Annotated in this window: 42 protein-coding genes and 3 tRNA genes (2 of these 45 cut by a window edge); 13 read left to right on the forward strand and 32 right to left on the reverse strand. The window is 67.0% G+C overall.

The features are described 5' to 3' along the window. The 13 genes from VARPA_RS24590 to VARPA_RS24650 all read right to left on the reverse strand — a co-directional run. Positions 1 to 770 carry the 5' portion of a type II secretion system F family protein gene (locus tag VARPA_RS24590; protein ID WP_013543297.1) on the reverse strand. The gene continues 88 nt to the left of window position 1, outside the view, so 770 of the gene's 858 nt are visible here — the first part of the coding sequence; the start codon lies at positions 768 to 770; its stop codon lies beyond the left edge, outside the window. After that, positions 767 to 2,410, reverse strand: coding sequence for an ATPase, T2SS/T4P/T4SS family (locus VARPA_RS24595; protein WP_013543298.1), 1,644 nt, complete (start codon positions 2,408 to 2,410; stop codon positions 767 to 769). The genes VARPA_RS24590 and VARPA_RS24595 overlap by 4 nt, the downstream gene beginning before the upstream one ends. Before the next feature lie 12 nt (positions 2,411 to 2,422). Beyond that, on the reverse strand, positions 2,423 to 4,024 hold the full coding sequence (locus VARPA_RS24600) for a type II and III secretion system protein family protein (RefSeq protein ID WP_013543299.1): 1,602 nt from the start codon (positions 4,022 to 4,024) through the stop codon (positions 2,423 to 2,425). A gap of 56 nt (positions 4,025 to 4,080) precedes the next feature. Continuing rightward, positions 4,081 to 5,040, reverse strand: coding sequence for a Flp pilus assembly protein CpaB (gene cpaB, locus VARPA_RS30300; RefSeq protein ID WP_013543300.1), 960 nt, complete (start codon positions 5,038 to 5,040; stop codon positions 4,081 to 4,083). 6 nt (positions 5,041 to 5,046) lie between these two features. Continuing rightward, a complete protein-coding gene (locus VARPA_RS24610; RefSeq protein ID WP_013543301.1) occupies positions 5,047 to 5,283 on the reverse strand; it encodes a hypothetical protein in 237 nt (78 codons plus the stop codon). Between the two features lie 13 nt (positions 5,284 to 5,296). Next, positions 5,297 to 6,013 carry a hypothetical protein gene (locus VARPA_RS24615; protein ID WP_013543302.1) on the reverse strand — a complete coding sequence of 239 codons (717 nt, stop codon included), beginning with the start codon at positions 6,011 to 6,013 and terminating at the stop codon, positions 5,297 to 5,299. Then, positions 6,013 to 6,999, reverse strand: coding sequence for a hypothetical protein (locus VARPA_RS24620; protein ID WP_234974836.1), 987 nt, complete (start codon positions 6,997 to 6,999; stop codon positions 6,013 to 6,015). Before VARPA_RS24620 ends, VARPA_RS24615 begins: the two co-directional genes overlap by 1 nt. Positions 7,000 to 7,016: 17 nt before the next feature. Then, a complete protein-coding gene (locus VARPA_RS24625) occupies positions 7,017 to 8,906 on the reverse strand; it encodes a Tad domain-containing protein (RefSeq protein ID WP_013543304.1) in 1,890 nt (629 codons plus the stop codon). A 24-nt stretch (positions 8,907 to 8,930) separates the two neighbouring features. Then, complete coding sequence (locus VARPA_RS24630; protein WP_013543305.1) at positions 8,931 to 9,236, reverse strand: Flp family type IVb pilin; 306 nt, start codon at positions 9,234 to 9,236, stop codon at positions 8,931 to 8,933. Positions 9,237 to 9,374: 138 nt separating this feature from the next. After that, a complete protein-coding gene (locus tag VARPA_RS24635; RefSeq protein WP_013543306.1) occupies positions 9,375 to 10,352 on the reverse strand; it encodes an AraC family transcriptional regulator in 978 nt (325 codons plus the stop codon). Between the two features lie 167 nt (positions 10,353 to 10,519). Then, complete coding sequence (locus tag VARPA_RS24640) at positions 10,520 to 11,092, reverse strand: MarR family winged helix-turn-helix transcriptional regulator (protein ID WP_080559413.1); 573 nt, start codon at positions 11,090 to 11,092, stop codon at positions 10,520 to 10,522. A gap of 5 nt (positions 11,093 to 11,097) precedes the next feature. After that, positions 11,098 to 12,081 carry a LysR family transcriptional regulator gene (locus VARPA_RS24645; RefSeq protein WP_013543308.1) on the reverse strand — a complete coding sequence of 328 codons (984 nt, stop codon included), beginning with the start codon at positions 12,079 to 12,081 and terminating at the stop codon, positions 11,098 to 11,100. Positions 12,082 to 12,122: 41 nt separating this feature from the next. Next, on the reverse strand, positions 12,123 to 12,803 hold the full coding sequence (locus tag VARPA_RS24650; protein ID WP_144299033.1) for a hypothetical protein: 681 nt from the start codon (positions 12,801 to 12,803) through the stop codon (positions 12,123 to 12,125). A 441-nt stretch (positions 12,804 to 13,244) separates the two neighbouring features. On the opposite strand from VARPA_RS24650, the gene VARPA_RS24655 reads away from it, so the two are divergent. Together VARPA_RS24655 and VARPA_RS24660 are read left to right on the forward strand one after the other, a co-directional pair. Continuing rightward, positions 13,245 to 14,186, forward strand: a complete 942-nt coding sequence (locus VARPA_RS24655) for a LysR family transcriptional regulator (RefSeq protein ID WP_013543310.1) — start codon at positions 13,245 to 13,247, stop codon at positions 14,184 to 14,186. Between the two features lie 51 nt (positions 14,187 to 14,237). Beyond that, positions 14,238 to 15,176, forward strand: coding sequence for a LysR family transcriptional regulator (locus VARPA_RS24660; protein ID WP_013543311.1), 939 nt, complete (start codon positions 14,238 to 14,240; stop codon positions 15,174 to 15,176). 9 nt (positions 15,177 to 15,185) lie between these two features. Here the strand turns inward: VARPA_RS24660 and VARPA_RS24665 are convergent, their stop codons facing one another. Beyond that, positions 15,186 to 15,749 (reverse strand): hypothetical protein, encoded by a 564-nt coding sequence (locus VARPA_RS24665; RefSeq protein WP_013543312.1) that lies wholly within the window; start codon positions 15,747 to 15,749, stop codon positions 15,186 to 15,188. 361 nt (positions 15,750 to 16,110) lie between these two features. Between VARPA_RS24665 and VARPA_RS24670 the strand changes: the two genes are divergently transcribed. Next, positions 16,111 to 16,542, forward strand: a complete 432-nt coding sequence (locus VARPA_RS24670; RefSeq protein ID WP_013543313.1) for a MarR family winged helix-turn-helix transcriptional regulator — start codon at positions 16,111 to 16,113, stop codon at positions 16,540 to 16,542. Positions 16,543 to 16,680: 138 nt separating this feature from the next. Here VARPA_RS24670 and VARPA_RS24675 read toward each other — a convergent pair whose 3' ends face one another. The 3 genes from VARPA_RS24675 to VARPA_RS24685 all read right to left on the reverse strand — a co-directional run bounded on the left by VARPA_RS24675 (position 16,681) and on the right by VARPA_RS24685 (position 22,025). Next, positions 16,681 to 19,905: an autotransporter outer membrane beta-barrel domain-containing protein gene (locus VARPA_RS24675; protein WP_013543314.1), complete on the reverse strand. Its 3,225-nt coding sequence runs from the start codon at positions 19,903 to 19,905 to the stop codon at positions 16,681 to 16,683. A 554-nt stretch (positions 19,906 to 20,459) separates the two neighbouring features. Next, positions 20,460 to 21,212 carry a winged helix-turn-helix domain-containing protein gene (locus VARPA_RS30305; RefSeq protein ID WP_013543315.1) on the reverse strand — a complete coding sequence of 251 codons (753 nt, stop codon included), beginning with the start codon at positions 21,210 to 21,212 and terminating at the stop codon, positions 20,460 to 20,462. A 69-nt stretch (positions 21,213 to 21,281) separates the two neighbouring features. Beyond that, positions 21,282 to 22,025 (reverse strand): winged helix-turn-helix domain-containing protein, encoded by a 744-nt coding sequence (locus tag VARPA_RS24685; RefSeq protein WP_234974837.1) that lies wholly within the window; start codon positions 22,023 to 22,025, stop codon positions 21,282 to 21,284. A gap of 509 nt (positions 22,026 to 22,534) precedes the next feature. Between VARPA_RS24685 and VARPA_RS24690 the strand changes: the two genes are divergently transcribed. Further along, positions 22,535 to 24,727 carry a LamG-like jellyroll fold domain-containing protein gene (locus VARPA_RS24690; RefSeq protein ID WP_013543317.1) on the forward strand — a complete coding sequence of 731 codons (2,193 nt, stop codon included), beginning with the start codon at positions 22,535 to 22,537 and terminating at the stop codon, positions 24,725 to 24,727. Positions 24,728 to 24,780: 53 nt separating this feature from the next. Here VARPA_RS24690 and VARPA_RS24695 read toward each other — a convergent pair whose 3' ends face one another. Beyond that, positions 24,781 to 25,692: a LysR family transcriptional regulator gene (locus tag VARPA_RS24695; RefSeq protein WP_013543318.1), complete on the reverse strand. Its 912-nt coding sequence runs from the start codon at positions 25,690 to 25,692 to the stop codon at positions 24,781 to 24,783. 151 nt (positions 25,693 to 25,843) lie between these two features. On the opposite strand from VARPA_RS24695, the gene VARPA_RS24700 reads away from it, so the two are divergent. The 4 genes from VARPA_RS24700 to VARPA_RS24715 all read left to right on the forward strand — a co-directional run bounded on the left by VARPA_RS24700 (position 25,844) and on the right by VARPA_RS24715 (position 30,178). Further along, positions 25,844 to 26,833, forward strand: coding sequence for a Bug family tripartite tricarboxylate transporter substrate binding protein (locus VARPA_RS24700; protein ID WP_013543319.1), 990 nt, complete (start codon positions 25,844 to 25,846; stop codon positions 26,831 to 26,833). Then, complete coding sequence (locus VARPA_RS24705; protein ID WP_013543320.1) at positions 26,833 to 28,398, forward strand: amidase; 1,566 nt, start codon at positions 26,833 to 26,835, stop codon at positions 28,396 to 28,398. The genes VARPA_RS24700 and VARPA_RS24705 overlap by 1 nt, the downstream gene beginning before the upstream one ends. A gap of 351 nt (positions 28,399 to 28,749) precedes the next feature. Then, on the forward strand, positions 28,750 to 29,157 hold the full coding sequence (locus VARPA_RS24710; RefSeq protein ID WP_013543321.1) for a GreA/GreB family elongation factor: 408 nt from the start codon (positions 28,750 to 28,752) through the stop codon (positions 29,155 to 29,157). Between the two features lie 118 nt (positions 29,158 to 29,275). Next, on the forward strand, positions 29,276 to 30,178 hold the full coding sequence (locus VARPA_RS24715) for a universal stress protein (protein ID WP_144299034.1): 903 nt from the start codon (positions 29,276 to 29,278) through the stop codon (positions 30,176 to 30,178). A 103-nt stretch (positions 30,179 to 30,281) separates the two neighbouring features. Here the strand turns inward: VARPA_RS24715 and VARPA_RS24720 are convergent. The 6 genes from VARPA_RS24720 to VARPA_RS24745 all read right to left on the reverse strand — a co-directional run bounded on the left by VARPA_RS24720 (position 30,282) and on the right by VARPA_RS24745 (position 35,026). Then, positions 30,282 to 30,369: transfer RNA gene (locus tag VARPA_RS24720), tRNA-Ser, on the reverse strand. A 32-nt stretch (positions 30,370 to 30,401) separates the two neighbouring features. Further along, on the reverse strand, positions 30,402 to 31,664 hold the full coding sequence (gene hemW / locus VARPA_RS24725; protein WP_013543323.1) for a radical SAM family heme chaperone HemW: 1,263 nt from the start codon (positions 31,662 to 31,664) through the stop codon (positions 30,402 to 30,404). A gap of 7 nt (positions 31,665 to 31,671) precedes the next feature. After that, positions 31,672 to 32,271 (reverse strand): RdgB/HAM1 family non-canonical purine NTP pyrophosphatase, encoded by a 600-nt coding sequence (gene rdgB, locus VARPA_RS24730; RefSeq protein ID WP_013543324.1) that lies wholly within the window; start codon positions 32,269 to 32,271, stop codon positions 31,672 to 31,674. Positions 32,272 to 32,328: 57 nt separating this feature from the next. Continuing rightward, on the reverse strand, positions 32,329 to 33,060 hold the full coding sequence (rph, locus tag VARPA_RS24735) for a ribonuclease PH (RefSeq protein WP_013543325.1): 732 nt from the start codon (positions 33,058 to 33,060) through the stop codon (positions 32,329 to 32,331). 48 nt (positions 33,061 to 33,108) lie between these two features. Next, positions 33,109 to 34,014, reverse strand: coding sequence for a PP2C family protein-serine/threonine phosphatase (locus VARPA_RS24740; RefSeq protein ID WP_013543326.1), 906 nt, complete (start codon positions 34,012 to 34,014; stop codon positions 33,109 to 33,111). Between the two features lie 4 nt (positions 34,015 to 34,018). Continuing rightward, positions 34,019 to 35,026, reverse strand: coding sequence for a serine/threonine protein kinase (locus VARPA_RS24745; RefSeq protein WP_013543327.1), 1,008 nt, complete (start codon positions 35,024 to 35,026; stop codon positions 34,019 to 34,021). 92 nt (positions 35,027 to 35,118) lie between these two features. Between VARPA_RS24745 and VARPA_RS24750 the strand changes: the two genes are divergently transcribed. From VARPA_RS24750 to VARPA_RS24765, 4 genes are all read left to right on the forward strand, one after another. Beyond that, a complete protein-coding gene (locus VARPA_RS24750) occupies positions 35,119 to 36,042 on the forward strand; it encodes a YicC/YloC family endoribonuclease (RefSeq protein WP_013543328.1) in 924 nt (307 codons plus the stop codon). A gap of 17 nt (positions 36,043 to 36,059) precedes the next feature. Then, a complete protein-coding gene (gene gmk / locus VARPA_RS24755) occupies positions 36,060 to 36,680 on the forward strand; it encodes a guanylate kinase (RefSeq protein ID WP_013543329.1) in 621 nt (206 codons plus the stop codon). 31 nt (positions 36,681 to 36,711) lie between these two features. Beyond that, positions 36,712 to 36,915 (forward strand): DNA-directed RNA polymerase subunit omega, encoded by a 204-nt coding sequence (rpoZ, locus tag VARPA_RS24760; RefSeq protein ID WP_013543330.1) that lies wholly within the window; start codon positions 36,712 to 36,714, stop codon positions 36,913 to 36,915. A 93-nt stretch (positions 36,916 to 37,008) separates the two neighbouring features. Beyond that, positions 37,009 to 39,267 carry a RelA/SpoT family protein gene (locus VARPA_RS24765; protein WP_013543331.1) on the forward strand — a complete coding sequence of 753 codons (2,259 nt, stop codon included), beginning with the start codon at positions 37,009 to 37,011 and terminating at the stop codon, positions 39,265 to 39,267. Between the two features lie 26 nt (positions 39,268 to 39,293). Here the strand turns inward: VARPA_RS24765 and greB are convergent, their stop codons facing one another. Then, on the reverse strand, positions 39,294 to 39,872 hold the full coding sequence (greB, locus tag VARPA_RS24770; RefSeq protein ID WP_013543332.1) for a transcription elongation factor GreB: 579 nt from the start codon (positions 39,870 to 39,872) through the stop codon (positions 39,294 to 39,296). Between the two features lie 43 nt (positions 39,873 to 39,915). Continuing rightward, the gene (locus VARPA_RS31750; protein WP_234974838.1) at positions 39,916 to 40,191 is read right to left on the reverse strand and encodes a hypothetical protein; all 276 of its coding nucleotides are present in this window, start codon (positions 40,189 to 40,191) and stop codon (positions 39,916 to 39,918) included. Between VARPA_RS31750 and VARPA_RS31755 the strand changes: the two genes are divergently transcribed. Then, on the forward strand, positions 40,184 to 40,447 hold the full coding sequence (locus tag VARPA_RS31755) for a hypothetical protein (RefSeq protein WP_234974840.1): 264 nt from the start codon (positions 40,184 to 40,186) through the stop codon (positions 40,445 to 40,447). The two genes, VARPA_RS31750 and VARPA_RS31755, sit on opposite strands and share 8 nt — an antisense overlap. Positions 40,448 to 40,505: 58 nt before the next feature. Here the strand turns inward: VARPA_RS31755 and VARPA_RS24780 are convergent. The 6 genes from VARPA_RS24780 to VARPA_RS24805 all read right to left on the reverse strand — a co-directional run. After that, positions 40,506 to 40,582: transfer RNA gene (locus VARPA_RS24780), tRNA-Arg, on the reverse strand. A 233-nt stretch (positions 40,583 to 40,815) separates the two neighbouring features. Then, positions 40,816 to 41,565 (reverse strand): TerC family protein, encoded by a 750-nt coding sequence (locus tag VARPA_RS24785; protein WP_013543334.1) that lies wholly within the window; start codon positions 41,563 to 41,565, stop codon positions 40,816 to 40,818. Positions 41,566 to 41,864: 299 nt separating this feature from the next. Then, positions 41,865 to 41,941 (reverse strand) — tRNA-Arg (locus VARPA_RS24790). Further along, positions 41,932 to 42,915, reverse strand: a complete 984-nt coding sequence (locus VARPA_RS30810; RefSeq protein WP_013543335.1) for an ornithine cyclodeaminase family protein — start codon at positions 42,913 to 42,915, stop codon at positions 41,932 to 41,934. The genes VARPA_RS24790 and VARPA_RS30810 overlap by 10 nt, the downstream gene beginning before the upstream one ends. A gap of 150 nt (positions 42,916 to 43,065) precedes the next feature. After that, positions 43,066 to 44,199 (reverse strand): helix-turn-helix transcriptional regulator, encoded by a 1,134-nt coding sequence (locus VARPA_RS24800; RefSeq protein WP_013543336.1) that lies wholly within the window; start codon positions 44,197 to 44,199, stop codon positions 43,066 to 43,068. Positions 44,200 to 44,448: 249 nt separating this feature from the next. After that, positions 44,449 to 57,671 carry the 3' portion of a glutamate cyclase domain-containing protein gene (locus tag VARPA_RS24805; RefSeq protein WP_013543337.1) on the reverse strand. Its footprint extends 6,322 nt past the window's final position, so the window shows 13,223 of its 19,545 coding nt (coding positions 6,323-19,545); its start codon lies off the right edge, out of view; the stop codon is at positions 44,449 to 44,451.

Consider the following 57,671-nt stretch of genomic DNA (forward strand, 5'->3'; position numbering starts at 1 on the left):
TTGGTGGAGAACAGCAATCCCATGGTGGGCTGCATCAGGTAGAGCACGCCCATCAGCAGCAGCGGAAAGAGCGTCATCACCAGACCCTGGATGCGGCCCTGCGCGGTGAGCGCCTGGATGCGGCCTTCGAGAATGGCCTTCCTGCGCAGCGTCTCGGCCAGCACCTGCAGCGGCTCCGACAGATTGCCGCCCACTTCCTTGGAGACGCGCAGCGCCACCACCACCAGCACGAAGTCGGGAATGCCCAGGCGCTGCGACATCTTCTGGATCGCATCGTCGAAGCTCACGCCCAGGCGCTGCTCCTTGAGGACGAGGCCGAACTCCTGGCCGAGCGGCCCCTGCTGGTCGCGCACCAGCACCTGCACCGCGACCGACAAAGCGCTGCCAGCGCGCAGCGCGCTGGCAATGAAGAGCAGCGCATCGGGCAGTTCCGATTCGATCTGCTGCCTGCGCTTCTTTCGCTGCCATGCGAACCAGCGCGCGGGCAGCAGGTACAGCACCGTCGCCGCCACCAGGCCACCGAGCGGATTGCCCGAAATGAGCCAGCCGATCGCCCCGCAGAGCGCCACCAGGAACGCATGGCCCGAGGCGAACGCCACCGCATGCTGCGCCTGGAATTCGGAGAGGTTCAGCGTGCGCCGGCCGCTCGCCTGCAGCTTCGACATCACCTTGCCGGCCAGCTCGGGCGAGCGCTTCATCAGCAGGTAGCCGCACAGCATGATGAAGCCCATGCCGCAGAGCACCGATGCAATGAGAAACGCCGCTTTCATGCCTCGGCCGCGCCGAACAGGAATTCGAGGTCCAGCTTCAGGCCGTGCTCCTGCAGGCGCGTGAAGAAGTCGGGCACCGTGCCGGCCGCCGCGAAATGCCCGACCGTCTTGAACTCGGCGTCCACGCCGGTCTTCCGGAAGACGTACACGTCCTGCATCTGGATCATGCCGTCGGCAAAGCCCGTGATCTCGGTGATCTGCGTGACCTTGCGGCTGCCGCACGGAAAGCGCGTGAGCTGCACGATCAGATCGACAGCCGAAGCAATCTGCTCGCGAATCGCCGCCACGGGGATGTTCATGCCGGCCATGGTCACCAGCACTTCCAGCCGCGACATCGCATCGCGCGGCGAGTTGCTGTGCAGCGTGGTGAGCGAGCCGTCGTGGCCGGTGTTCATGGCCTGAAGCATGTCGAGCGCCTCGCCGCCGCGGCACTCGCCCACCACGATGCGGTCGGGCCGCATCCGCAGCGAGTTGCGCACCAGGTCGCGGATCGCGATGGCGCCCTTGCCTTCGATGTTGGGCGGCCGCGATTCGAGCGACACAAGGTTGGGCTGCCCGAGCGAGAGTTCGGCCGCATCCTCGATGGTCACGATGCGTTCGTTGGCCGGGATGAAGTTCGACACCATGTTCAGCAGCGTCGTCTTGCCGGTGCCCGTGCCGCCCGAGACGATGATGTTGAGCTTCTCCTCCACCGCGATGCGCATGAACTCCACCATCTGCGGCGTGATCGAGCGGGTGCGGATCATGCCCTCGTGGCCCATGCGGTTCTTCGGAAACTTCCGGATCGTGACGCTCGGCCCGCGCAGCGCGAGCGGCGGAATGATCGCGTTCACGCGCGAGCCGTCTTTCAGGCGCGCATCCACCATCGGCGAGCTCTCGTCGATGCGTCGGCCGAGAGGCGTCACGATGCGCTCGATGGCCCCCAGCACCGCGATGTTGCTGGTGAAGGCGACGTTGGTGCGTTCCAGCCGCCCGGAGCGCTCGACCCAGATCTCGTCGAAGCGGTTGACCATCACTTCGGAGACGCTTTCGTCCTTGAGCAGCACCTCCAGCGGACCGAGGCCGATGGCTTCGTCCAGCAACTGCTGGCTCAGCAGCGTGCGGTCGATGTCGGCCGGCAGCTCGCGCGAGTCGCGAATGATCTCGCTGATCAGCGCGCGCACGTTCGAGCGCAGCTCCTCGTCTTTCATCTGCGCGGTGTCGATGCGGCGGTTGTCCAACTGCTCCAGCAGCGTGCGGTGCAGCGCGCGGCGCCAGTGCAGCAGCGGGTCTTCGATGGCGAGCGCGGTTTCGGCGAGCTGTGCCGCCTCGGCCGCGTCCTGCTGGCCGGCACTGGCCGGCCGCAGCGCCACGTCGAGCGACACCACCAGCGTATGGCCGCCGATGATGATTTCCTCGCCGCCCTTCATCGGGCCGAAGCGCGTCACCCGGTTGCCGTCCACCCAGGTGCCGAAGAGGCTGCCGTGGTCCTGCACGAACACCTCTTCGTCGTGCACCACGAACTGGGCGTGCAGCTTCGCGACGTTCCAGCCCGACAGCACGATGTGGCTCGCCGTGTCCTTGCCGATCTGGACCTCGGGGATGTCGAGCGCGACCTCGCGCACGGCCTGCTGGGGCGAATTGACGAAGACCTTGTGCATGACGGCGGGTTCTCAGGGAGCGACCGGCTGGCCGGGCGTGCCGGCGGGAATGCCGCCCATGTCGAACGCGGGCAACCGCGCACGCGCGCCGCGGGGGTCCGACTTGTCCTCGGTCAGCGTGCCGAAGTTGCTGCCGACGTCCTGCTCGATCTGGCGCGCGCGCTCGACGCGCGGCTGGCTCCAGGCCGCATCCACCACGCGCGGCGTGATGAACACCACCACTTCCTGCTCCTTGTCGATGTCCTTGTCGGCACGGAAGGCGCGGCCGATCACCGGCGTGTTGCGCAAGCCCGGCAGGCCATCGCTGGCGCGCGAGGATTCGCGGCTCAACAGGCCCGACAGCACGATGGTCTCTCCCGTCTTCACGTTGAACTCGGTGTCGGTGCGGCGGATCAGCAAGCCCGGAATGCCCTGCACCGCCACGCTGGGGTCGATGCTGCTCACCTCGGTGAGGATGCTGCCCGAGATGTTCCCCTCGCCATCGGCAATCGGCTTGATGTTCAGGCGCACGCCATAGGGCTTGAACTCGACCGATCCCGCCCCTTGCGTGCTGAGCGCAGGCAGCGGAATTTCGCCGCCGGCCAGGTATTTGGCCTCGCCGCCGCTGCGCGTGGAGAGGTTGGGCGAGGCGAGCAGGAAGGCATTGCCGCGCTGCACCTGCAGGTTGATCTGCGAGCCGAGGGTGAGGCCGATGCCCAGGTAGGCCTGCGGCGTGCGGCGGTTCTGGCTGAGCAGCGCCGTGCCCTGCGGCGTGGAGGTGTTGAAGGCCGAGCCGTCGGGCAGGACGCGGTAGCTGCCGCTGGAGGCGATGTCCGAGAACAGGCCGAAGTTGAATCCGTCGCCCGAGGTCTGCCAGCGCACACCCAGGTCGTCCAGCGCGTTCTTGCTGAATTCGACGATGCGCACCTGGATGTCGACCATGCGGTCCACGCGGATGCGGTCCGCCGTGGCCAGCGACACCACCGCGGGAGCGTAGAGCTGCGCCACTGTATTGAGGCGCTCGACCGCCGCCGGATCGAGGCTGTTGCCGTCCATGATGATGCGTTCGCCGACGCGGCGGATGTTCACGCCCGAGATGCCGCGCGTGATCTCGCGCAGCTCGCCCGCGATGCGGTCCAGGTCCACCACGTTCACCCGCACCTTGACCTTGCGGATGCCGCCGCTCTTGTCCCAGACATGCAGCGTGCTGTCGCCCCCATCCTGCGCGGTGATGAGCATGTTCGCGCCGTCGAGCACGCGGGCTTCCATCACCTTGCCGTTGCCGATCGCCACGCGGGCCACGCCCGGCATCTTGACCAGCACCATCTGGCCGACATAGAGCGTGAGCGAATCCGGCAGCCGCTGCATCACCGTGGCGCGCGCGGCGATGCGCTGCAGCTCGGCCTCGTCCACTGCCTGCGGTGGTGGCGTCGTGGGGCGGATGCCCGGCGACCGCTCGGTGCCGCGGGATGCCGACGCGGGGCCCGGCGGCGCCGTCGCCGCACCGCGGCCGGTGCCCACGGACGAGGCGGCGTCGACGCCGTCGCCGCCTCGTCCGGCACGCGGCTCCTGGGCCGCGGCATCCAAAACAAGGCACAGCATCGCGGCTGCCAAAACATATCGCTCGGGATTCATCGGACTTCTTCTGGAGGTGAGGGAAACGGGCACCCGATGTTGGGCGATGTGCGGCATCAGTGCGAGGGAACTTCGTCCTGCGACCGGGCCTGGCCCAGGCCCGGCGACATGGCACCGCCGCCGCCGCTGCGGCCGCCGACGATGTATTCGACGCCGGAGCCGCCGGCCGCATGCGAGGCCGCGACCGGCACCGCGCGCTGCGGCCGGAAGCCGCTCACGATGGCGTCCAGATCGACCGCATCGACGCCGGTGGTCATGGTGGCCCGGTCTTCGGGGTTGCGCAGCGTGGCGATGATCTTTCCGAGGCGCTGCGCGAGGATGAGCTTCTGCGCATCCTGCGGCTGGACCGCCACGGTCACGGTGGCGTAGCGCTGCCGCGCATAGGGGTCGGTGTCGGCCGAGACATCGGCGCGCTTCCTCATCGCGGCGAACTGTTCGGAAGTGATCTGTCCGGTGGCGCGCACCTCGACGTCCTGCAGCAGCGGGATCACCACCGAGGGATCGTTGGCCGCGCTCTTCTCGACCACGTACATGAAGTCGATGCGGTCGCCCGCGCGCAGCATGCCCGAGATGGAGCTGATCTCGTCCACCGGAATGGTGACGGCGCGCACGCCCTGCTCGATCTCCTGCGCGAAGACCTTGCGCGGCGCCGCGAAGAACGAGGCCAGCAGCGGCTTCCCGGCAGCCACCGGCACGGTGAGCTGGCGCCCCGCGAACTGCGCGAAGGACTCGGGCGTGAGTGCATCGTTGTGCAGGTACTCGTTGGGCACCGAGCGCTTGGCCACCATGCCCGGCAGCACCTGGCTGCCTTCGCCGATCGGCTGGCGCGCCACGACCACGTCGCGGCGCTGGCTGTCGGCATCCTTCTCGAGGCTGGCGGCGATCTCGCGCTCGCTGGCCCTGAGGTAATACCAGCCCAGGCCCGCGGCCATCAGGCCGAGCAGCAGCGCACCGATCAGGGGGGACAGCCGCTTGAGGCTTTGCTTGAACTTCAGAAGTCCCGGAGATGATTTCATGCCTGACTACAAAGGAAAGGAAAGGGCGTACGAAAAGCTCGACCAGGCATCACGGTAGGCCTTGATGAAGAGTTCCACCACGGAGCGGTCCGCCCCCGGGAAGGTGCCGAACAACATGAGGGCCAGGACGCCCGCGACGAGCAGGTATTCGGTGATGACCTGGCCGCGCTGGCCGCGCTGGCCGCGACGCGCCGCGGGTTGTGCCTGGCGCGGCGAGGGACGATGGCGATGGCGTGGATGCATGGCGAGGTGGTGGCTAGTCGGGGGTGGTCTGGCTCGCGACGACGATGTAGGCGTCGTCGCGCCGGGCGATGGTCACGACCATCTCCTCGGCGCCGCGGCGAAACACCAGCGCCGAGCGCTCACCGCCTTCGACGGTGCGGTCCTGCAGCAGCGTCCAGCCGAGGCGGATCATTTGTTCGCGCAGGTAGAGCGCATTGGTCTCCACGCTCACGCCGTTGGTGACCATGATGGTCCGGTTGCGCTGGCCCTCGTCGTAGGAGAGGGTGTCCGAGATCACCAGCGAGCCGGGTGGGCGCGGAAAGCCCTTGCCGACGCGCTCGGCGCGCTCCTCCGCGCTCCCGCCCCCCTCTTCGTAGATCACGGCCGCGACCAGCCGGCCGACCGTGCCCGAGGGAACCGCACGCAGTTGCACCGTCACCTGGTACACGCCGAGCCGGGCGCCGAGCACGCGGGACTCGCCCACGCTGCTCACGCCATACCCGGTCTTGTCGGCGAACCATTTCTCGTAGTAGCGCGAGATCTCCTGCATCGACTCGGCGGATTCGAAACCGCGGATCTGCATCGGGATGGTGTTGTGCTCCATGTACTGGGCGACCCAGTAGTTTTTCGCACCGGAGGGCGACGGAATGGCCGGCCAGTCGCGTTGCGGCGGCGCGGCGAACGCGAGCCCGCCCATGCACAGCCATGCAAGGCAAAGAACCCATCGCAGCAGCGTTGCCTGGCGCTTCATCAGGGCAGCGTGTTCACCACGCGCGGCGGTGGAAAGGAGCGGTAGTAGCGAAACCTGTTCTTCGTGCTGCCGCCGACGGCATCGCCTTCGCCACCGGTCTCGCCATCCGCAGCGCCCGCGTCCGGCATCCGCTCGAAGCGGTCGAGCGGCGACTTTTCGGTCTGGTCGCCCGGCAGGAAACCGAAATTGAGGTTCGAGGTGGGGAAGCTGGGAAAGGCCTGGTTGATCGTGTAGGAGGTCTGGTGAAGGCCGCTGCGCAGTTGCTGGTAGTAGATGCTGTCGAGCAGCTTCATCGGCATCAGGCCCTGGATCTTCTTGTCCTCGCGGTTGGTGCCGCCGGCGTTCCACGCCTCGGTGAGCATGGTGACCTGTTCGCTCAGCGCGATCTGCGGGACCAGCTTGAAATGCGTGTTGGTCTGCGTGACGTTCACCTCGTTGCGCAGGTACCCGCCGCTCACGAAGGTGAACTTGCCGAGCGACCCCGTCAGCACGTTGCTCCCGAGCTTGTCCTGCACGGTGCGGATCTTGTCCCACAGCATGTCGCTGGCATTCAGCAGCGAAGGCAGGGGGGCGGCCGTGGTCGATGCGCTCACGCTGACGGTGTTCGGGTCGATGGGCGGGAGCGTCGGCTCGAACTCCGCGATCTCGGGGGCATGGATCGAGATGCCGGGCGTCGTGCGGTCGCGGAAGATGTGGCGCCGCAGGTCGCGCGTGACTTCGTCGTCGGACTTCTTGATGGCGCCGGACGCACCCTTGGCCTCCTCCGCGTCGATGGCGTCCGTGCCGGGCATCCACACGGTGCGCTGCCAGGCGAGCAGCTTTGCGGCCGAAGCGGTCTGCATGCCCTTGATGCCGTATTCCCCGATGGCGGGAATCGCCGCCAGCGTGAGGGCCGCGAAGCTCATCGCGAGCAGCGTCTCGGTCATCGAATGGCCCGACGCGCGGGACATTGCGCAGCCCACGCGCGGGTGCGGATCGGTTTTCAAGCGGCGTGCTCCCGGGCTCAATTGGCGCTGTCTTCGTCGGCCGAAGCGCCGAGGGCCGTGCCGCCCACGGCGATGGCACGGGCCCACAGCGAGGGCTCCACGTTGTGCACATGCCAGTAGGGGCTGAAGAGGCTGCGGTGCTCGATGTAGCCGCCCGCAAAGCCGACGTTGTACTTGCCGATCATCGGCGGGTCGTCCGTCGAGAAATCGCGCCGCGCCCAGCGGTCCTGCGGGCGACGGAAGTACACCTGCGCCGTCGACACCGCCTTGATCTCCCGGCCGGCAAAGTTGTCCCGAAGGCCCACGCGGCCATCCGCATCCGGATTGCCGAAGCCGGCCACCTGGCCGGTGCGCACCTTGTCGCCGCCCTTTTGCACGACCAGCGTGAGCGCCGGGCCCTTGTCGGTGTTCTTGCCCCACTTGAGCGGGTTGCTGCCCTTGATGCCGTTCTCCGCGAGCCAGTTGTCTGCCTCGTGGGCGACCATCGGCGGATGCTCCTTGACGTCCACATAGCGCGGCAGCGTCCAGTCCTCCGTGAGCCTGGTGCCGATGCCGGTGCGCGGGCCGTAGTGCATCTTGGCGTTGAAGACCAGCACTGGGATGGTGCCGAGAAGCGGCCCACCGTTGCTGTCGTTTGCCGCGTAGTTGAAGGAGCCGCGCTCCATGTAAGCGACATCGTCGATCTTGCCGTTCAGGCCGCCGTAGTCGCGCGCTTCGCGGTAGTAGCTGCGCAGTGTCAGGCGCTGTCCTTCCCAACTGCTCATGTAGTGCGGCCCACCCGCCGCAGCGGCCCCGGCACCAAGCCCGAAACGCCCGCGCGCAATGTCGCCCCGGCCGCCGATGATGTCGGTGTAGAGCGCACCGAGCGGCAACTTGATCTCGATGGAATCGGCCGATTGCCAGCGGATGCGACCCATCTCCCCGCTGGCCGAGCTATCGGTTGCGACCAGTTCCGTGCCGCCCTTCCACTCGACGAGCTCGTTCAAGACCAGGCCGGTGATTTCGCCGAAGCCCGGCGGAGGCTTCTGCATCTCCTTGACGATGCCTTGCAACGGGCCCGCGAGGCTGCCGCCGATCCAGCTGGCCCAGTCGGGCAGGAAGCGGCGCTTCTTGGTCCAGTCGTCGCGTATGGCTTGCGCGGCGTGCGCGAAGCGCATCACCTCGTTGAATTCGCCTTCTTCGAAGGCGCCCTTCTGCGACTGCTGGTAGGAATCCAGGTAGCCGCCAAGGTCGATCACGAATTTGGTGGCAAAGATTTCGGTCTCGCCGCGCGGCAGCGAGACGTCGGGATCGTTCGACTTCAGCACGTCGGAAATGATCTGCGGCATCTGTGCCACCGTGCTCGCGAGCATGGCGGTCTGGCTGAGGGAGATGCCTTCGTCGAGCACGCGCAGCACATCGACCGCGACCTGCGTCGGCTTGGCGAGCGGCTCGACCAGGTCGGCAATGCGGTCGGCCTTGCGCTGCAAGCGATAGGCCTGAATCACGTTCCTCGCGTACTTCGGGATGTAGGGAAGACCTACGATCGGCCTGAGGCTGCGCGCGAAGTTGTTCGCGCCCTCGAATCCCTTGGCGACGACCAGGCCCTCCTGGATATTGGCCGCACTGGTGACGAAAGCGCCGATGGAGGTCTGCACGCTGGCGAGCGTGGCGATGCCCGCCTCGTTGCCCGCCATGGCGCGATTGGTATAGGACAGGTAGTTGAGCGTCCTGGCCGTGAGCACGCTCGCGCTGTAGGTGGTCGCGTCCGCGGTGTTCTGCAGCCGGATCTTTTCGCGCGTGGACTGGGCCGTGTTGTAGACCACGAGCACGCTCAGAAAGATGACCGGCAGCATGGCCACCAGGTAGACGATCGCCTGCCCCGACTGGCGGTCGGCGATCGTGCAAGGCCTCGGAGCGACAACCACTGCCAGTCTCACGCGGTGGCGTTTTTACTTGGCGCCGTCGGCACCGCCCTTGGTGTAGGTGCTCATGTTCATGTTGACTTCGGCGTTGGTGGAAGCCTTGGCCGCGGCCGCCTGTGCGTTCGTCACTTCGGCGGAGCCGGTCTTGCCACCGACTTCCTGCGCCATGCCGGCCACCTGGTTGCGCATGGTCTGGCCGAAGAAGCTGAACACCGCAATCGCGGCAATCGCGATAAGGCCCAGGATCACTAGGTACTCGGTCATGCCCTGTCCGCGAATCTTGATCTTCGCGGCAATACGGCGGCTCATGGCTGTCAGACGATTGGCTTGCATTGGAAGCTCCTCAAAGTTTGAAGTTGATTGAAGGGAACGCAACCAAATCGTAGGAGGGTGAGCCCTCTTAAACCGATAAACTTTTCGCTCATCCTGATAGGGATTGAACTTTGGATACGGGCGCAGATCGGGTCCGTCCTAGACGGAAGGACTGCTTCCCAGTTCGAGCCTTCTCTGGCTTCTCTTGCGGTATTCCTTGGGCGTGATGCCCTTGATCTCGAGAAACTTGCGATTGAAGTTCGACAGGTTGTTGAAGCCGACCTCATAGCAGATCGATACGACCTGCCGTTCGGTCTGCATCAACAGAAGGCATGCCTTTTTGATCCGAACCCGATTCAAATAATCCACGAATCCATAACCGGTCGACCGGCGAAACAGCCGGCCGAAGCGGCCCGCATCCATGCCCAGTTCACTCGCGGCCTCCGCCGTGTTCATGTCTCCCGATGGATCGATGGCGATGCGGGCCGCGAGGTTGTTGATGGCCTTGATGTCGTTGCCGCCGCTGGCCTGCACGCCCGACAACAACCGGTAATCGGTGCATCGCGCGAGATCGGAGAGGAGCTCGCAGAACACGCTGAACCGCTTGAGTCCACGCGCGCGCTCGATGCCCTTCCAGTGCTTCTCGGCCGAGGCTGCCATGCCGAAGAACTCGATGCCGTATTGCGCACGCTTCAACAACTGAACCGCCTCGACGAACTCCGGAATCTTCCCGGCGGCCTCGAAGATCGGCTCTTGCGAAAAGTGGATGATCAGATCGCGTTGCGGCACACCCTCCGGCGGCGCATCGAGCGAGCGCCAGTGGTGCGGAAGCTGGGGGCCGCACAGCACGAGGTGGCCGGGGTCGAAGGTGCCGATCCAGTCGCCGACGAACGCTTCGCCCGAGGTGGCCGCGATGAGGTGAAGCTCGTATTCCTCATGGCAATGCCAGCGCGCCAGGGGTGAAGGAAAACCATGCGAATGACAGCGGATCAATCCGTCTTCTTCGGAGGGCTCGCAGCCCAGCGTGATCGCACGCGCGGGTTCGAGGTCGACTTCGGCCTCGGGCATCAAGCAGCCCGGCGATGCGCCATGCAAGCCCGTTGCCGAGCACAGGCTGCGTTCAGCGAATGCATCCATCGGCGCCGTCCGCCAGTGCCGGGTTGGTGAGAAGAGCGGGCCGTGTCTTCATGGGAAATGAAAAGCGAAAAGCGCGAAGAGATGTCATGCAGTGCCAAGGTTGCAAATTGTTTGCAGGCACGCGCGCTTCCGACCAGTGCTCAAAATGAAATACAGCAACTCACTTTTCAGCGCAACTGAAGTGCCGGCATTCCCCAGCGCTGCGTTTCCGCCGCGGGCTGCATGCGCCGCACGGGTGGCGGCCGGTATTGCGGGGAGTCGGCGCCCTGCGCGTTCAGCTCACCCCCACGCGCTTCCAGACGCTGCAGGCAATCGAGAAAAACCTCGAGATGCGTTGCGTCGATGCCGTCGAGGAGATCGAGGTTCAGGCGCGCGAGGCGCGGCAGCAGATCGTCGAGGAGCTGCTGGCCCGAAGGGCTCAGGCGCACGTGCACGAGGCGGCGGTCATCGGTGTCCTGTCGCCGCTCCACCAGCTTCTTTTCGGAAAGACTGCGCAGGGCCAGCGAGGCGCTCGCGCGGTCCAGGTGCAGGCGCTCCGCGAATCGCGAAGCGGTGACTTCGCCGACCTGCGCGAGCACACCGAGCATTCCCAACTCGCGGCGCGTGATGCCGAAGCCGCCTTCGACCATGCGGGTGACCATGGAGTTGCTCGCACGCGCCGCGCACCATATCCGGTAGAGCAGCAGGTCATCCAGTGAACGGGGGGTGCGCAAGGCAACCGTGTCGGGGAAATCGCGCATAAGAGTCATAAGGGTTGGGACCAAACATTTCCTGCAGACGCGGATGCCGGGGCAACCGCCTTCGCATCGCCGCCGTTCATCCGCCGGACCGCCTCGCCCAGCAGCCTGCGGAACCAGACCAGGCCCGAGTCGTGCGTGCGGCTGCGATGCCACTGCATCGCCAACTGCATCCTCGGCATCGAGACAGGCAACGGCAACAGCGTCACAGGCAAGGCACCTTGCGCAAATTGCGCGAGCCGCCTTTGCACCGTCGCCACGTATTCGGTGCCGACGACAGCGAACGGCGCCGACACGAAGCTGAATGTCTTGATGCCGACGCGACGGGTGACGCCGTGGTGCTCCATGAACCAGCTCACGAACGGCGTCCGGTCGACCCCCGAGGGTTGTGTCACCACATGGTCGGCGGCCATGTACCGCGCCACGGTCATGGCGCCGGGTTCCGCCAGAGGGCTGTCGTTGCACACCACGCAGCAGAACTCTTCCTCGAACAGGATCTCGGTGGGGTGCTCGCGCGAACAGTAGTTGTGCGGGCAGATCAACAGGTCCGCTTCCCCGCCTTCGAGGGCACGGTGCGGGCGGTCCAGCTGCGGCAACGGAGCGAACTGAAAGCGCACGCTGCTCGATTGCTGGCGCACCAGCGCGAGCAGGTGCGGCATCAGCGTCACGAGCGTGTAGTCGGAGGCCAGGAGGCGGAATTCGCGGTCGGACTTCGCGGCGTCGAACTGCGGCTGCGTCACGACCACGGTGTCCAGGCGACCCAGGATGTCGTGCACGTCTTCCTTCAAGGTCTGCGCCCGCGGCGTGAGTTCCATGCCACGGCCGACCTGAACCAGCAGCGGGTCGCCGAAGTACGTCCGCAGGCGCCCCAGCGCACTGCTCATCGTGGACTGGCTCACATGCAGGCGCTCGGCCGCGCGACTGACGTTGCGCTCGGCGAGCATCGCATCGAGCGACACCAGCAGGTTCAGGTCAAGTTTGTTGAAACGCATCGTTCACAAGGAGGATCGGCGGGCACGCGTCCTGCGCACCGTCATGGCGAACCCAGACCGAATCGGCGGACCAGTCCGCCGATGAGGCCGGGCCCGGGATTCGGGCTTTCTGTTTGCGGCTGCGGCGCCGCCGGCAACTTCGGCGCGTCGGGCGGCGTGTCGCCCATCTGCACGTCCAGCACGCCTGCATTGCGCAGCACCTGCAGGAACCCGACGCAACGAGAAACGGACTGCCCGCTGCGTTCGGCCATTTCGCTCACGCTCATCTGGCGCTGCCAGAGCAGGTTGGCCATCCGGTCGTTGTCCTCGTTGCGCCCCATGAGCGCAACCGGAGGCCAGCGGCGAAGCATGAAGCGCGCGGAGTCGAGCAGCTCCTGCGACAGGGCCGACTCCAGCTTGACCGCGCCCGCCCACCGTCGCGCCTCGACCAGTTCCCGTCCCGTGTTCGAGAGCCACTGCTGAAGCTTCTCGGCGCGGATGGGACGCTCCAGCGTGTTCGCCATGCCTTCCGAATGCAGGCGCGTGACGGTCAGCACCGCGGGCGCCATCTGTTCGACCTCTGCCAGGTGGTCTTCGATCAGGGTGCCATCGACGAGCAGCGCGTCGAACGGCGGCTCGTCGACCAGCTTCCACGGGAACGAGCCGTTCTGCGCGGACAGCCGGACGATCGTCTGGACGACGACGATTTCGACGGCCGGCAACCTGAACAGGCCGAGCCTCAACCTGGGCATCTGTTGCCTTCGAAATGCATGGGGCTAGCGATCACTTGTTGTTCTTCGTTGTGCAATGAAATGATTTCCGGATGGCTTCCATGCGCCGGCGGTGTCGCACGACGCAGCGGCCATCGGAGCGAGCGCCACCGGGGCGCACGCCGGCCTCAGCCGGGAAACAGGGGCTCTGGTTCAGAAGAGCCGGTACCGCCTGCTATGTCGACCATCGATTCGCGAAGAGGGCGACATGAGGGAAAGACAGCATGCGAGAAAATGTGAAACAAACGGTAATGCAACAAAGTGGCGAAGCATAGGAGGCCGGGATGTATACGCAAAATTGTTTCGCTCGATACCTCGTATCGATTCTGGAGATACCCCAGAATCAATTTGGAGACGCTTTTCAGCCAAACCCGCATAACGGGCAAGGTGTATCGATCCACTAGGAGAAAAACCATGCGATTTCAAAAGCTGGACCTGAATCTGCTGGTGGCCCTGGATGCACTTTTGCGGGAGCGCAGCATCAGCAGAGCGGCCGAAAACATGCACCTGAGCCAGTCCGCGATGAGCAGTGCGCTGGCGCGGCTGCGGGCTTATTTCGAGGACGACCTGCTGATTTCCGTAGGTCGCAAGCTCGAACTCACCAGCCGGGCCGAGGTGCTGAAGGAGGCCGTGCGCGACGTCCTCATGCGCGTGGACACCAGCATCGCCACCGCGCCGGAGTTCGATCCGTCGGAATCGGACCGCAAGTTCCAGCTCGCCGTCTCCGACTACACCGCGGCCACGCTCATACCTCACTTGCTCGCGCTGGCCGAGAAGCAATCCCGCACCGTGCGCTTCGACTTGATCCCGGTGCCGGGCCGGCCGCAGCGCGCCCTGGAGAGCGGCGATGCGGACCTCATGGTCATCTCGCGCCCCTATGCCTTGCCGGACCATCCCACCGAGACGCTCTATGAGGAGGAGCTTTGCTGCCTGGTGTGCAACGACAGCAGCTTTGCGCGATCCGGCGAACTGACGCTCGCGCAATACGAAGCGGCCGGCCATGTCGCGGTGCAGCCCCCGGCCATGGACAAGCCGACCCTGGAGAGCTGGTTCAAGGATCGCTATGTGCAGGCGAAGCACATCGAGGTCACCACCTTCAGCTTCGTGAGCGCGCCCTATCTCGTCGTGGGCACCGACCGGATCGCGATCATGCATGCCAGGCTCGCGCGGCTGGTCGGCAAGGGGCTGCCGGTCACGCTGTTCGCGCTGCCGGCACCGGCGCTCGTCCTGGAGCAGGTGCAGCAATGGCACAGGCACCGCACCCGGGACCCGGGGCTGGTCTGGGTGCGCGGACTGCTTCATGCGGCCGCTGCGCGCATGGATGCCGCCGAACCCGACCAGAGCCTCGCGGATTGACCGCATCGCGCGGCGGCTGGCGCCATTGAATTCCGGAGGAGAACAACAACCATGCGATTTCAGAACCTGGACCTGAACCTGCTGGTCGCCCTCGATGTGCTGCTCAGGGAATGCAGCATCAGCCGGGCGGCGGAACAGCTGCACATGAGCCAGCCTGCAATGAGCAGTGCGCTCGCGCGGCTGCGGACCTATTTCGGCGACGAGCTGCTGGTGCCCGTGGGCCGCAAGCTCGAACTCACCAGCCGGGCGGAGAGCTTGAAGGAAGCCGTGCGCGACGTGCTCATGCGCGTGGACAACGCCATCGCAGCCGCTCCGGAGTTCAATCCGGCGGAGTCGGACCGCAAGTTCCAGCTGATCGCTTCCGACTACACGGCCGTCACCCTGCTCCCCCATGTGCTCGCGCTGGCCCAGAAGCAATCCCGCACCGTGCGTTTCGATCTGATCCCGCTGCTGGACCGGCCCCAGCGTGCTCTGGAGAGCGGCGATGCGGACCTCATGGTGATCCCTCGCACCTACGCCTGGCCGGACCATCCCACCGAGCTGCTGTTCGAGGAAGCCTTCTGCTGCGTGGTCTGCAACGACAGCAGCTTTGCGCGCTCCGGCGCGTTGACGGCCAAGCAGTACGAAACGGCCGGCCATGTCGCGGTGCAGCCGCCGGCAATGGACAAGCCGACGCTCGAGACCTGGTTCAGGCAGCGCTATCTCAAGGCGAGGCGCGTCGAGGCCACGACCTTCAGCTTCGTGGGCGCTCCGTATCTTTTGGTGGGCACCGACCGCATTGCAACCATGCACGTGAGGCTCGCCCGTATCGCCCGCAAGTCGCTGCCGCTCACGCTGTTCCCGCTGCCCACGCCGATGCCCCCGATGGAACAGATGCAACAGTGGCACAGGCATCGCACCCGGGACCCGGGGCTGATCTGGCTGCGCGGGTTGATGCATGAAGCCGTCCTGCGCATGGATGCCGGAGCAGACCAGAACCCGCCGGATTGAACGCACCGATCAGCGGCTCGCGTACGGCAGCGACGAGTGGTGCACGACGATGCGCAGCTTGCCCGCATCGTCCTTCACGAAGCTCCAGGTCTTGTCGACCGTGGTGACCTTGCCGTCCGGGCCGGTGAACATCACGTTGCCCATCGTGCTGGCCGTGTCGCGGTGGATGAGCACCGCGCTGTTCTGGATCTCGCACTTGGTCCAGCCCTTCAGCGCAAAGCCCGTGTCGTTCGGGAAGGCCGGGTTGCCGCCGACGAAGTACGCCAGTGCGCCATCGCGGGCGGTGCGGAAGGTCTGCGGCGACGCTGCCAGCGTGGGCTTGAACAGCACCGCGCCCGACTGGTAGGCATACGCGCTGTCGATGACCTTCTCGGCGAGCGCCTTGGCCGCTTCCTGGCCGCCGCTTGCGTTGGCGGCGCTGATGTCGACCAACGCCTTGCACCAGGCCTTCTGGGCCACCAGGACTTCGGTCTCGGTGATGCTGTGGTCGATGTCCTTCTGCCTGGCTGCGGCCGGCAGGACCGCGCCCCCGATCAAAAGGCTGGCGATGGCGACTTGCGTGAACTTCTTCATTTTTCGATTCCGTCGAGAGTGGTTGGAGTAATCGGACTAATGCAACAAAGTGGCGAAGCATGGGTGAACGGCCTGCATACGCAAAGCCGTTCTCCTCGATACCTCCCATCGATACAGGAGATACCTGAACCGAGAACTCGATTGCATCAGCGCCAGATGCACCCGGCATGAAGCACGCATTAACCGGTGCTGAGCGAAAGATGAATACGGCATGAACAAACGCCGCCTGCGCCGATGCAGTGAAGCAGGGAAGCAGGGAAGCGGCGTTCCCCTCGGCGCGAACTGATGAATTAGGTCAACAACCGGCCTCGTGAATAAAAAAGGGGATGACGGCGCCGTCGGGCGCTGACCTGGAGAACCCATGCAATCTGCTGCATCCCCGCTTCCTCTTCAAACCGTGCCGAGCGAATTTCGATTTCGCAGCCAGGCCGCACCACCGAAGAGCCCGCTTCAGCCGGCCACCATCGAATACTCGCTGCTGATGCTGGTGCTGGTGAACGCCAGCCAGGAGGTCACGCCCCCCTCGCTGGCCAAGGCACTCGGCATCTCGATGCCCCGCCTGGATTTCAGCGCCGATCGGCTCGAAGCGCGCGGCCTTCTGCGCCGGGATCTCGATGCAGCGGACAGCGAGTCCGGCCGCATCCACCTCACGGCCAAGGGGCGCGAATTGGTGCACAAGACCGAAGCGGTCGCAGCCAGCATGGACACCGGACGACCGGCGCCCATGAGCCTCGCGGAACGCGCGCTGCTGTCCGAACTGCTGGAGCGCATGGACGAACGCGGTCCGCGCTGAGGCGCTCGCTGCGCGTCGATGCGCAGCGATGCGCATCGGGTCAGGGGCACGGTCTTCGGCTTGGCGGACACGACACGGCTTGTCGCGAATTCGCGCACGTACCGCACCGCACCCGCGTCCGCACCTCACCACTGCACCTCACCACTTCATGCGCAATCCGAGCGCCCCCTGCAGCGCAGTCTTCACATCGGTCTTGCCGCCCGCGGCCCACAGCTTGCCGACCTCGCCGTAGAGGCTGGTGGTGGCATTCAGCGCCAGGGTGAGGCCGCCGGCCAGTTCGCCGACGGTGGACCCGGTGCGGCCCGTGATGTCCGTCGTGCCGGCCGGTCCGATGAAGCGGGCCACATCGGCGCCGCCGCTGGTCTTGTAGATGTTGAAGCGGCCGTACGGCTGCAGCGTGCCGAGCGAGGTGGCGATCTCGCCCTTCAGGCGCACGCCGACGCGCGCGATCCAGCCGTCGTCGCTGTCCTGCCGCACGCGTGCACCGGAGATCGCGATGTCGTCCAGCCCGATGTGCTGGTGGATCAGCTGCAACTGCGGCTCGATCTTCCAGCCGCCCTCGCCCATCGCGAAGGCCTGCCCCACTTCGATGGACGCCATCAGGCTGTCGCCCTTGCCCGCGCTGCGCTGCGCGAACAGCGGCGCGGCGGTGTAGCGGTGCCGCCCGGCCTGCAGCACGGCGTCGGCATAGAAGCCCGCATCGGCGGTCCAGGTGCCGTAGGCGCCCAGGTAGTGGCTCCGCAGGTCGTTGGAGCCGACGCCCAGGTTGGCGATGCCGCCGGAGAACCCGCTGACCTTGACGCTGCCGTCGAGCTGGCCGACGTACACGCCGGCGCGCCAGTTCGATGTGGCGAACAGGTCTGTGCCGGCCTGGAAGCCCCTGGCGTTGCCGTTGCTGTGCGGGGCGACAGTGCCCTGCTGGCGGATGTCGATGTCGGTGGCGATCACGCGGCCCCAGGCGCGGCGCTCGGTGCCGGTCGATGCGGCGGCGCCGGCCTTCACATCGTCGTCGCCGATGCGCTGGTGCAGGTTGCCGATCATGGCCAGGTCGGTCTGGCGCAGCTGGCTCGGCAGCGTGGAGAAGATCGGGACTTCGGCGCGGTAGGCGGGCACCTGCACGGCGCCCGTGCCGCTGCTCCCTGCCTCCGATGGCGTCGATGGCGTCGAAGGTGTCGCCGTGGTGGTCGAGCGCAGATACCAGTTCTCGCCGGCACCGCTCGCGTCGGCTGCATAGAGGCGGTATTCGAAGGCACCCGCATCGACGTGGCCGCCGCTCAGCGCAAACGCGTCCTTGGTGGTCTGCGCGGTCGTGGTGGCGCCGTTCCGCGCCGAGACCACTTCGATGCCGTTACCCGTGGTCAATGCGCCCAAGCCGCCGAGCTGCGTGATCTGCACGCTGGTGCGTCCGCTGGCCGTGCCGCCGTTGAGCACCAGCCGGTCGCTCACGCTGCTGCTGTCGCCCAGGAAAGTGCCGAGCCGCAGCACGCCGCCGCTGCCGACGTAGGCGCCGTTGACGGTGAGGGTGGTCCCCGGTGCGGTGCCGACGAGCGAGACGGTGCCGCTGTTGGCGAGCGAGGCGACCGTCTGGCTGAAGCCCGCAAGGTCGAGCGTGGCGCCGCTGCGCACCGTGTGCGCCGAGGCCGCGCTGAAGGTCCCGGTGGCGCCTGCCTTCAAGGTGCCTGCAGCCACGTCGGTTGCGCCGGTATAGCTGTTGGCGCCCGAGAGCGTGAGCGTGCCGTTGCCGATCTTGGTGATGAAGCCGCCGCCGGTGATGTTGCCGCTGAGCGTGGCGCCGAAGCTGCCGGTGTCGATGACCGGGTCGTTGCTGCCGGTCAGCACCACGGCATTGGCGAGGTTGAGGCCGTTGGCCGCGAAGCCCAGCGTGGTGCCGTCGTCCATCGACAGCGCACCGGTGCCCAGCGACAGGTTGTGGCCGACGTTCAGCCGGCCTTGCTTGAGCGCGGTGCCGCCGGCATAGCTGTTGGCCGCGGTGAGCGTCGTTGTGCCGGCGCCTTGCTTGACGAGCGAGCCGCTGCCGCTGATCGTGTTCGACACCGTGTGCGCGTCCGAGCGGTCGATGGCCAGCGTCGCGTTGTTGACGATGCTGCCTTTCACCGAGCCGGTGGTGCCGCCGTTGCCCAGTTGCAGCACACCGGCGCTGATGGTGGTGGTGCCGGTGAAAGCCTGGTCGCGCGTCAGGGTGAGCGTGCCCGCGCCCGTCTTCTCGATGCCGCCCGCGCCGCTCACCAGGCCCGCGTAGGTGGCGTTGTCCGGCTGCGCGAAACGCACGAGGCCGTTGTCGGTGATCGCGGCCGGCGCGAACTGCGCACGGCTCTGCAACACGCCGCCCTGCGCGACGGTCATGCTGCCTGTGTAGGCGCTGTTGTCGGCCCCGAGGATCAGCGTTCCGCCGAGCACGGTTGTGCTGGTGATGCCCGCCGGCGCCAGCGCGACATTGAAGTTCCAGGTTCCGCTGTTGTTGACCAGGGTTTCGAAGCCGGTGAGCGACAGCGGCGCGAAGGTGTCGGTGGCGTTGTTGTCGCTGTTGAGGGTGAGCAGGTCGGCGCCTCCGCCGCCGCTGATGTTGCCGGTGATCGACGCGCCCGTGTACCAGCGCAATGCATCGCTGGCGCCGGCGAAGGCGAGCGAGCCGACGAGGCTGCCCCTGTTGGTGAAGTCGATGGCCATGGTGCCGCTTGCACCGATGACGGTCGTCTGGGTCGAGTTCGTGCCGGCGCCCGCGATGATCGTGCCGGTGTTCACCACCGTGTTGGCGCCGCTGTTCGACTGGAACCAGATGGCGGTGTGCGAGGAACTGACGGTGCCGTGGTTGGTGATGGTGTTTCCGCTGCCGACCGGATTGATGGCCTCCGTGCTGGTGCCCGCACCGCTGGCGGTGACGGCCGCTCCCGCCTCGATGGTGATCGTGCTGTTGTCGTTGACCTCGATCGTGTTCGCACCGATGAAGCCATAGGGCGAGGTGCCTTTGTTCGTGGCGTTGTTCTGGACCACCGCACCGCTCTGCACCACGATGCTTGCGGCGTTGCCGGCGCTGATGCCCGCCTGGTTGCCCGTGCTCACCGTTGCGCCCGACGCGATCGATATCGCCGTGCCAGCCGGCGTCGCCAGGCCGGCGCCCACCGTTGCGGTCTGGTCGGTTCCGGTGCAGGTGATCGTCTGAGCGGCCGTGTCGGTCGTGCATGCGGCCGATGCGGAAAAGGAAGCCGCAGCAAGCGCGGCAGCCGCAAGCAGCGGAACGCCGCGTGTCGCCGATGTCGATCTCGCATGCCCGCGCCCGAATTCGGAAGCAACGGTCCAGAGCGCAAGTGCGCTATTCCAGATGACTCGAAATATCGTATTCATGAGTTGCAATGACAATTGATGGCGCACTGAATGAACGTGCGTACGGCACCGGTTCGGCCGGTGCTCTTTGCCTCCCTGGCAAGACGCGGACTCTAATGCAACAAATTGCAACTCATACTTCTCCAATTGGTAGATTGATGGGTGAATGTGCAAATCTGCAACATTTCATTATCTTTTTACGGTCTATTCACGGCAAATATGAAATTCAATAACTCAGATTTCAATGCAATCCTCACCTCGACAAGAATCGAAAAATCTCCAATCACGACAAAGGCTTGCGCGGTTTCGCACTCAATGACGGTCGGACCCCAGTAATCGGGAGAATTGTTGACTGCGCCGAAATAACTGGACGAATTGATTCTTCACGCCGCCCGGCATGAATTTCACGCGAATCGACCGGCAGACCGACGCATGGCCATCAGATAATTAAAAAAAACGCTTGAATGGAATTTAGTTAATTCATTTCAACGAGCAATTATTTTTAATTAAAAGAATAATGGCGCTGCTCGGGCGCAGAAAGAATTTGCCCCGGCGCGCTATTGCACGCCAATCGCTCAACAGGAGCCGGGCTGAACGACCTCGTCCTGCACGTCGACGCACTTCGACAGCAGATAGCCCTGCCCATACACGGCCTTCAGCACGAAGCCGTTCTTTTCGTGCAGCGCGAGCTTCCGCCGCACGTTGGTGGCGCAGACATCGAACCCCCGCGAGGTGCGGCGGGAGGTAGACCTCCACAGCGCATTCCAGAGCCAGTCGCGCGTCACCACGCGGTCCATGTTGCGGAACAGTTCCAGCGCAAAGTCGAACTGGCGCGGCTGCAGAAAGATCTCGCGCCCCCGATGCAGCACGATGCGGTGGTGCACGACGAACCGGTAGTCGCCCCAGGCCAGTTCCGGAACCCGGGCCGATCGCGACGAGCCCCCTTTCGCTCGCGCGAGCAGCGAGCGAATGCGCCACTCCAATTCGTCGTTGGTCGTTCGCAAGGCGTCGAACTCGATGGCATCGACCGCCTCGGCGTCTTCATTGCGAAGCAGCAGCTGCCCCCACTGCGCACCCTCGACAAGAAGGAGCGCCGGCATCCCCTGCGCATGACTGCCGCCGGCAAGAACCCTTCTGGGAAGGCCGTTCTGCAAAGGCGCCAGGAGCAGATCGAAGCGCTGGTGCTCTTCCAGAAATTCCAGCAGGTTGTCCTCATGGGTGAACGCGACGGCATGGTGGCCCATCGCGCTCAGCCGGCGCTCCAGCGCGGCACTGCGCACGTCATCGCTGTCATACAGCGCGATGAACAGGTTCTGCCGCTCACTCATTCACAGCATTCCAGACTTGGTCGCGAGCTGATGCCCACGAAGACTTCGAGCAACGCGTGACATGCGCGATCAAGCGCCGGGACGCTCTTCAAGCACATACCCCTCGCCGCGCACGGAATGCAACAGCCTCTTCTCGAACGGTGCGTCGAGCTTGCTGCGCAGGCGCAGCACGGCCACGTCGACGGCGTTGTTCTTGCCGTCGAATTCCCTGTTCCACACGCGCTGCGAGAGCTGTTGCCGGGAGAGCACTTCGCCCTGGCTGCGAAGCAGCACCAGCAGCAGCGCAAATTCCATCCGGGTCAGATCGAGCTCCATGCCCTCGCGGGTGCACCGCGTGGTGCGTTCGTCCAGTTCCAGATCGCCCAGGCGCAGCACCGGCTGGCGAACCACGCGCGGGCGACGGGCCAACGCCGTGACGCGCCCGAGCAGGTCGGAAAGCGAGAAGGGCTTGACCAGGTAGTCGCTCGCGCCCAGTTCCAGGCCCGCGATGCGGGCGGCAACGCTGTCGCGTTCGGTCAGGACCAGAAGCGGTGCATCGGTCTTGCGCCGGATCGCCTGGACGGCACTGAATCCTGCATGTCCGGTTCGCATCGAATTCAGGAGGATGAGCGCGTAGTCTTCCGCGAGCGCCGCGTTCGCGGTGGCGTTGTCGCCGGTCGCGATGTCGATGGCAAACCCGTTGCTCTCCAGGCCCTCGCTGAACGATCTGCACTGGGTCGACTGATGGTCGATGAGCAGGATGCGCAGGGGATCGATCTCGTCATCGATCTGGGCAGCGCTCGCATGGCCGGCGCCGAGAAAGGAGCCGCTCAAGGCGGTCTCGAAAGGAAGCTGGGAAACATTAAGTCGCACGATCTCTCCTGTTCCAGCGCCAGGAGGAGCTGTCGTGCTTTTATATGTTTGCGACAGATCGTTGACCTAATCCATCATCGTCCCTCGCCACCCCCGCACCCCACTCTCGCCACGATGGAAATCGGCCCCTTCGCAGGGTGTTTTCTTCATTGCATCGAAGAATGAGATTAAGCCTCTCACTTATCCATGCAATCGATGAAATGACGTACGCCCTTCAGCCGCGTCGTTGCGCACCGGCGATGATTTCTTATCGGGCCTGTGGAGCGCTCGCACCAGAGGGGCCGAGGGTTCTATAGAGCGCCAAGGCCAAGGTCGGGAAGTCGACGTTTCCAAAGCTGCGCCATTGCATCGGATCGATCGGCCAAACCTTCGACGCAGCGGGCGGCCGACAACCTGTCATCGGTCCTACATGGAAACGTCATCGACGCTTTCTACGCTTGCGCGCTTCGCAACGTCTGGCCTTACTTTCCATGTCTGCTTCCAACAATTCGCGCGGCCCTCGCGCGCCGCGCATTGCCGCACCCGCTGCATCGAACACCGAACCCAACCTGGAATTGCACGCGTCCCCGCGCCGTCATGTGCTCAAGCTCGGTGCGTCTCTCTTGACCGTCGGCGGCAGCAGCGCCTTGCTGGCGGCGTGCGGTGGTGGCGGCGGTGGCAATGCAGGCCTGCCCGTGCTCGGGACCTTGCCGGTCCCTGCGCCCGCCCCCGCACCCGCACCTCCAGCGCCCGCAACCGCGCCACCGGCCGCGGCAAAGATCTCCAGCTTCGCGCTGGCCGTGATGCCCGACACGCAGTTCTATGCCCGCTACGCGACAGTCGCCGAGAGCGACCAGTACGACAAGCGCTTCGGCAGCGCACCCTTCGCGGCGCAGACGAAATGGATCGCCGCCAACGCAAAAGCCCTGAACATCCCCTTCACCATTCACCTGGGCGACGTGGTCGACCAGGTCGGCAAGCCCGACCAGTGGAAGGTGGCCGATGCCGCCATGAAGGTGCTCGAAGACGCGAAGCTGCCCTACAGCGTGCTCGCCGGCAACCATGACGTGCTGTGGGATGTCGACTACGCCCTCAACCCCACCGACGGCACCGATGCCGGCCGCGATCCTGCCAAGGAGCCGTATCTGCAGTGGTTCGGCGCCGAGCGTGCGAAGAAGCAGGCCACCTTCGGTGCGCGCGATGCGAGCGGCTTCCATGAGTACCACGTGTTCGAGGCGCAGGGCCAGAAGTTCATGGTGCTGTCGCTGTCGTGGCGCATCTCCGACGCGGGCATCGCCTGGGCCCGCCAGGTGATCGCGAAGAATCCAACGCTGCCCGTGATCCTGGTGAACCACCAGTTGCTCAACATCGATGCCGACGGCACCAGCCCGCTGGAAACCGAGTACGGCAAGATGATCTGGGAGAAGCTCATCCGCGACAACGACCAGATCTTCATGACGCTCAATGGCCATCACCACGGCGCCGCGCACCTCACGAAGACCAACGACTTCGGCCACAAGGTCGAGGAGATGGTGGTGGACTACCAGATGGCCTACCAGGGCGGCAACGGCCTCATGCGCCTCTACGAGTTCGACCTGACGAACAAGCAGATCAAGGTGCTGTCGTTCTCGCCGTGGGTGCCGCAGAAGCCGGCCGCCACGCTCAACAGCTTCGACCAGGCCGTGCTCACCACGCCCAACGAAGCCTTCGTCATCGACATGGATTTCGCGCAGCGCTTCTCCGGCTTCAACAAGGGCTTCGGCACGGGCAGCGCCACCATCGACAGCTCGCTGGTCGACCAGGCGCGCGCGATGATCCTCGCCAACTACACGGACCCGGCCACGGTGGAGCAGCGCCCCGCCACGGGCCCGGACGACTACCCGAAGGTCGCGAACACGCTGGCGCATTGGCGCTTCTTCGGCGGCACGGTCAACCAGCCGGTGCTGCCGGGCACCGTGATCGCGGACGTCACGGGGACCAACCCGCTGCATCGCGATGCGCTCAACCAGAGCGTCATTCAGAACGCAGCCGACGGCGACATCGTGTGGACCGACGATCGCCACCACCTCTCGGCCGCACCGGGTTCGGTGCGCTTCATCAACACCAACAAGAACACGCCGCGCCTGAGCTACTTCCTGACCGACGCGACGGCGCCGATCAATGCGCAGACGCTGGAGAGCGGCTACACCATCGAGGCCTTCGTCAAGATCGACAAGAGCTGGACCAGCGACAAACAGGCATGGATGAACATCATGACCCGCGATGGCCGCCGCGGCGATCTCGCGGGCTACTCGGGCGGCGATGGCGAATCGCCGCCAATGCTGTTCGCCATCTCGAGCCTGCGCGAGGTGCAGTGGGAAGTGGTGCCGAGTCCGGCCGGCACCCGCGCGCCGAAGGCCAATTGGTCGGGCGAGGTGCTTGCAGACAGCTGGGTGCACATCGCGATCGTGAACGATCCGGTGTCGCACGACACCACGATGTACGTCGAAGGCGCACCGGTGCTGCGCAATGCCGCGGCCGTTCCGGGGCTTGCCACGCTCTCGACCACGTCGCCTTGGGTGGTGGGCGGCGGCTCGTGGGACGGTGCGCGCGCCGATGGCTTCTTCGGCAACATCGGCGAAGTGCGCGTGGTGGCCGGGGCGCTCGCGCCGGCGCAATGGCTGACGGCACGCAAGGCCGGTTGACCTGATATTCGGCGCGGCCGGCTCTCTTGTCTCGGTTCAAGGCCGCGCGGGCATCACCCGCTGGCCTGGACCGCTTCCACCAGATACCGCACGAAGGCCTTCGACGCATCGGGCAGCGAGCGGCCCGCCATGGTCTCGATCTGCAGGTGCCGTTCGTTCATCTCGCGGTCTTTCAAGGGAATGGCGACCAGCGCCTTGCTTTGCAGCAAGGTGCGTATCGACAGCGCGCCATAGAACGCGATGCCGCCGCCGGCCGCCGCAAAGCTCAGCAACGCATTCGCATGGTTGCTCGACATGGCCTGTGCATAGCGCAGGCCTTGCCGCGTGCAGCTGGCGTCGAGCAAGCGGCGAATCGAACTGTCTTCCTGCGGCAGCCCCAGCGGATACGCCACCACCTGGCGCAGCGACAGCTGCCGCTGCGCGGCCAGCGGATGGCCCTTGGCCATCAAGGCCAGCACAGGACTCGGGTGCCGCAGTTCGATCTCGATGCCGGCCTCCGGCACCGCGCTCAGGGTGACGCCCACATCGGCTTCGCCGTCGCGCACCCGCCTGGAAATATCCGCGAGCGAGCAGACCTCCAGGTGAAACCGGATGCCCTCGTGCTTGCGGCGGAAGTGCGCGATCAGCGTGGGAATGAAGTCGAAGGCAAAGCCCTCGGTGCTCGCCACGCGCACATGCCCGCTGCGCAGGCCGCGCAGGCTGGCAATGTCGTTCGCGACCCGCTCGATCTCCTGCTGCGCCCGCTTGGCATGCGCCGCCAGCAACTCGCCCGCGGCATTGGGCTCCATGCCGCGCGCATGGCGCTCGAAGAGCAGGGTGTCCAACTCGCGTTCCAGCCGCGCCACCTGCCGGCTCACGGCCGAGGGCGCCACGTTGAGCTTGAGTGCGGCCTCCTTCACCGAGCCGGTTTTCACGACCTCGAGAAAGTAGCGCACGGCGGTCTCTTGCAAGGCACGAAGCTGCATGAATCTCTCCTGTGGCGCGGGGCCATGCGGACGACATCGATTGCCGATTCGGCAACGAAGAATTCTAAACATTGCGCTTGTGACACCGGCATGACGCTCCTAGGATGAATCAGCCCTCCCCAGATTCCCGCCGAAACACCAGGAGTTCACGATGAAGCATCTCCCGTTCATGACCCGCATGGCACTGCTGTGCGGCCTCGGCCTTGGCGCCCTGCCGCTGGCCGCACTGGCCACCGCCGCGGGCTTTCCCGCGCACCCGGTCACGCTGGTCATTCCCTTCCCGCCGGGTGGTGCGACAGACGTCAACGGGCGGGTGATCGCGCAGCGCCTCGGCAAGGAGCTCGGGCAGCCCGTCGTCATCGAGAACCGCGCGGGTGCCGGCACGGTGGTCGGGGCCAGCTACGTGTCGAAGGCCGCGCCCGACGGCTACACGCTGCTGCTCAGTTCGGGCTCCACATTCACCGTCAACCCGGCGATCCGCCCCAACCTGCCCTACGACCCGGTGAAGAGCTTCGAGCCGATCGGCATCGCGGGGCGCGTTGCGCTGATCCTGCTGGCGAACAGCGAGGTGCCGGTGCAGACGGTCAAGCAGTTCGTGGACTACGTGAAGGCGTCGCCGGGCAAGTATTCGTACGGCTCCTTCGGCACCGGCACCACCGCGCAGTTCGCCGGCGAAACCATGCTGCACGCGACGGGCCTGAAGATGACGCACGTGCCCTACAAGGGCAGCGCCCCCGCGATGACCGACCTGATGGGCGGCCAGATCCCGTTCAGCATCGACACGGTGAGTGCCGCGATCCCGCAACTCAAGAACGGCAAGATCAAGGCCATTGCGCTGACCACTGCAAAGCGCTCGGCACTGCTGCCCGATGTGCCCACGTTCGCCGAGAGCGGCTACGCCGGCGTCGACATGGATTCATGGCTGCTCCTGGCAGCCCCGAAGGGCCTGCCCGCCGATGTGAAGGCCAAGCTCGAGAAGGCGCTGGCCGCGACCATCGCCGACCCCGACACGCGCGCCAAGTTGATGGGCCAAGGGTTGGAGCCGGCCTTCAGCGACGCGACTGCGTCGAGCGAACTCATCAACCGGGAACTGCCCCTGATGCGCGCCGTTGCGGCGCGCGCGAACATCACCGCCGACTGATGAACCTGAACAACACATCCCCTGCCGCCGGCTCGGAGCTCGTCGAGAAATCCGCCGTCGAACTGCGCCGCCTCATCGGCAGCAAAGTCATCTCGCCCGTCGAACTGCTGGAAGCGTGCATCGCGCGGATCGAGCGCGTGAACCCGTTCGTCAACGCGGTGACCGCCACCTGTTTCGAGCGCGCGCGCGCCGAAGCCGTAGCAGCGGAACGCGCCGTGATGCGCGGCGACACGCTCGGCCTGCTGCATGGCCTACCGCTGGGCGTCAAGGACCTCGAGCCCACCGAAGGCCTGCTGACAACCTGGGGTTCGCCCATCTACCGCGACCACGTGCCCACGGAAGACATCGAGCTGGTGGCGCGCCTGCGCCGCGCGGGCGCCATCGTGGCGGGCAAGACCAACGTGCCCGAGATGGGCGCGGGCGCCAACTCGCGCAACGACGTGTGGGGCGCCACGGGCAACCCCTTCGATCCGAACCTCAATGCCGGTGGCTCCTCCGGCGGCTCGGCGGCCGCGCTCGCCTGCGACATGCTGCCTGTGTGCACCGGCTCCGACACCGGCGGGTCGCTGCGCATTCCGGCGGCCAAGTGCGGCGTGGTGGGTTTCCGGCCCTCGCCGGGCATCGTGCCCAGTGCGCGCAAGCCCCTGGGCTGGACGCCCATCTCGGTCGTCGGCCCCATGGGCCGTACCGTGGAAGACGCGTGCCTGCAGATGGCTGCCTCCGCCGGCATGCATGCGGGCGACCCGCTGAGCTATCCGCTCGATCCAATGTCCTTCCTCGCGCCCGCGCAGGTCGACCTGGCCGGCCTGCGCGTCGCGTGGACCGAAGACTTCGGCACCTGCGCCGTGGACGACGGCATCCGCGCCACCTTCCGGCAAAAGATCAGCGCCATGCAGCATCTTTTTCGCCGCTGCGACAAGGTCGATTTCGACATGGGTGAGGCGCACCGTTGCTTCGACGTGCTGCGCGCCGAAGCCTTCGTGGCGGGCATGCAGACGGCCTACGAACGCGACCCCGACAGCCTGGGGCCCAACCCGCGCGCGAACTACGAGATGGGCGCGCGCATGAGTCTGCTCGACAGCGCCTGGGCGCAGGCCGAGCAGACCCGGCTCATCAAGCGTTTTCAGGCGACCTTCGCCGACTACGACCTGGTGCTGTCGCCCACCACGCCGGTGTCGCCCTTTCCATGGACACAGCTCTACGCCGGCCACATCAACGGCGAGCAGCAAGCCAACTACTACCGCTGGCTGGCGCTCACCTATGTGGTCACGCTGACGACGCACCCGGCCATTTCATTGCCCTGCGGGCTCGACCACGCCGGCATGCCGTTCGGCCTGCAGATCGTGGGCGGCTTTCGGGCCGACCACCAGGTGCTGGGCGCGGCGCGGGCAATGGAAGAAGCCTTCTCGGCCCATGCGCAACTGCGCCGCCCGCGGCCCGACCTGGCTGCGCTGCGCGCGGCCGATCCCGCGCTGACCTCTATCGTCAGGACGCCTCCGGTGTTTCCGGTCGGTGGGAGGTTTGCTGCATCTGCATCTGCAACTGCTGCTGTGTCCGTCGTCTGACAACACGCGACGCACGCGCGCGTTCGGCACTCCCGTTGCACGGGGCCTCAATCTGGCAAGAAGCGTGAGGCCATTGGCCACGCGGCGGCGATCACGGCCTAGACTCTCCGCATGACCACCGCCCTCGTTTGCACTCATGCCGCACTGGCCGCGCTGCTTCTCGCAGCGACCTTTGCGCGTGCAGTCGCCAAGCGCGCGCGGCGTCAGCTGACGCCAGCACATTCCTAAGCCCGGCGGTCCGCTCCTCTCCTCTTTCAGCGCAACCATCCACCGCCGGGCACCAGCTCTTGCGCGGCAGCGGTCGCCGTCCCTCGGTCCGGGACGGCGCTCGCATTCGATGGAGTGCGTCCAATGCATGCAACGATTCACGGCGAGCGCACGCTCACCGACCTTGACTTCGCCCGCCTGAGCAAACTGCTGCCCGGGCGCGCCCTTCTTCCAGCCCATCTGGCCGACCTGCTTGCAAGCGCGGAAGTGATGAGTTCGCGCGCCGTGCCATGCGACGTCGTGACGATGAATTCGCGCGCAGAACTCGTCGATGTGCACACCGGCCGACGCCAGACGCTGACCGTCTGCTTTCCCAAGGATGCCGAACCCGCGGCCGGCTTCATCTCCGTGCTCTCGCCGGTGGGAAGCAGCCTGCTGGGCCTGAGGGTCGGAGACATCGCGAGGTGGCACACACCGAATGGCGACGATTGCGCGGCCGAAGTCGCCGCCGTCCTGTTCCAGCCCGAGGCCACTGGGGACTACCAGAAGTAGCTGGGCCGACCCGCGGTCCTCTCCCCCTCGTCTCGCCACCCCCATTGCACCGCGCGTGCGATGCGATCGCCAGCGCCCCCGCATGGCGCGGCGCAAGCCATTCTGAAAGCACATCGCCTTGACTCCTCATTCCCTGCTTGCCGTCACCGATTTCTCCACCTTGGGCGACCACGCGCTCTCCCGCGCAGCCCACCTGTGCGCGAGCCACAACGCAACGCTCGATCTCGCCTATCTCGCGCAGCCCGGCGAAACGCCTCCCGCCGATGCGGTTTGCCGACTCGCGCATCACGCCCTGCAACTCGGGCAACGCCATGACATCCGCGTGCGCCCGAGGAGTCGAATCGCCCTCGACCCCGCGGACCTTCTTTCCGAAGTTGGATGCGCCGACCTCGTCGTCTGGGGCATGGCGCCTGTGCGTGGGATCCGCTCGCTCTTCTTGGGCCAGCCCGTCGCGGGCATTCTTCGAAAGGGCCGGCGTCCGGTTCTCGTCGTCCGCGCAGCGCCCAGCGGGCCCTATCGCAGCCTCGTCGTGGCGGTCGATTTCTCGAAGGCGTCTGGCCGCCTGGTCGAACTCGGGTTCGCGCTCAACGGGGACGCGCGGGTCGAACTTTTCCATGCCATCAGCACTGCCAATGAGGGAAAGCTTCGCTACGCAGAAGTGTCCGAGATGGCCATCAAGACATACCGCGCGCAGTGCCGTCGCCACGCGGAAGACCGCATGTTCTCGCTGAAGTACTCCTTCGACGCGCGCCGCAACCGTGTGCTGTCCACCATCGGCCACGGAAGTCCGGCGCGGCAGGTCCTTGTGCAGCAGCAGCGAAGCGCAGCCGATCTCGTCGTGGTCGGCAAGCACCCCTCATCCGCAGCCATCGACTTCTTCTTCGGAAGCGTGGCGGAAAGCGTGCTCCGGGACTGCGCGAGCGACGTGCTGGTTGTGCCCCACGACCACCGAAGCGCATCGGGTGCGCACGCTGCGAAGCGGCTTCCCGGGGGAATGGCGGTAGGCCGATTGCGAGGTTGAGCGGGCATCGGCTGCTGTTCGGCGCGGAGGACTTGCCTCCAATGAAAAAGCCCCGTCGCATGGACTGCGACGGGGCTTTCAAAAAACTGCCAGGGATTGAATCTGGCGGAGAGTGTGAGATTCGAACTCACGGACGATTTCTCGTCGGCAGTTTTCAAGACTGCTGGTTTAAACCACTCACCCAACTCTCCGGAACCGCGGATTTTATGCCGACGGCGATGCCTCAATCCCCATCGGGCAAGAACAGCGTCTGCAGATCGCTCAGAAAGTCCAGCCCCCGCTCGGTCGGCCACACGCGAAACAGGTCGCGCGCCACGAGCCCCTTGCGCTCCGCCTCTTCGAGCCCGCGCTGGATCGACGTCATCGCGAGCCCGGTGCGCTCGCTGAACTGCGGCAGCGTGAACCCCGCCTTCAATCGCAGCGCATTGAGCATGAACTCGAACGGCAAATCGGCCAGCGACACCTCGTCGCTCTGCGACACTGCCGCGCCCGCGCGCGCGTTCTCCATGTACAGCCGCGGTTCGCGATACCGCACCTGCCGCACGATGCGGTGCGCAAAGCTCAGCTTGCTGTGCGCGCCGGCGCCGATGCCCAGGTAATCGCCGAACTGCCAGTAATTGAGGTTGTGCGCGCACTGGTGCCCCTCGCGCGCATAGGCCGACACCTCGTAGCGCGACATGCCCTGCTCGCCGGTCCGCTCGGTGATGCGATCGAGCATCGCGTAGGCGATGTCGTCTTCAGGCAGCGTCGGCGGAAATTTCGCGAACCAGGTGTTGGGCTCGATGGTGAGGTGATAGACCGAAATGTGCGGCGGCGCGAGCGCGAGGGCCTGCGACAGGTCGGCCTCCAGGTGCTCGAGCGTCTGGCCGGGGAGCGCATACATCAGGTCGAGATTGAAGGTGTCGAAGGCGCTCGCAGCCTCTTCCACCGCGGCGATGGCCTGGGCGCGGTCGTGCACGCGGCCGAGCGCCGTCAGGTGCTCGTCGTTGAAGCTCTGCACGCCCACCGACAGGCGCGTGACGCCCGCCGAGCGGTATGCGCGGAAGCGGTTGCGCTCGAAGGTGCCGGGGTTCGCCTCGAGCGTGATCTCGCAATCGGGTGCAAGCTTCAGGCGCGCGCGCACGTCGCCGAGCAAGCGGTCGATGGCCTGCGGCGAGAAGAGGCTGGGCGTGCCGCCGCCGATGAAGATGGTGTGGACAGTGCGGCCCCAGATCAGCGGCAATGCGGCATCGAGGTCGGCCACGAGCGCATCGATGTACGCCGCCTCGGGGATGCCCTCCGCATCGGCCGCGCTCGTCGCACGCCATTCGTGCGAATTGAAGTCGCAGTACGGACACTTTCGCAGGCACCACGGCAGATGGATGTAGAGCGACAGCGGCGGCAACGCCGCGAGCTGCAGCGGACCGGGCCGCATCCAGTGCAGCACGTCGTTGGCCTGCGGCGCGCCGGTGGGCTGCGCCGGCTTGATCGGGAAAACGGTGGCCATCTGCGGCCTACAGCCAGCGCTCGCGCATCAACGCGAGCATCGCCTGCGCCGCGCGGCCGCGGTGGCTGTTGGCGTTCTTGACCTCGGGCGTGAGCTGCGCAAATGTCTTGCCGAAGGCGGGCAGGTACATCACCGGGTCGAAGCCGAAGCCGTTGTCGCCGATCGGCGCCAGCGCGATCTCGCCGACCACGCGGCCGACGGCGATGAGCGGTTCTGGGTCATCATGGCTGCGCAGCGCGACGAGCGTGCTGACGAGCGCGGCGCGACGATTGACGACGCCGTCGAGCTGTTCGAGCAGCGCTTTCACGTTGTTGGCATCGCCCTTGGCGTAGCCGAATTGCGTGGCGTAGTACGCGGTGTCGACGCCCGGCAGGCCGCCGAAGGCATCGACGCAGAGACCCGCGTCGTCGGCGATGGCCGGAAGGCCAGTCGCGGCGCTGGCGTGGCGCGCCTTGGCGAGCGCGTTTTCGACGAAGGTGCGGAAGGGTTCTTCAGCCTCGCCCACGCCCAGTGCCGACTGCGGCACCAGGGTGACGGACAACGCCGCGAACAGTTGCTGAAGTTCGGCGAGCTTGCCTTGGTTGTTGGAGGCCAGGACCAGTTTCATGGATCGATCAAAGTGGCTGTGACGCCCGGCTGGCGGACGTCAGTAGCTGGGAGGATTTCAGTTCGGCTGCAATGCCTGCTTCTGCAGGGTGACGAGTTCGCCGATGCCCTTTTCGGCCAGGCCGAGCAGGAGGTTCATTTCTTCGCGCGTGAACGCCACGCCCTCGGCCGTGCCCTGCACTTCGACGAAATGGCCGGCGCCGGTCATGACGACGTTCATGTCGGTGTCGCAGCTCGAGTCTTCGGTGTATTCGAGGTCCAGCAGCGGCGTGCCGCCGACGATGCCTACCGAGATGGCAGCCACGTGGCCCTTGATCGGCGAGGCTTTCAGCGTGCCAGCGGCCAGCAGTTTGTTGACCGCGTCTTGTGCAGCAACGAAGGCGCCGGTGATGGCCGCGGTGCGCGTGCCGCCATCGGCCTGCAGCACGTCGCAGTCGAGGTGGATGGTGCGCTCGCCCAAGGCGGCGAGGTCGAACACGGCGCGCATCGAGCGGCCGATGAGGCGCTGGATTTCCTGCGTGCGGCCGGTCTGCTTGCCCTTGGCGGCCTCGCGGCTGCTGCGGGTGTGGGTGGCGCGCGGCAGCATGCCGTATTCAGCGGTCACCCAGCCTTCGCCGCTGCCCTTCTTGTGCGGGGGGACGCGCTCTTCCACCGAGGCAGTGCACAGCACGCGGGTCTGGCCGAACTCGATGAGCACCGAGCCCTCGGCGTGAATGGTGAAGCCGCGGGTGATGCGAACGGGGCGCAGCTGGTCGGCGGCACGGCCGCCGCTTCGGGTGAAAGCAGTCATTGTTGGAAGCTCGAAAAGGAAAAAGGGGAACGGCGCGCGACCTGGAACTCAGGTCTTGCGTGCAGCCGAACGGCGGATGGCTTCGTTGATCTCGGCGATGGAGCGCTCGATGGCGTCTTCGTCCATGTCCTCGATCTCGCCGTCCGAGGGCATGCCGGCCTGGATGGTCGAGGCGAACACGCCGTCGTCGATGGTCTCGGTGGAAATGCCGCGGTCTTCGCCGAGCGTTTCGGACATCTCCCACTCGAGCGCGATGAGGGTCACGTTGTCGCTGTGGGCACCGCCCTTGCGCAGCGCCATCTCGGCGAGGTCGGGGGCTGCATCGGACACGGGCTTGCCGGAGGAAAGCGTGTGCACGATGAGCGCATCGTCGAGCACGCCCCACACGCCGTCGGAGCACAACATGATGCGATCCCCGCGCTGCAGCTGCAGCGGCGGCGAGATGTCGAACAGCGGCGTGGTCGGGGAACCGAGGCAGGTCAGCAGCAGGTTGCGGTTGACCGGCATGTCCGAACCTTGGGGCTTTGGGCGCTCGGCGTGCGAATGGTCGCGCGTGCGGGTCAACAGGCGGCCGTCGCGTACGACGTACAGGCGCGAATCGCCGCAGTGCATCCAGGTGGCGCTCGTGCCTTGCAGCACGGCCGCGACGACGGTGGTGCGGGGCGTGTCGAGCATCGCCTTGTGGCTCGCGTACCGCATGATCTGCTGGTGCGCGGCCATCGCCGATTCGGCGAGGAAACCCTTCACGTCTTTCACGGTCGGCCGCGCCTCGCGCTGGTAGAGCGCGGCAATGGTCTGCAGCGCCAACTGGGCCGCCACTTCGCCTTCGGGGTGGCCGCCCATGCCGTCGGCCAGCACGAACAGGCCCGACTCCCGCGTGTAGCAATAGCCCATGCGGTCTTCGTTCTTGAGACGCCCGCCTTTGCGGCTGACCTGGAAGACAGAGAATTTCATGGCGTCATGCGGGGCGCGTTGTGGGGGCCGCAGCCCGGGGCAGACTCTTCTTGTCGAAGGAGCGGATGTTGTCGAACGACAGCCGCACCTTCTCGCCGACGGTGAGCTTGGTGTAGCGGCGCTCGCCCTCGCGGCTCAATTCCTTTTGCAGCGCGAAGACCGACTGGGGGCGCGAGAGCGGATCGAGCGACATGCACCACTCGACCACCTCGATGAGGTTGTCGGAATACACGCCGCGAAGGCGCGACAGCGACAGGCTCAGGCGGTCTTTCTCGATGCGCTTGGGTGCATCGTTGGGCGGGTAGCCCTGCATGCAGGCGTAGATGCAGGCGCCGATGGCGTAGATGTCGGTCCAGGGGCCCATCGACGAATCGCGCCGGTACATCTCGGGGGCGGCGAAGCCCGGCGTGTACATGGGACGGATGAAGATGCCTTCCTTGCTGAGCACTTCGCGCGCGGCGCCGAAGTCGATCAGCACGGCGCGGTCGTCGTCGGTGACGAAGATGTTGGCCGGCTTGATGTCCAGGTGCAGCATCTTGTACTGGTGCACGATGCGCAGGCCGCGCAGGATCTCGTCGAAAAGCGAGCGGATGGTCGATTCGCGGAACACCTTCTGGCGCTTGAGGTCGCGCGCGGTGACCACGAAGTCCTGCAGGGTTGCGCCCTCCAGGTAGTTCATGACCATGTAGACGGTCTCGTTCTCGCGGAAGAAATTGAGCACGCTGACGACCGAGGCATGAGAGATCTGCGCGAGCGAGCGGCCTTCTTCGAAGAAGCTCTTGAGCCCCAGCCGGTAGAGGGACAATTTTTCGGGCGGCACCTGCGGATGCAGTTCGCCGGGCCCGCGGGTAGCCAGCGAAGACGGCAGATATTCCTTGATGGCCACCTGCTGTCCGCTGGGGTCGATGGCGAGATAGACGACACCAAAACCACCTGCGGAAAGCCGGCGAACAACGCGGTAACCGCCAATGACCGTATCGGGCAACAGGGGCGAAGGCTTGACCTTTGACATAATCCGGGAGTTTCGCCCGAAGGCGATGGTGCGGCAAGCGAACGCTGTACCGACGCCTCGGTGCATGCAAGCAAAAACCACAGTGAGGCGCAATGCCAGTTTACAGCATGACCGGCTACGCCAGCGGCCAGAACGGGTCCGCAGGCAGCCACTCCGAAGCCGATGCACGGCCTTCCGCCGCAGGCCGGCTCGGGGTAGAAATCCGCTCGGTCAACAGCCGCTTCCTCGACCTCACCTTCAAATTGCCGGAGGAGTTGCGCCAGCATGAGACGGCGCTGCGAGAGCTGCTCACGGGCAAGCTCAAGCGCGGCAAGGTCGAGGTCCGCGCGGCCATCGAGAACACCGCCCAGGCGGGCGTCGTCGAGCCTTCCGTCAAGCTGCTCCAGCGGCTCAACGGGGTGCAGGACGGCATCAAGGCCTGGCTCCCAGGAGCGCGCGAACTGAGCGTGGCCGACGTGATCCGCCTCGCCGGTGGCGACGGCGCCACCCGCGGCGACTGGGGCCCCGATCTGCTCGACGTGGCCGGCAAGGCGCTCGAAGCGCTGATGTCCGCCCGCCAGCGCGAAGGCGCCCGGCTCGCCAAGATGCTCGATGCACACCTGGCTCAATTGCGCGTCCTTGTGCAGCAGGCCGGTCCGCTGGTGCCCCAGTTGGTCGAACAGCAGCGCAATCGCTTCCTGGAGCGCTGGCAAGAGGCCATGGGCCTGACCGCCGGCACGGGCGGCACGCTGCCCGAAGCCGCTCAAGACCGCGCGCTGACCGAGGCCACTGCCTTTGCCATCCGCATCGACGTGGCGGAAGAGCTCACCCGGCTGAATTCGCACCTCGACGAAATCGAGCGGCTGCTCAAGAAGGGTGGCGAGATCGGCAAGCGCCTGGACTTCCTGATCCAGGAACTGCACCGCGAGGCCAACACCCTGGGTTCCAAGTCGGCAGCCCTGGAACTCACGCGCATCGGCGTGGACATGAAGGTCCTGATCGAGCAGATGCGCGAACAGGTCCAGAACATCGAATGACGACGACGAGCGAAAGAATGGACTACCCCGGCAACATCTTCGTGGTCGCCGCGCCCAGCGGGGCCGGCAAATCGAGCCTGGTCAAGGCGCTCATGGAGCTCGACTCGGCGGTTCAGCCGTCGGTGTCACATACCACGCGGCCGCCGCGCGGACAGGAAAAGCACGGCCGCGAGTACTTTTTTGCCTCGCCTCCCGAATTCGACGCCCTGATTGCGGCCGACGGCTTCGTGGAATGGGCCCATGTGCACGGCCACCGGTACGGCACCTCCAAGAAGGCCATCGAGGAGCGGATCGCCCAAGGGGCCGACGTGATCCTCGAAATCGACTTCCAGGGCGCCCTTCAGATCCGCAAGACCTTTGCGAACGCGGTGATGATCTTCATCCTGCCTCCCAGTTGGGAAGAACTTCGCTCCAGGCTCGAGCGACGCGGCGAGGACAGCGCCTCGGTCATCGAATTGCGCCTGAAAAACGCCGCAGAAGAGATGGCCCGGGCCGGGGAATTCGACTTCGTTATAATCAACGAGTTATTTGAGCGGGCGCTTTTTGATCTCAAGGCGATTGTCCACGCTCAACGGCTCCGGTATTCCGCACAGCGCCGTGCACGTGCCGACACCTTTGCCGCACTGAACATTCCCTGATCTCCTGCTCACCGACCGAAAGATACCCATCATGGCCCGCATCACCGTCGAAGATTGTCTGGTTCAGATCCCGAACCGCTTCCAGCTCGTCCTGGCCGCCACGTACCGTGCGCGCATGCTGAGCCAAGGCCACGCGCCCAAGATCGAGAGCAAGAACAAGCCCGCCGTGACCGCTCTGCGCGAGATCGCCGAAGGCAAGATCGGCATCGAAATGCTCAAGAAGGTGCCGGGCTGATCTGACGCAGCCCTGCAACGAAAAGGCACCGCAAAGCGGTGCTTTTTTTATGTCTGGACGCGCCCATGGAACGGTCACGCTAAAGTGGTAGCCATGAGCGCGGTCGCCAAACATCAGTCCCATGCCCCATCGGGGGGCACGCCGAAGCCGAGTCCGGCGGCGCTGAACGCGGCCGCCGCAAGCTTCGCCGCATTGACAGCGCGCCTGGACTACCTGGGCTCCGAAGACACCGAGCTGGTACGCCGCGCATACCGCTTCGCCGACGAGGCCCATCTGGGCCAGTTGCGCAACAGCGGCGAGCCGTACATCACCCACCCCATCGCCGTGGCGGCGCAATGCGCCGAATGGAAGCTCGATGCCCAGGCGCTGATGGCCGCACTGCTGCACGACGCCATCGAAGACTGCGGCGTCACCAAGCCAGAGCTGATCGAGCGCTTCGGCGCCCCGGTCGCCGAACTGGTCGACGGGCTCACCAAGCTCGACAAGCTGCAGTTCAATACGCGTGAAGAGAACCAGGCAGAGTCTTTCCGCAAGATGTTGCTGGCCATGGCGCGCGACGTGCGCGTCATCCTCGTCAAGCTGGCCGACCGCACGCACAACATGCGCACGCTGGCCGACGCGCCGCGTGAAAAATGGGCCCGCATCTCGCGCGAAACGCTCGAGATCTACGCACCCATCGCGCACCGCCTCGGGCTGAATCAGACCTACCGCGAACTGCAGGAGTTGTCGTTCCGGCACCTCAAGCCGTGGCGTTACGCCACGCTGTCCAAGGCGGTGGCCAAGGCGCGCGGGCGACGACGTGACCTGATCCAGAAGGTGCAGAAAGAAGTCGAGACCGCTTTCTCTGCCGCCGGTATGACGCTGCGGATCGCCGGACGCGAGAAAACGCTCTATTCCATCTACCGCAAGATGGAAGATAAACACCTGAGCTTTGCCCAGGTGACCGACATCTACGGCTTCCGCCTGATCGTGCCGAACGTCATTGCCTGCTACACGGGCCTCGGCATCCTTCACCAGATGTACAAGCCGCTGCCCGGCAAGTTCAAGGACCATATCGCGATCGCCAAGCTCAACGGCTATCAGTCGCTGCACACCACGCTGGTGGGGCCGGCTGGCGTGAGCGTCGAGTTCCAGCTGCGTACCGAAGCGATGCACGTGGTTGCCGAATCCGGCGTCGCGGCGCACTGGCTCTACAAGGCGGCCGAGCCGAACGGGGCAAGCAACGACCGGCTGGGCACCAAGTGGCTGCAGTCGCTGCTCGACATCCAGGACGAGACGCGCGACGCCGCCGAGTTCTGGGACCACGTCAAGGTGGACCTCTTCCCCGACGCGGTTTATGTCTTCACTCCAAAGAGCCAGATCATGGCGCTGCCGCGTGGCGCCACGGTGGTCGACTTCGCTTACGCCATCCACAGCAACATCGGTGACCACACCTCGGCCGCGCGCATCAACGGCGACCAGGTGCCTCTGCGCACCGAACTCAAGAACGGCGACGTGGTCGAGGTGATCACGGCGCCCGTGTCGACCCCCAATCCCGCCTGGCTCGGCTTCGTTCGGACCGGCCGGGCGCGCTCCAAGATCCGCCATTACCTGAAGACGCTGGCACATGCCGAATCCGAAGGCCTCGGCGAAAAGCTGCTCGCACAGGCGCTGCGCGCCGAAGGTCTCGGCAAGCTGCCCGAGGACGACGACGAGCACCAGGCTTTGTGGGAAAAGCTGCTGCGTTTCACCGGCAACCGCACCCGTTCTGAATTGCTGACCGACATTGGCCTTGGCAAACGCATTGCAAGCATCGTCGCCAAGCGACTCATGGCACTGCTGGCCGAGTTGGGCGAACGCCCCGATGCCCTGCTGCTGAGCCGAGAGCGCCTCATCCCGCACGAAGCCGTGTCGCAGGGCGCGGTCACGCTCGATGGCAGCGAAAACTCTTCGGTGCGCTTTGCGCTGTGCTGCCGCCCCATTCCGGGCGACCAGATCGTCGGTTACCTCGGGCACGGCGAGGGCTTGGTGGTCCACACCGAAGATTGCGGCGTGGGACAGCGGCTGCGCCACAAGGACAGCGAGCGGTTCTTCGCGGTCGAATGGGCGGACGAGCCAACGCGCGCGTTCGAGACCGGCGTCGTGATCACCGTGCGCAATGACAAGGGCGTGCTGGCGCGCGTAGCCGCCACGTTGGCGGATGCGGAAGCAGACATCACGCATGTGGAAATGGCCGATGAGACGCCGCAGGATTCGACCGACCTTCGCTTCGTGATCGCGGTGCGCGATCGCGCGCACCTCGACGCCGTGCTGCGCGCCGCCCGACGAACCGCCTCGGTGCTGACCGCGGCGCGCACAGTGCCGGCGCCCTGAAGAAAAACTGGCTGGCGCCGCGCCGGTCAGTCCACCACCGGACGTGGCGCCGGATAACTCACCGACAGTATCTCCACCTCGTGCGCCCCGCCCGGCGTCACCAGTTTCACCACGTCGCCCTCGCGCGACTTGAGCAAAGCCCGCGCGATCGGGGAAATCCAGCTGACCTGCGACTGGGCGCTGTCGGCTTCGTCGATGCCGAGGATCGTGATGGTGCGTTCGTCGTCGCCCGTCTCATCGACATAACGGACCGTGGCACCGAAGAAGATCTGGTCGCTGCCATGGTGCACCGACGGATCGGTGACCTCGGCGATTTCGAGGCGCTTGGTGAGAAAGCGAATACGCCTGTCGATCTCGCGCAAGCGTTTCTTGCCATAGAGATAGTCGCCGTTTTCCGAGCGGTCGCCGTTCTTGGCGGCCCAGTGCACGGCCTCGACGACCTTCGGGCGCTCCTCGTCCATCAATTGGAGCAACTCGTCGCGCAGCCGTGCGTAGCCTTCCGGCGTGATGTAGTTCTTGCTGCCCGCCGGCAATGGAGGCGCCACCCCGTCGGCGCCGTCGTCCTCGGCGTCGTTGTCGGTTTCCTTTGTGAATGCCTTGTTCAACGAAGAACCTCTTGAATAGGTAGAACGGTTCGCCAGTACGACATCAACCCAGGTCCGAGCGCTTGCAGTCGAACGACACGGTCGGCTCGACGCCTCGCAAGGCGGGCATCTTGTTGACGAAGACGATCCCGACCCTGGCCAGTTGCCAATCACCCGCCTTGAACAGCTTGAAGAGGTTCGTGACCTCTTCACCGGCAGCGGGAATGGAGTTGAAAAGATAGACAGGCTCGCCTGAAGAGGTGCCGTCCATGCTCACCAGTTCGGCGCGCATCTTGCCCATGGTTTCCGTGTCCTTCGTTCTGGAGCGCACGATGTCCATGTTGACGGTGCGCGAGTGCTCGTCGATCGAGATCCTGCGGATCCAGTTGAACGAGCCAGCCGCGCCGCCCGGGCTCGGCACACATGCAATGGTTCCCGCGAACGCCGAACCTGCCGCCGAAATCAGCAACAGCAGTTGGCATGCGCAGCGCGCCGTTCGAATGTTCATGGTCGCCCTGATCCGTTTTGACTTGAAACGGGACTTTAGCGTCCAGAAGCCAGACGGCACAGCCGCTGGAACGGCGGCTTTTCTCTGATTCACGTCACCCAAAAGAAAATGGCCTAGAAGGTAAACCTTCTAGGCCATTAAGAGAGTGGTGCGGCTGGCAGGAATTGAACCCACGACCCCTTGGTTCGTAGCCAAGTACTCTATCCAACTGAGCTACAGCCGCACAGCTTGCAATTATAGCATGCGTTTTTCAGGGCTTCGGAACCCGCGCAGTCGAAGCATCGCAGTTGCCGAGAACGAGCCGCTCGACAAGGTCTCGAAAGCAAGTTGGGAAGCACTCAGCGGCCCGATTCCCTCTGCTCCGGCAACCGGAAGAGCCTGTGGTGTGCTTTTACATACTCGCGACGAATCGTTGCCCTGATCCATCACCTCGAGACCTCTATCGCGCGCGGACCTTCAAGCGCCCGGTATGCGAGGCGGGTGCAACTCCACGGCCTTGGCCGCCTTCTTCCGCATCCGGATATTGAGCATCTCCACGACCAGGGAGAACGCCATCGCGAAGTACACGTAGCCCTTGGGCACATGGTGGTCGAAACCCTCGGCCACGAGGACGACGCCCACCACCACGAGGAACGACAACGCCAGCATCTTGATCGTCGGGTGGCTCGAGACGAAGCGGCCGATCGGACCTGCGAACAGCATCATCAGGAGCACCGACACGATCACCGCGGCGATCATCACCCGCACGTCGTCCACCATGCCGACCGCCGTGATGATCGAGTCCAGCGAGAACACCAGATCGATGATCATGATCTGGAGCATGACGGAGGCGAGCGTGGCCTTGACGGCGCTGGACTTCTGCTCGTGCTCGCCCTCCAGCGACTGATGGACCTCGGTCGTGCTCTTCCAGATCAGGAAGAGGCCGCCCAGGATCAGGATCAGGTCGCGGCCCGAGATTTCCTTGCCGAGCACCGAAAAGAGCGGCGCGACCAGTCCCACAATCCAGGCAAGGACCAGCAGCAGTCCGATGCGCATGAACATGGCCAGGAACAGACCCACCCGCCGCGCGAATTCGCGCTTCTCGACGGGCAGCTTGTCCACAAGGATGGAGATGAAGATGATGTTGTCGATGCCCAGCACGAGCTCCAGCGCAGTCAGGGTGGCGAAGGCGACCCAGGCCTGAGGATTCGTCACGAGTTCAAGCATTGAAGTTCTTTCGCTCCGGCAGCGCCGGAAAGGGTTGGTCGGATGGCCAGCCGCGAGATCCCATCGGCGATTCGGGGCGGGACGATCCTAGCGGAAGCGCATGGTTTTCTGTCGCAGGCAACGGCTGCGGAAACAGGGACAAGGGCGTCCTGTGGCGCATTCTTTCGAAGCAGCGGATCTGCCCCCCGATGCGGCCCACCCTATTGACCAACGAGCAATGGTCAAGGAAACAAAAAAGCGCCCCGAAAGGCGCTTTTCATGAAGAAAGGCGTGGAAGAAAAGATCTTCCACGCTGGGTTTGGTGCGGCTGGCAGGAATTGAACCCACGACCCCTTGGTTCGTAGCCAAGTACTCTATCCAACTGAGCTACAGCCGCGAAGCTGCGGATTCTAACCCGCTCGGAAGCGCCTCCGATTCTGCCTGCGGCGCGGACATCGGGAGCCGCTGGTGAATGCGGTGCGCCAACGCCACGTCTTCAAGGCCGATGCCGACAGACTTGTAGAGCACGATGTCGCCCCCGCCCTGCGCACGCGCGCTGACCTCGCCGGCCAGCAGCGGTCCGAGCTCCACGAGCTTGGCCACGAGCGCCTCCGGACGCGAGGCCATGACAAATTCGCCGGCCTCGCGCAGGGCCTGTCCGGCGGACTCCACGATCACCATGGACGCGCGCGCCAGCACCTGGTCGTCGACTTCGCGCGCCTGCGGCTTGGACGAACCGATCGCCGCCACGAACGCGCCGGGCTTGAGCAGTGCGCCATCGAAGAGTGGCGCCGTGGCGCGCGTCGCGGTGATCACGATGTCGGCGTCGCGCACGGCCCGCTCGGCGTCGGCGGTGTCCGAGGCAATGCCATACAGGCGCCCGATGTCGGCCGAAAACGCGTCGGCCCCGTCGATGGCGCACACCAGCACTTGCGAGACGCGGCCGCGTTCGCAGAACGCCTCGGCATGGGCGCGCGCCTGCACGCCCGAGCCGAAGATCGCCAGGCGCAGCGGTCCCGCCGGCACCACCGCGTCGGCCACGATGCGGGTCACAGCGGCGGTACGCAGCCGCGTGAGTTGATTGCCTTGCACGATGCGCAGCAGCTTGCCGGTTGCGCTGGAGAACAGCGGGATCACGAAATCGAACTGGCCCTGGACGGTGGAATAGACCTTGGTGCCCATCACCTGCGCCGCGCCGTAGATGCCGCCCATCATCGAGAGCGAGGCGCCGGTTCCGTGCAGACGCATGCGATCCTGGACGAACGACTGGTCGCGGCCAAGATCGACGAAAGCGGCGCGCATGACCTCGATGGCTTCTTGCATGGTGATGGCGCTCGCCACCTCGGCATCGCTGACAAAAATATTCTGCATGTTGATGGAAGGTTGTGACGTTTTCAATCCAGCGTCGACGCCCGCACGGAGGTCATCGCTGTGGAGGCGGGCTGCATAGCGCCCATGCATACCCTGGCGCGAACGCGGCTGCCGCGGTGCCTGCATGGATGGCCTTCGCAGGCCAGGCGCTCATTCGGGGGGGCGCTCCGACTTCCACAGGGCCGCAGCCACACTGGCGAGCTTCACCCGATTTCTGACCTGGAAGCGCCGGCGCAACTGGCGCATGTGGTAGTCCACCGCGTAGCCCGACAGACCCAGCCGGTAGGCGATCTCCTTGTCGCTGCACCCCGCCATCAGTTCTTCGAGGATGGCGCGCTGCGTCGGCGAAATGAGACCCGCGAGCCCGTCGTTCGAAGGCCCGTCCGCAGCGGGCGATTGCGAGGCCTGCGCTGCACAGCCTGCCAGCACATGCTGCGAAACGTACTCGTGGATGCTCAGGCCCAGCGCCAGCGCATTGCCCGTCACGCGCTGGATGATCCAGCGGCGGCTCGGCGTGCGCGAAAGACAGCTGATGAAGGTGTGGTCGCCCGATTGGCCGGGGGTGGCCAGGCGCAGGAAGACGCCGCTGCGGATCCCGTGGCGTTCCATGTCGTCCAGGAAGCGTCGCTGGCGCGCGGCAGTCTCGGCCGAGTCGAGCCGCAGCGGCTGCCTGGACTGCGCCTGCTCCAACGACTCGAGATCCCACACCAGCGGCAGCCCGGACGCCGGCGCGTCCTTGTGGCGCACATCGACCTCGTGGAAGCCGTGCGCGAAGTAGTGCTCTGCCCAGTCTTGGTGTGCGTAGCTGCTGAGGAAGCGCATGGGGTGCAGGCCGCCGTTGCGCGGCCGCAAGGTTCCATAGGCGAGCCATTCGAAGCCGTTCTGGCGCAGCGCCTGCTTCACCAGCGACAGGCGCATCTCGCGCTCCGGCGCCAGCAGGAGCTGTCCGAGCAGGCCTTGAGGGTGGCCGAGGCTTCCCGGCTTCATCTGCGGTCGTGCGAGATGGTCGTCGGTGAAGAAGTCCGGCATCCGCCCGCCGAGGTTCGCGGCGTTGTCGCTGGGCATGAAGTGCTCCGGAAAGATGGAAAAGCCCTGGTCGCGGGCCCGCAGCGCCTGCGGCGTCTCGGCGAGAAGCGGATCCGGATCCGCCTGCGCAGCCGCCGGCTGGTGGTCCGCGCCGGCCGGTGGCCGGGCCTGCCTGGGCGGTGTCGCACGGTTGGGCCGACCGCGCCACTCCTCGAACGCTTCGGGCATCGCAAACCAAGGGGCCTGGCTAGACGGCATGACTGCACACTCCTTACACGTTGGTGGGCCGCGCTGCATGCAACGCGGGCATCAAGTCGTTGGCAAGAGGCAGTCTAGGGTTCGATGCCTGCGCGCAGTTATCGCAATTGAGGCATTGGCCATAACGCAAATGCATGGTCACGCCCCCCAAAAAAGAGCGCCGCGTTCCTGCCGGAACGCGGCGCCGGGGGCATTTGCGAGCGGCTGCGCGCCAACCCGATGCCGTCGCAGGAACGTCGTGAATCCGCGTCAGTTCACCGTCAGACCCCACTGGCGCTCGGCATAGTTCGCCAGGCCCTGAAGGCTCTGCGGCGTGGCGGGCTCCAGCGTGTAGTAAGCCCCGTCGGGCACGCTGTGCTGCACGCTCACCTGCATGCCAGCCTCGGCGGCATCGGGATCGCTCGCAGGGAAGCTGCCGTCGTCGTCGTCCATCCTGTTGTCGATCAGCCGGTGCGTGGTGGCGATCCAGTCTTGCGCCGGGATGCCGCCGCGCCCGGGCATCGCGAGGCGGAACTGGAGGATCTCCAGCCCCTGCGGCACCGTCTTGCCCTTGGACTTCATGAACTCGTTCCACAGCTGCATCGGCGAGACGCCCTCGTGCGTGGTGTTCAGCAGCGCCGTGGCCTGCTCTTGCGAGAAGCCCATGTCCTTCACCGCCTTGGCCAGCGCCGGGTCGCGCTGGATCTCGCGGGCATCGACGACGTCGTAGTGATGGCGCACGTTGTAGAACTGCTTGAGCGCCGTGAACAGCGCCACCCCCAGCCCGGCCACCGTGGCGGCCTCGGCCGGAATGGCGAGGATCGCCGCCAGCTCCACCGCCCCCGCGCGCGCCAGCGCCGCGCCCGTGAGGTTGACGAGCCCGATGCCGCCGTCGGCGACGCCGGAGATGCCCATGCCGAAGTTCAGCACCGAGATCATCGCCGGCACGTCCTGGGCCTGCCCGATGAAGAGCGCGAGGTCGGCCACGCCCACGCCCGCCGTGCCGGCCGCGAACCACACGCGCCAGGGCGTGGTGCCCTCGACGTCCGGCACGCCGCCGAATGCGATGCGGTTGCCCGCGCGCGAGCCGGTCGCCTGCCAGGTGGTGTAGGGCTTGGCGATGAAGAAGGCCTGCGTGCCCTCGTAGATGCGGTGATACCAGCGCGCATAGTCCGCCACGTCGCCAGCCAGGGGCCGGAAGTTCGTGATGTTCGTCGACAGGTTGTGTGTGAGGAAGCCCGCGTTGGCGGCCCAGCGCAGCACCTGCCCGAACGCCGTGTGGGCGCCGGTGGCGTTGTTGATCCCCTTCGCGCCGATCTTCAGCAGGCCTTGCAGCTTCGAGTCGAGCTCGCCGCCCAGACGGGCCAGTGCATCCACGCGCGCCGCATCGGAGAGGGCCGGATCCAGCTTCTTGACCTTGTCCAGGAACTCATCCACCACCGCGGTGCCTTCGCGCACCTCCGTGGGCGTGAGCTTGAGCGTGGTGGCCAGGCGCTCGGTCTTGCCCTTGAAGGCGTCCCATTGCTTCGCATACCTGAGCGGGTCGGCCGCCATGCTGTTGAACTGCGCGTCCGCCAGCATGGTCCAGCTCATGCGCAGCGACCCCGAGATGTGGCGCGCGACGAACATGGTCGGGTTCAGCAGGTACTCGATCGAGGTGCGCGGGTCGGGAACCTCGAACTTCAGGTCGGCGAGCAGCCGCTCGCGCAACTGCGGGCTGGACTGCTTGGCGAGCTTGAGGTCGTCGGCCTCGTACACCGCCTCGCGCGTCTGGTTGAGCGCGTTCTCCGCCTCGGTGGGCTGCGCGCCGGCGCGCATGCGCACCAGGTCGCGGTCCAGGTCGTCGAGCGACTTCGCCCACTGCGTGACCACCTCGTCGGCGCGATCCAACTGCGCGGCCACCTCGGGGTTGGAGGCGCGATAGTGCCTGCGGCCGGCCTCGCGGTCAGCGGGGGTCTGCGCGCTGAAGTTGGCGAGATAGAAGCTGATCGAAGACCCGACCGAGTTGTGCCCCTTGCCGCGCACGTTCTCCAGCGATTCGGTGAAGCGGCTGTTCTGGGCCTGCAGCCCCTCGTCGATGGCGCCGACCACCTGCTCGCGGCGGTCTCCGTCGCCCCGGTCGAGCAGCGCGTTGGCCAGCGCAACCGGCAGCTTGCCGCCGCTGAGCTCCACCGCCTTCTTCACGGCATGCGGCAGGTTGGAGCCCAACCGCGTGCCCTCCCCGATCCGGTCGTCCAGCAGCCGCACGGCGAAGCGCTCGGCCCATACGGGCTGCGCGGCCATGCCGTCCGCCGCATCGACCAGCGCCGACAGGCCCACCAGGAGCGGCTCCAGGTCGGACATGGTCTTGACCTCGCGCGCACGCCCGGACAGCAGCAGGTGCACCGCCTCGGCCAGCGGCTGCGCCACCTCGGGGGGCGCCTCGCGGTACTGGGCGAGGTAGTCGCCCATCGCCGACAGCGGCAGGTCCGACAACTGCGCCAAGGCCTCGGTGCGCTCGGCGTCGAACAGGCGCACCAGCGGCGCGGCCACCGTCGCGCGGGAAGCCGGATCGCTCGCGTCGAGCTGCCGCGCCATCTCGGCGGCGGCACCCTTGACGTCGCCATCGGCCAGCCGGTGCGACACCACCTCCTCGGCGTCGATGCGTGCCTGCAGGAAGGCGTTGTCCGTCACCCGGCGGTCGTAGCCCAGGTCCTTCGGCCCGATGTCGATCAGCGATGTGAGCACGAAGGTCGCCGGCTGGCGCACGGCCTGCTGGCGCGCTGCCTGCTCGTTGACGAAGGCCGGATGCGTCGCGACGAGGCGCGCGTAGGCGAACTCCGCCTGCACTTCCCCCATGGTGCCCTTGAGCAGGCCTGAATCGCGCACCGCCAGGCGGATCGCCGTGTTGCCCTGCAGGCTGAAGCTGCCGCCCGCGATCAGTTCCGCGCGCAGGCGGTTGGCCGTCTGCAGCGGGTTGGCGCCGGTCTTGGCGTTCTCCTGGAGCACGAGCACCACGCCCTGCGAGAAATCGGACCAGCGCCGGTCCACATCGCCCTGCAGCTTCTGCAGCGCGGCCGGGTCCGGCGCGGGCCGCGCACGCGCGGCATCGAGTTGTCGCTGCAGCTCGTTCGCATCCGAGAGCAGGAAGCGCGTCGCCTGCGACAGCGCCAGCGGCTCGGCGGAGAAGCCGGGCGTCCAGTCGGCCGAGCGCTGTTCCTCCAGCGGGTTCGCGGGCAGGCTCACGATGCCGGTCGGGGCCGCGTCCCTGAACTGGTCCGGGTTGATCGCATGGGTCACGCCCATGCCGAGCATGGCCACCAGCGCGAGCGCGGTCTGCGCCTTGATCGACTTGCGCGTGCCCCAACCGCCCGGCAGCTTGGGCTTCTTCTCCACGCTGGGCAGCGTGAACTGGTCGTCCCCGCGCGGCACGCCTTGCAGGCCGTTGGCGACATCGACCTTGCGCGGCGGCTGGTTGGAGACGACGAACCAGTCGCCCGTGGACTGCGGCGAGGCCTCGCGCGGCGGACGGGTGCGGACCTTGCGGATCAGCAGATCGGGATTGTGGCGCTCGTCCCGGCCCGGGCGGGTCGCCGAGGTGTCGGTGGCGCCGGTCTGCAGATCCTTGGTGTGGTAGCTCGTCTCCTTCGGCGCCTTGGGCTCCAGGCCCAGCTTGCGACCCATCTCGCGGTGCGGCGCCAGGCCGCGCACGCCCTCCCCCGGGACTGTGTGGCCATACCAGCGCACGGTGTTCGTGCCCGCGGCCACGCGGCCCCAGCCGTCGATCTGGGCCATCTGCAGGTCGACCGCCTGCGTCGGGTCGGCGTAGAGGTCGGGCTCGCCCGTCACGCGGTAGATGTAGACGTTGTCGTTGCCGAAGCCGCCGTTCTGCAGCCGTTTCCAGATGTCGGGCCATTCGTCGCCGCGGAAGGCGGCGCTCAGCGGCGGCGGGGCGGCCTTGGGCGCGGTCTGCACCGTGGCCGCCTCGGCCGCCTTTGCTTTCGCGCCCTTCTTCCTTTTCCCGCCCTTGGCGCTGCTGGCCGCCGCCTTCGCCAGCGCCGCAGCGGCAGCCGCCGCGGCCGTGGCTGCCGCGCGGTCGGCCTCGACCTCGCGCGCCGCCTGGCGGAACAGCTCGTTCATGCCCACGTGCACCTCGGGACCGTACCCCGCGGCATCGTCGATGGCGCTGCGCGACTGGCTGTCGACGCCGCCGTTGGCGGTGATCGCGCGGATCACCAGCGGCACCTCGTCCGAGGTCGGCAGCAGGTTGTGGTTGCCGGTCGAGGCCTCGAGCGCCGCCACCACCGCATCGGCGCCCCAGCTTCCCACGCCGGCCGTGACCACCTGCGCCGTGATCTCCGATGCGATCCGCTGCCCGTTGGGAGCGCGGCGCACGCGCTTGTCCACGCTGCCGGTGCCGGCGTCGGGGCCGTCGCGCACGACCGCCATCACCTCGATCTGCGGCCCGCCCGCGGCGTTGAGTTCGCGCGCGGCGTAGAAGAACTGGTAGAGGGCCGCCACGTCGTCGGTGATGCGCTCGCCGGCCGAGTTCCAGCAGTCGCCCTCGGCGTCGCGGCCCGGCACCTGCACTCCCATCAGGGCATCGGTGCCCATGTCCTGCAGCATGCGCAACGTCTCGGCGCGCGCTTGCGGCCCGGCACGCAGGCCGAAGCCGACGACCTTGACGTCATCGCGCCCGAGCGCCTTGAGCGCCGCCTCCAGCGGCTTCACGTTGGAAGGCATGGTGACGCAGGTCGTCTCCTTGCCCAGCTTGGCCAGCGCGCTCGCAATCGTGGCCGCGCCCTTGGTGCTGTCCGAGTCGGGGGCCAGCCCGTTCGCGGTCCGCACCGGGGTGCCGACGACGACCAGCGGCTTGTCCGCCTTCGCCAGGCTCTCCGCGGCCCGGTAAGCACCGCCCGGCACGTGGATCGGGTGGCTGCGCCCCGAGGGGTCGTAAGCCTGCAGGGCGTCGATCGGGTCGCCCGCGCTCTCGTTGTCCAGCACCTCCAGCGCCTTGTCGAGCGCAGCATTGGCGTTGAACTCGGCCGGCGGCACCGCCATCAGCGTGATGTCCTCGCGTTGCAACGCGATCCGCGCCGCCTGCAGCACGTCGTTCTGGTCGACGGTCGCCTTGGCCGGGTCCACGCCGGCGGCGATCGCGGTCTGCTTGTCCTCGACGGCGGAGGTCACCACCACCACCTTGCCGGGCCCGCCGCCCATGCCCGGCGGCAGCGTCTTGGCCATCTCGATGGCCTGCAGCGTCTGGTAGGCCATGGGATTGACCATCTTCACGTCCGAGCGGCCGCGCTGGGCGAGCGACTTGGCGAAGAAGCGCTCGAGCTCGGGATAGTGCGTGCAGCACCACGAGACGGTAGTGACGTCCGGCTTGGCCGCCAGGATCTTGTCGGCGTAGTGGTCGGCGGCGTCCTGCATGCGCTGCTGCAGCGCCGGATTCATCGGGTCGGCCAGGAACACGTTCACGATGCCGGCCAGGTCGAAGCCCGCGTCGGTGCCGCCCACAGGCAGCACCTCGTTGTCGCGGTAGACGCCGATCAGGTTGGTGCCCGGCAGCGGCAAGGTCGCCGTGGGTTCGGTCGAGAAGGCGACCACGCGCTCCCCCGCGTCGACCAGGCCCTTGTGGAACTCCCGCGTGCTCAGGATCAGGTCGACCACCGGGACGCCGATGCCGCGCGCGTACTGGTCCAGGCCCGAGGTGCAGGCCGTGTTGCAGCCCATCACCATCAGATGGATGCCCAGCGCGTCGCCGACCTGCAGGCCGCCGTTGGTGCGGTCGGCGATCGCCGTCACGCCGCCGACGCGACCCAGCTCGCCGTAGGTGCCGGCACCGTGGTCGCCGATGATCACCAGATCGACCCGGGCACCCGTGCGCTCCTCGACGCCGCGCTTGATCTCGGCGGCAGCGAGGATGCCGCCGTTTCCGGAGTCGAACACGCCCAGGCGCAGCCGCACGCCGCGCAGGTCGGGCTCGAACTTGCCGGGCGCCGCCTGCGCGCTCACCCTCAGCATGGCGGCGACCGCGCCTTCCACTGTCGGCGACATGCCGCCGACGCCGGCACTGCGGCCGCGCCCGTCGAGCTTGTACGGCTGGTCACTGAGGGTCACGCTGTCGACCGCGCGGGCGCGCATCATGTCGATGACCATCTTCGAGATGGCCTTCTCGGTCGGCACCGCGTTCAGCGCGCCCGCGCGGCGCAGCATCTCGGTGGCGAAGGCATAGCCCACCCAGTTGGTACGCCCGCCGGTCATCGCCACGTCGGCGCGCACGATCGAGGCGATGAGCGTGCCGTCGGGCGCCGGCTGCACGCGCGGATGCACCTCGGGGTTGCCGCCGCCGACTTCGTTGCCGATGTCCAGGCCCACGATGGACGTGGTGTTCGGGCGCTTGTAGGCGTCGATGAAAATCTGGTCGATGCCCGAGACGGCCTCGCTCACGTTCTTGCCGCTGCTGTCGCGGTAGTCGCCGTTCACCGTGCGCCCGGGCACGTCGTATCCCATCAGCAGGTCCGGCTCGAACTTGTTCACGAACGCCTGCGAGCGCGCCTCTCGCCGCCTGCCCCAGGGAAGGCGCTTGTTGAACACCACGATCTCGTAGTCGATGCCGGGCCGCTCGCCCAGCGATTGCAGCGCCGCTTCCATCACGCGCTTGTAGGTCCGGTCCACCACGTAGCGGACCTTCAGGTCCACGCCGTGCTTCTGCTGCATGTACAGCCGCGCGGCATAGCCGGACGCCACCGCTCCGCCGGGACCGCTGGTCTCCGGCCGCCGCTGGAGGTTCGCATAACCGGCCGCGATCACCACGCTGGGCACGCGCCCGGCTTCCACGGCGCGATCGAGCGCGGCTTGCGCCGCCTCTGCGCCCTCCTCGATGCCGCCCTGCTTGAAGATGTACTCGGCCGGACGGCCCACCGGCATCGTCAGCACCGCGTTGTAGATGTGGCCCCTGCCCGCGGGCCGCAGGTCCACATGCGGCCAGGCCTGCGCATCCGGGTTGGCGATGGCCACCGGCAGCAGCGTGCCGCCTGAGAGCACCACGTGCGTGGCGAGCACCATGTCGCTCGAGGCCTTGTGCCAGGCCACGGGCGGCTGGCCATTGGCGGCCACCGGGGCCATCACGACGTGCACGGATGCGCCGTCGGGCCGCTTTGCGGCCGCCTTCACCGCCTGCTCCAGGGTCTCGTGCACGTTCGACTTCTTGCCGCGCAGGCCATCGGGTCCGAACAGCACCTGGCTGGCGTTGCGCGTTTCCACCACGTAGCGCTTCTCCCATCCGTGGGGAGCGTCCTGCGCGATCGCGCGCTGCGTGGCGGTGTCGGCCTCCGAAAGCTCCATGTCTGGCGAGATGGCGCCGATCTGCTGCGTCTTGGGGTCCTGCGCGAGCGCCGACTCGATGGCGCCGGCCAGCGCCTCCCAACTGCGCGAAGGGCCGAACGAATCCGGTGGCGCGGGCCGCGTGCGGCCGTGGGACGGTGTGGCCGCGGCGGGCGCGGTCCCGGCGAAGCGGCCCTGGGGCCAGTGCGCGGGCAGCCGTTCATCGGCCAGTGCCTGCTGCCGGCGCAGCTCATCCTCCGAGCTGCGCGTGCGGTCCACCCGCGCGGCGTCGCCGCCGGCGTGCGTCTCGATCACGTAGACCTCGCCGGCCTCGAAGTCCTGCACGTAGCGGCCCGAGATGCCGTCGATCATCACGACCGCCTCGCCGCGACGCTCGTAATTGAACATGTGCGCGATGCGCGAGCCGTCAGGATCGTTCATCGCGACGAAGCCGGTGGCCTCGCCGGGCAGGCCCGCGAGGTGCGCACGAGCTGCCGCGGCGCTGCCGAACTTGCGGATCGGCGGATCGCCGTAGATGGCGCGCACGTCCTGCAGCGTCTTCGCCTCGGAAGGCACGGCGCTCATGGCGGTCTCGTCGGAGGCGCTGCGCAGGCGGTCGATGGTCACGGCCACGTTCACGCAGGCGGTCAGCGAATGCCTGGCGTTCACCGCCATGAAGCGCCGATCGCCGCCCGTGAGCTCCTGTGGATACAGCTTGATGCCGCGCTCGGGCCAATGCCCGGCCGGGCCCGGGTGGGCTTGCGCCGAGGGCGGTTGCAGGGCCTGGACCTCCTGCGGGCTGACCGGTTTGCCGCGCTGCCGCCCCAACCTGTCCAGCAGCCCCAGGGCCCGATAGTGGGCCTCCTGCAGCGGCGCGATGCTCTCTTCGGGGCGCTGGTTGGCCTGCGCTTCGGCGAGCGCGCGCGCGGCCGCCGTCTGCACCTTCTCCTGCATGCGCAGCGCGAGATCGCGGGCCGCCGCATCGTTCCTGTCCACCATCGCGCTCATGTGCGCCGGGGGTGCGCCGAGCAGCCGCGTCTGGGGTGGCGCGGGCTCACTGTGCAGGTTCATCAGTCCGCCCAACTGGGTGCGCATCGCCTGGGCGAGCGCGAGGTCGCGCTGCCGCTCCAGCAGCCGTTCGGGCGTTTCGCGGGCCAGCGCTTCCCCGGCCTGCCGCGCGGCTTCCGCGCGCTGGGCGATGGCGTCGATCTGCGCGCGCAGCGGCACCAGTGCCTTCGCCACCGCAGGACTGGTCGGTGCCGGGGCGGTCTCGCCCGGCTGGGCGCCCGCCGGCATCGAAGGCGCCCGGGTCTGCGGCCCGTCGAAATAGATGGCGCCAGCCTTGGCGAACTGGCTCTCGTGGCCCTGGCGCAAGCGACCATCGAAATCAGGGTCGACGAAGTTGGTGTGCTCGAAGCTTTCCGCATCGGCCACGCGGGGGTCGACCTCTGCGCGTTGCGCGCGCAGCTCGGGCAGTTTAGGAATCTCGGCCCTGGAGCCGCCAACCGCCCCGATCACCTGCTCCAGCGCCTCGGCTGCATCGGTCAGCGCACGGGCGTTGGCGGCGCGCTGCGGCGCCTGGCGTTCCAGATGCAGGGCAAGGCCGGCGGTGTGCATCATCGCGGCGAGCCGGGACGGATCGGCCGCAAGCGCAGCCTCCCGCTCGCGCGCCAGTTGTGCCTGCCGCTCGGCCTCGAAGGCCCGGGCCTGCACCATCGCATTCTGGTAGGCCGGTGTGCCGGTGAACGACTCGCCGTCGCCCAGCGGCCGGCGCGCGGTGAGTTCACCGATCTGTACGCGCCCGTCGGCCTCCACCGTGAGAGCGAAGTTCTCGTAGGCAAGGAGCTCGCCGTCGAGGATGCGCGCGATCTCCTCCAGGTCGCGCACCGGCTGCGCCGTTGCCGCGTCCGCGGATTGCGCCGTCGGCCGCGAATCAGGGCGCCGCACCACGACGCCGGCCCGGTCGTTCGGCAGCGCGATCGTGCCGAACACCTGCTGCACCAGCCGGTCGCCCAGCCCGGCCTGGATGTGCTCGAAGATGCCGTGCAGTTCACGGTTCAGCTTCTCGCGCTGCCGCGCCGTTTCCATCATCTTGCTTGCCTGGAACATCGGCGGGACGCGCGGCACCGGCGGCACCATCACCAGCCAGTGCTCGCCCAGCGCGCGCATCTGGTGCGCGCGGCCGTCCGTCGGCGCACCGAAGGCCTTGTCGAAGACCGCCGCGTCGCCGCGAACGCCGTCCCAGAAATAGTGCTGGCCGTCCGTCGCCTCGTAGACGCCGGCACCGGCGTCGTCCAGCACCAGCACGGTCGCCGCCTGAGCGATCGCCGCCGGCCGCTGCGGCGCGGCGGCGCCCTGCGGCACGCGGCCGACCTGGCCCTTGTGCCAGAAGAAAGGCAATTGACCGCCGGCTGCGACGTCCGCCGCGTACCTCGGATAGCTGTCCAGCGGCACGGGCTGCAGCAGCAACTGCGGGCGGGACGACTGCAGCGGCTTGCCGTCCACGTGGGTGACGATCACATGCACTTCGCCGGCCTCGAAGGCGATCACCTCACGTCTCATGGATGCATCGGTCATGCGCACGTCGCCGTCCTTCGAGACGACGTTGATCATGTGCGAGACCTTGTCGCCCGTGCGGTCGACCAGCAGCAGGTAGCCGTTCAACGCCTGGTCGCTCGCGGCGATCGAGCGCAGGGCGTCGTCGCTGTTCGTGTAGCGTTCATAAGCCACCTCGCCGTGGAAGGCCTGGATCTCGCCGAGCGTCCGGATGCCGCCCACGAGCACCGACATGGCGTGCGGCCCCTCGGGGTTGGCCAAGCGCTGGTTCATGGCCAGCGCGCTGGGCACGCAGGCGTCGTCGACGTTGCGCGGGTTCAGCCCTTTGGCCCGCGGATCGGGCTCGCCGTAGGTGATCTCGGGGGCGACCGGTGGCCGCTCGAGGTGCCGGCCCAGCACCGGCGTTTGCGCGTCCGCGACGCGGTCCGTCGGGCGGTCCATGTCGTCCAGGAGGGCCTGCAGGCGCTCGATCATGCCCGGCGCCAGGACGGCGGACTTGCCCCATTGGGCCTTGCGCTCGTTCGACTTTTCCTGTCTGGTACGGTAGTCCATCAGCCCGGTGAGCTTCACGGCCTCGCCGACCACGCGGGCCTCCAGCCACGCGACATCGGAGGCGGAGTCGCCCCGCTCCTTCGCGGCCGAAGCGGCGACCTGCGCGTCGAACTCGCGCCGCGCCTGCACCGCCACGGCGACGTCGAAGCCCGGTATGGACGCGCGATCGCTGGGCGTCGTCTTGCCTTCGGGCAAGCGCGGAATCCATTCGTTGGGCGAACGGGGGAACGACCTGAGCCCCTGCAGGGACTGCACCAGCGCAAGTTGCGTCTGCAGCAGCACCCGATCCAGCGCCTTGCCCTCGGCTTGCAGCCGCGCATCGATCGGCTCGGCGGTGCCGGCCAGGCGCTCGGCCACGGGCTGGCGCCAGTCGCGCATCTGCCGCATCACTTCGGCGAGCACGTGCGAGGGCTTGTGCGCATCGGCCGCCGTGGCGGTCGTCGCCGACGGCTCGGCCAGCGGGGCGCCGTCCAGCGCGCCGAGCAGGCCGGCGATCTCCCGTTCCTGCGCCGCCAGCAACTGCTGGTTCGGTTCGTACTGCGGCTCGGGCGACTGCGCATGCCACTTCGCCGCGAATGCGGCATCGGCCATGTCCAACAGCCGCATGCGTTCCCTGGGACCGGCGGGGCGCTCCAGGGTGTCGTAGCTGTTCCAGACCGCGGCGATGTCGCGCACGCTCAGGGGCTCGCCCAGCTTGCGCTCGCGCATCCCCAGCGGGTCGCTCACGACCGCGTGGCCGTTCCTGTCGACCAGCATCTGCAGGTCGAAGATGGTCATTCCCGAGCGCCGCAGCACCTGGTAGATCGCCGCCACGTCGGCGCGGGTCCGCGCGATGTCGTGCGTGAGGAAGCTCGAGCCGGCGCCGCCGCGCGAGGCGCCGCGCATCCGGGGATAGATCACCGCCATGCGCCCGTCGGCTAGCACCAGCGGGCCATGCTGGGAGAGCACGTAGCGCTCTCCCGCCCCCGGCTCGGTCTTCTCGAACACCGCGCGCACCGCCTCCAGGGCCTCGAAGCGCTCGTTGATCGTGGTGGGACCGTAGGTGAACGCGTCGACGCTGCGATCGGGGTCGTCGCGGGCGATGGCGATCACCCAGTCGTTCCCGAGCCCGTGCACGTTCATGTACGCGCCCTGGCCGACCCTGTTCGGCGACAGCGCCGCGTCGAAGGGCTGCGGATCGCGGCCTTCGCCTTCCCAGAGGTAGGTGACGTCGTGCTCGGCGTTGTAGTAGAGGCCCGCGCCCTCGGGCGACAGCGGCAGCACGGGTTGGGCGTTGCGGATCGCCTCGGGCATGCGGCCGGCCGGGTCCGCCACGCCGGCGCCGGCGCCGGCGGCGGCCGCGGCACGCGATGCGGCATCGATGCCCAGCATGCGCTGCAGCCAGTGCGGCCAGGCGCCCACGGAATCGCGCGGCCAGCCTTCGGGCAGGTGCCGGCCCTCGGCCACGTCCTTCGCATAGGCCTGGTAATCCTTCAGCGGCACCGGGCGCCCGAGCGAGGGGATCGCCGAGACCGGCCGGCCGTCGCGATGGGTCACGATGACCGTCGCGCCGGGCGCCTCCATCGATCGCACCTCCTTGCCGGCGAGCGCATCGATGACGCGCAGCCCGCGATCGGTGCGCGCGAAGTTCAGCAGGTGCGCGTGGGCCTGGCCGCTGCCCGCGGACAGCGCGATGTAGCCCTGTGCGCCGGGCTCCAGGGTGTCCAGGAACTCGCGCGCGGCCTGCGCATTCGCGAAGGTCTCGACCTGTGCCTTGCCATGGGCGGCATGCACCGGGCCGAGGGTGCTGGCCCCGCCGACGGCCACGGACCTGTCCGCCTCGCCCGCGGCGGAGGCGAGTCGCGCGCCAATGGCCAAGGCCGCGGGCACGCAGGCGTTCTCCACCCCGTCAGGGTGGACCAGTCCTTCGGCGAGCTGGCCGATCCCCTCCCCGTGCACGACGTGCCATGGCGGGGTTTCGCTCCCCGGCAGCGAGAGGCGCGCGAGCGACTCCGCGCGCTCCTGCAGCCGGGTCCGCGCGGCGTCCGCATCGGGGCCGGGCCCGCCGTTGCCGAGCTGGAACGAGCGCTGCGCGAGCTGCTCGCTCAAGGCCATGAGCAGGCGGCGCTGCCCATCGACCACCGCGCGCACCGCTTCAAGCCCGGGCGGCGCGAGCGGCTGGGCGGCAAGCAGCGACCGCATCTCCTGCTCGCTCGCATGCATGCGCTCGAACAGCGCGAGCAGCTTCGGCGTGAGACCCGCGCCGCGGAATTCTTCGGACCCGCGCTCGGCGGCCTCGCCGTCCTGCGAGATCGCCTCGTCCACGCGCCTCAAGGCACCCAGGTGCGCGAGGGCATGCTCCTGCGCGGCCCAGACCTGATCGAGCGACAGCAGGCCGATCTCGCCCGAAGCCGCCGCTGCGGTGTCCGGCAGGCTGACCGGCGGTGCGTCGCTGCGCCCGGGTTGGCGAGCGTGCGTGGGAAAGCTTTGCAGCGCCGAGCTCTCGATTTCATCGCCGAGGCCGGGGTTGCCGTCGCGCCACTCCATCACCGCGTCGAACCGCGTCCGCTGCTGCGCCGCGTCCATGAGCCTGTCGGCGCCCTCCTGGATGCCCGCTTCCTTTCGTGCCAGCGTCGGAATGTCCGGCGGCGCGTCGCCGCGCGGCGCCAGGGTCGAGCCCAGTTCCGCGAAACGGCCCAGCAGCCGCCTTTGCGCAGTGAGGATCGCCAGGTCGAGATCCACGCGCTTGGCCTCGAAGGGATCGTCGCCGCGCTGCGCGTCGTCCTGCGAGGTTGCATTGCGCTCGCGCATCGCATCGCGCTGGTGCGAGAACAGGGCCAGCAGCCTGGCGAATTCGGCCGGCGCCTCGGGCGGCACCTGGGAAAGCATCGTCTCGCCCGCCAACCCGCCTTCCTGCGCCTTGCCGGAGCGCAGCGCGTCGTCAAGCGCCCAGACGGCCTGCCAGTGGCTGTCGAACGTGCGACCGAGCTTCTCGCGCATGGGCGCATCCACGCCGATGAAGGCCCGCATCGCGGCGGCCACGATGTCCGGCATCTCCCGGGGCGACACGCCCGCCTGCTGCGCCGCCAGCTCGGACA

Source organism: Variovorax paradoxus EPS, from assembly GCF_000184745.1.
Taxonomy (GTDB): domain Bacteria; phylum Pseudomonadota; class Gammaproteobacteria; order Burkholderiales; family Burkholderiaceae_C; genus Variovorax; species Variovorax paradoxus_C.

Coding starts and splice junctions, on each gene's coding strand:
- VARPA_RS24700 (WP_013543319.1), top strand. CDS start 25,844: ATGAAGCATCTCCCGTTCATGACCCGCATGGCACTGCTGTGCGGCCTC.
- VARPA_RS24710 (WP_013543321.1), top strand. CDS start 28,750: ATGCATGCAACGATTCACGGCGAGCGCACGCTCACCGACCTTGACTTC.
- VARPA_RS24705 (WP_013543320.1), top strand. CDS start 26,833: ATGAACCTGAACAACACATCCCCTGCCGCCGGCTCGGAGCTCGTCGAG.
- VARPA_RS24635 (WP_013543306.1), bottom strand. CDS start 10,352: ATGGATGCATTCGCTGAACGCAGCCTGTGCTCGGCAACGGGCTTGCAT.
- VARPA_RS24610 (WP_013543301.1), bottom strand. CDS start 5,283: ATGCATCCACGCCATCGCCATCGTCCCTCGCCGCGCCAGGCACAACCC.
- VARPA_RS24665 (WP_013543312.1), bottom strand. CDS start 15,749: ATGAAGAAGTTCACGCAAGTCGCCATCGCCAGCCTTTTGATCGGGGGC.
- VARPA_RS24640 (WP_080559413.1), bottom strand. CDS start 11,092: ATGCGCGATTTCCCCGACACGGTTGCCTTGCGCACCCCCCGTTCACTG.
- VARPA_RS24645 (WP_013543308.1), bottom strand. CDS start 12,081: ATGCGTTTCAACAAACTTGACCTGAACCTGCTGGTGTCGCTCGATGCG.
- cpaB (WP_013543300.1), bottom strand. CDS start 5,040: ATGAAATCATCTCCGGGACTTCTGAAGTTCAAGCAAAGCCTCAAGCGG.
- VARPA_RS24765 (WP_013543331.1), top strand. CDS start 37,009: ATGAGCGCGGTCGCCAAACATCAGTCCCATGCCCCATCGGGGGGCACG.
- VARPA_RS31755 (WP_234974840.1), top strand. CDS start 40,184: ATGTCCATGTTGACGGTGCGCGAGTGCTCGTCGATCGAGATCCTGCGG.
- hemW (WP_013543323.1), bottom strand. CDS start 31,664: ATGGCCACCGTTTTCCCGATCAAGCCGGCGCAGCCCACCGGCGCGCCG.
- VARPA_RS24800 (WP_013543336.1), bottom strand. CDS start 44,199: ATGCCGTCTAGCCAGGCCCCTTGGTTTGCGATGCCCGAAGCGTTCGAG.
- VARPA_RS24740 (WP_013543326.1), bottom strand. CDS start 34,014: ATGAAATTCTCTGTCTTCCAGGTCAGCCGCAAAGGCGGGCGTCTCAAG.
- VARPA_RS24695 (WP_013543318.1), bottom strand. CDS start 25,692: ATGCAGCTTCGTGCCTTGCAAGAGACCGCCGTGCGCTACTTTCTCGAG.
- gmk (WP_013543329.1), top strand. CDS start 36,060: ATGGACTACCCCGGCAACATCTTCGTGGTCGCCGCGCCCAGCGGGGCC.
- rph (WP_013543325.1), bottom strand. CDS start 33,060: ATGACTGCTTTCACCCGAAGCGGCGGCCGTGCCGCCGACCAGCTGCGC.
- rpoZ (WP_013543330.1), top strand. CDS start 36,712: ATGGCCCGCATCACCGTCGAAGATTGTCTGGTTCAGATCCCGAACCGC.
- VARPA_RS24600 (WP_013543299.1), bottom strand. CDS start 4,024: ATGAATCCCGAGCGATATGTTTTGGCAGCCGCGATGCTGTGCCTTGTT.
- VARPA_RS24690 (WP_013543317.1), top strand. CDS start 22,535: ATGTCTGCTTCCAACAATTCGCGCGGCCCTCGCGCGCCGCGCATTGCC.
- VARPA_RS24595 (WP_013543298.1), bottom strand. CDS start 2,410: ATGCACAAGGTCTTCGTCAATTCGCCCCAGCAGGCCGTGCGCGAGGTC.
- VARPA_RS24630 (WP_013543305.1), bottom strand. CDS start 9,236: ATGCAAGCCAATCGTCTGACAGCCATGAGCCGCCGTATTGCCGCGAAG.
- VARPA_RS24785 (WP_013543334.1), bottom strand. CDS start 41,565: ATGCTTGAACTCGTGACGAATCCTCAGGCCTGGGTCGCCTTCGCCACC.
- VARPA_RS24655 (WP_013543310.1), top strand. CDS start 13,245: ATGCGATTTCAAAAGCTGGACCTGAATCTGCTGGTGGCCCTGGATGCA.
- VARPA_RS24660 (WP_013543311.1), top strand. CDS start 14,238: ATGCGATTTCAGAACCTGGACCTGAACCTGCTGGTCGCCCTCGATGTG.
- rdgB (WP_013543324.1), bottom strand. CDS start 32,271: ATGAAACTGGTCCTGGCCTCCAACAACCAAGGCAAGCTCGCCGAACTT.
- VARPA_RS24745 (WP_013543327.1), bottom strand. CDS start 35,026: ATGTCAAAGGTCAAGCCTTCGCCCCTGTTGCCCGATACGGTCATTGGC.
- VARPA_RS24675 (WP_013543314.1), bottom strand. CDS start 19,905: ATGAATACGATATTTCGAGTCATCTGGAATAGCGCACTTGCGCTCTGG.
- VARPA_RS24615 (WP_013543302.1), bottom strand. CDS start 6,013: ATGAAGCGCCAGGCAACGCTGCTGCGATGGGTTCTTTGCCTTGCATGG.
- VARPA_RS31750 (WP_234974838.1), bottom strand. CDS start 40,191: ATGGACATCGTGCGCTCCAGAACGAAGGACACGGAAACCATGGGCAAG.
- VARPA_RS24750 (WP_013543328.1), top strand. CDS start 35,119: ATGCCAGTTTACAGCATGACCGGCTACGCCAGCGGCCAGAACGGGTCC.
- VARPA_RS24670 (WP_013543313.1), top strand. CDS start 16,111: ATGCAATCTGCTGCATCCCCGCTTCCTCTTCAAACCGTGCCGAGCGAA.
- VARPA_RS30305 (WP_013543315.1), bottom strand. CDS start 21,212: ATGAGTGAGCGGCAGAACCTGTTCATCGCGCTGTATGACAGCGATGAC.
- VARPA_RS30810 (WP_013543335.1), bottom strand. CDS start 42,915: ATGCAGAATATTTTTGTCAGCGATGCCGAGGTGGCGAGCGCCATCACC.